The 54,358-nt window shown below is 65.1% G+C and carries 62 protein-coding genes (2 of these 62 cut by a window edge); 48 read left to right on the forward strand and 14 right to left on the reverse strand.

All coding sequences use genetic code 11. The features are described 5' to 3' along the window. The 3 genes in view from G7044_RS13345 to G7044_RS13355 are tightly spaced (each overlapping or abutting the next) and all read left to right on the forward strand, a layout consistent with a single transcriptional unit that may run on beyond the window. On the forward strand, nucleotides 1–156 hold the final stretch of the coding sequence (locus tag G7044_RS13345) for an ABC transporter permease (RefSeq protein ID WP_166329665.1). The gene continues 666 nt to the left of window position 1, outside the view; the window shows 156 of its 822 coding nt (coding positions 667–822); its start codon lies beyond the left edge, outside the window; its stop codon occupies nucleotides 154–156. Continuing rightward, entirely contained in the window at nucleotides 153–716 is a 564-nt protein-coding gene (locus G7044_RS13350) for a nitrous oxide reductase accessory protein NosL (protein WP_166329667.1), read from the forward strand. Before G7044_RS13345 ends, G7044_RS13350 begins: the two co-directional genes overlap by 4 nt. Further along, entirely contained in the window at nucleotides 713–1,630 is a 918-nt protein-coding gene (locus G7044_RS13355; RefSeq protein ID WP_166329669.1) for an FAD:protein FMN transferase, read from the forward strand. The genes G7044_RS13350 and G7044_RS13355 overlap by 4 nt, the downstream gene beginning before the upstream one ends. Here the strand turns inward: G7044_RS13355 and G7044_RS13360 are convergent. Beyond that, the gene (locus tag G7044_RS13360) at nucleotides 1,627–2,799 is read right to left on the reverse strand and encodes an MFS transporter (protein WP_166329671.1); all 1,173 of its coding nucleotides are present in this window, start codon (nucleotides 2,797–2,799) and stop codon (nucleotides 1,627–1,629) included. The genes G7044_RS13355 and G7044_RS13360 overlap by 4 nt on opposite strands. 33 nt (nucleotides 2,800–2,832) lie before the next feature. Continuing rightward, complete coding sequence (locus G7044_RS13365; RefSeq protein WP_166329673.1) at nucleotides 2,833–3,732, reverse strand: LysR family transcriptional regulator; 900 nt, start codon at nucleotides 3,730–3,732, stop codon at nucleotides 2,833–2,835. A gap of 100 nt (nucleotides 3,733–3,832) precedes the next feature. Here G7044_RS13365 and G7044_RS13370 point away from each other — a divergent pair, with 100 nt between their 5' ends. The 4 genes from G7044_RS13370 to topA all read left to right on the forward strand — a co-directional run bounded on the left by G7044_RS13370 (nucleotide 3,833) and on the right by topA (nucleotide 8,014). After that, nucleotides 3,833–4,255, forward strand: a complete 423-nt coding sequence (locus G7044_RS13370; RefSeq protein ID WP_166329675.1) for a DoxX family protein — start codon at nucleotides 3,833–3,835, stop codon at nucleotides 4,253–4,255. 36 nt (nucleotides 4,256–4,291) lie between these two features. Beyond that, nucleotides 4,292–4,735, forward strand: coding sequence for a VOC family protein (locus tag G7044_RS18025; protein ID WP_235931305.1), 444 nt, complete (start codon nucleotides 4,292–4,294; stop codon nucleotides 4,733–4,735). A 48-nt stretch (nucleotides 4,736–4,783) separates the two neighbouring features. Then, nucleotides 4,784–5,089 carry a VOC family protein gene (locus tag G7044_RS18030; protein ID WP_328803860.1) on the forward strand — a complete coding sequence of 102 codons (306 nt, stop codon included), beginning with the start codon at nucleotides 4,784–4,786 and terminating at the stop codon, nucleotides 5,087–5,089. 222 nt (nucleotides 5,090–5,311) lie between these two features. Then, nucleotides 5,312–8,014, forward strand: coding sequence for a type I DNA topoisomerase (gene topA, locus G7044_RS13380; RefSeq protein ID WP_166329677.1), 2,703 nt, complete (start codon nucleotides 5,312–5,314; stop codon nucleotides 8,012–8,014). Between the two features lie 34 nt (nucleotides 8,015–8,048). Here the strand turns inward: topA and G7044_RS13385 are convergent, their stop codons facing one another. Beyond that, the gene (locus G7044_RS13385; RefSeq protein ID WP_166329679.1) at nucleotides 8,049–8,621 is read right to left on the reverse strand and encodes a TetR/AcrR family transcriptional regulator; all 573 of its coding nucleotides are present in this window, start codon (nucleotides 8,619–8,621) and stop codon (nucleotides 8,049–8,051) included. A gap of 65 nt (nucleotides 8,622–8,686) precedes the next feature. On the opposite strand from G7044_RS13385, the gene G7044_RS13390 reads away from it, so the two are divergent. The 5 genes from G7044_RS13390 (at nucleotide 8,687) to G7044_RS13410 (ending at nucleotide 12,605) form a co-directional block, all read left to right on the forward strand. Further along, nucleotides 8,687–9,136, forward strand: coding sequence for a VOC family protein (locus G7044_RS13390; protein ID WP_166329681.1), 450 nt, complete (start codon nucleotides 8,687–8,689; stop codon nucleotides 9,134–9,136). Nucleotides 9,137–9,172: 36 nt separating this feature from the next. After that, complete coding sequence (gene xdhC, locus G7044_RS13395) at nucleotides 9,173–9,895, forward strand: xanthine dehydrogenase accessory protein XdhC (RefSeq protein WP_166329683.1); 723 nt, start codon at nucleotides 9,173–9,175, stop codon at nucleotides 9,893–9,895. Nucleotides 9,896–9,945: 50 nt separating this feature from the next. Further along, nucleotides 9,946–10,650, forward strand: a complete 705-nt coding sequence (locus G7044_RS13400) for a CoA transferase subunit A (RefSeq protein WP_166329685.1) — start codon at nucleotides 9,946–9,948, stop codon at nucleotides 10,648–10,650. 2 nt (nucleotides 10,651–10,652) lie between these two features. After that, nucleotides 10,653–11,279, forward strand: coding sequence for a 3-oxoacid CoA-transferase subunit B (locus G7044_RS13405; RefSeq protein ID WP_166329687.1), 627 nt, complete (start codon nucleotides 10,653–10,655; stop codon nucleotides 11,277–11,279). Nucleotides 11,280–11,456: 177 nt separating this feature from the next. After that, on the forward strand, nucleotides 11,457–12,605 hold the full coding sequence (locus G7044_RS13410) for an HPP family protein (protein WP_166329689.1): 1,149 nt from the start codon (nucleotides 11,457–11,459) through the stop codon (nucleotides 12,603–12,605). Here G7044_RS13410 and G7044_RS13415 read toward each other — a convergent pair. After that, entirely contained in the window at nucleotides 12,602–13,267 is a 666-nt protein-coding gene (locus G7044_RS13415; RefSeq protein ID WP_166329691.1) for a 5-formyltetrahydrofolate cyclo-ligase, read from the reverse strand. The two genes, G7044_RS13410 and G7044_RS13415, sit on opposite strands and share 4 nt — an antisense overlap. A gap of 77 nt (nucleotides 13,268–13,344) precedes the next feature. On the opposite strand from G7044_RS13415, the gene G7044_RS13420 reads away from it, so the two are divergent. Beyond that, nucleotides 13,345–13,599, forward strand: coding sequence for a DUF6522 family protein (locus G7044_RS13420; RefSeq protein ID WP_166329693.1), 255 nt, complete (start codon nucleotides 13,345–13,347; stop codon nucleotides 13,597–13,599). 65 nt (nucleotides 13,600–13,664) lie between these two features. Here the strand turns inward: G7044_RS13420 and G7044_RS13425 are convergent, their stop codons facing one another. Both G7044_RS13425 and G7044_RS13430 read right to left on the reverse strand, forming a co-directional pair. Further along, entirely contained in the window at nucleotides 13,665–14,264 is a 600-nt protein-coding gene (locus tag G7044_RS13425; RefSeq protein ID WP_166329695.1) for a superoxide dismutase, read from the reverse strand. 185 nt (nucleotides 14,265–14,449) lie between these two features. Beyond that, complete coding sequence (locus G7044_RS13430) at nucleotides 14,450–14,704, reverse strand: hypothetical protein (RefSeq protein WP_166329697.1); 255 nt, start codon at nucleotides 14,702–14,704, stop codon at nucleotides 14,450–14,452. Nucleotides 14,705–14,885: 181 nt separating this feature from the next. Between G7044_RS13430 and ccmI the strand changes: the two genes are divergently transcribed. After that, nucleotides 14,886–16,136 (forward strand): c-type cytochrome biogenesis protein CcmI, encoded by a 1,251-nt coding sequence (gene ccmI / locus G7044_RS13435; RefSeq protein ID WP_166329699.1) that lies wholly within the window; start codon nucleotides 14,886–14,888, stop codon nucleotides 16,134–16,136. Beyond that, entirely contained in the window at nucleotides 16,133–16,597 is a 465-nt protein-coding gene (ruvX, locus tag G7044_RS13440; protein WP_166329701.1) for a Holliday junction resolvase RuvX, read from the forward strand. The genes ccmI and ruvX overlap by 4 nt, the downstream gene beginning before the upstream one ends. Nucleotides 16,598–16,829: 232 nt before the next feature. Here the strand turns inward: ruvX and dprA are convergent, their stop codons facing one another. Next, on the reverse strand, nucleotides 16,830–18,065 hold the full coding sequence (gene dprA / locus G7044_RS13445) for a DNA-processing protein DprA (protein WP_166329703.1): 1,236 nt from the start codon (nucleotides 18,063–18,065) through the stop codon (nucleotides 16,830–16,832). Between the two features lie 26 nt (nucleotides 18,066–18,091). Continuing rightward, nucleotides 18,092–18,328, reverse strand: a complete 237-nt coding sequence (locus tag G7044_RS13450) for a hypothetical protein (protein WP_166329706.1) — start codon at nucleotides 18,326–18,328, stop codon at nucleotides 18,092–18,094. Between G7044_RS13450 and G7044_RS13455 the strand changes: the two genes are divergently transcribed. After that, nucleotides 18,323–18,934 (forward strand): methyltransferase domain-containing protein, encoded by a 612-nt coding sequence (locus G7044_RS13455; RefSeq protein ID WP_166329708.1) that lies wholly within the window; start codon nucleotides 18,323–18,325, stop codon nucleotides 18,932–18,934. The two genes, G7044_RS13450 and G7044_RS13455, sit on opposite strands and share 6 nt — an antisense overlap. 10 nt (nucleotides 18,935–18,944) lie before the next feature. Here G7044_RS13455 and tldD read toward each other — a convergent pair whose 3' ends face one another. Beyond that, nucleotides 18,945–20,366, reverse strand: a complete 1,422-nt coding sequence (gene tldD, locus G7044_RS13460; RefSeq protein WP_166329710.1) for a metalloprotease TldD — start codon at nucleotides 20,364–20,366, stop codon at nucleotides 18,945–18,947. Between the two features lie 189 nt (nucleotides 20,367–20,555). Between tldD and coxB the strand changes: the two genes are divergently transcribed. The 16 genes from coxB to G7044_RS13540 all read left to right on the forward strand — a co-directional run bounded on the left by coxB (nucleotide 20,556) and on the right by G7044_RS13540 (nucleotide 36,870). Continuing rightward, complete coding sequence (coxB, locus tag G7044_RS13465; protein WP_407947411.1) at nucleotides 20,556–21,434, forward strand: cytochrome c oxidase subunit II; 879 nt, start codon at nucleotides 20,556–20,558, stop codon at nucleotides 21,432–21,434. Between the two features lie 12 nt (nucleotides 21,435–21,446). After that, nucleotides 21,447–22,361 (forward strand): heme o synthase, encoded by a 915-nt coding sequence (gene cyoE / locus G7044_RS13470; RefSeq protein WP_166329712.1) that lies wholly within the window; start codon nucleotides 21,447–21,449, stop codon nucleotides 22,359–22,361. After that, nucleotides 22,358–22,633 (forward strand): hypothetical protein, encoded by a 276-nt coding sequence (locus G7044_RS13475; RefSeq protein ID WP_235931306.1) that lies wholly within the window; start codon nucleotides 22,358–22,360, stop codon nucleotides 22,631–22,633. The genes cyoE and G7044_RS13475 overlap by 4 nt, the downstream gene beginning before the upstream one ends. Next, nucleotides 22,630–23,226, forward strand: a complete 597-nt coding sequence (locus G7044_RS13480) for a cytochrome c oxidase assembly protein (protein ID WP_166329714.1) — start codon at nucleotides 22,630–22,632, stop codon at nucleotides 23,224–23,226. The genes G7044_RS13475 and G7044_RS13480 overlap by 4 nt, the downstream gene beginning before the upstream one ends. A 20-nt stretch (nucleotides 23,227–23,246) precedes the next feature. Continuing rightward, nucleotides 23,247–24,071: a cytochrome c oxidase subunit 3 gene (locus G7044_RS13485; RefSeq protein WP_166329716.1), complete on the forward strand. Its 825-nt coding sequence runs from the start codon at nucleotides 23,247–23,249 to the stop codon at nucleotides 24,069–24,071. Between the two features lie 184 nt (nucleotides 24,072–24,255). Next, the gene (locus G7044_RS13490; protein WP_166329718.1) at nucleotides 24,256–24,936 is read left to right on the forward strand and encodes an SURF1 family protein; all 681 of its coding nucleotides are present in this window, start codon (nucleotides 24,256–24,258) and stop codon (nucleotides 24,934–24,936) included. Nucleotides 24,937–24,945: 9 nt separating this feature from the next. After that, nucleotides 24,946–26,328 carry a threonine synthase gene (gene thrC, locus G7044_RS13495; RefSeq protein WP_166329720.1) on the forward strand — a complete coding sequence of 461 codons (1,383 nt, stop codon included), beginning with the start codon at nucleotides 24,946–24,948 and terminating at the stop codon, nucleotides 26,326–26,328. Continuing rightward, entirely contained in the window at nucleotides 26,325–27,587 is a 1,263-nt protein-coding gene (locus tag G7044_RS13500) for a M16 family metallopeptidase (RefSeq protein ID WP_407947409.1), read from the forward strand. Before thrC ends, G7044_RS13500 begins: the two co-directional genes overlap by 4 nt. Beyond that, nucleotides 27,587–28,171: a GNAT family N-acetyltransferase gene (locus G7044_RS13505; protein WP_166329898.1), complete on the forward strand. Its 585-nt coding sequence runs from the start codon at nucleotides 27,587–27,589 to the stop codon at nucleotides 28,169–28,171. Before G7044_RS13500 ends, G7044_RS13505 begins: the two co-directional genes overlap by 1 nt. Nucleotides 28,172–28,176: 5 nt before the next feature. After that, nucleotides 28,177–29,589, forward strand: coding sequence for an FAD-binding oxidoreductase (locus G7044_RS13510; protein WP_166329722.1), 1,413 nt, complete (start codon nucleotides 28,177–28,179; stop codon nucleotides 29,587–29,589). Between the two features lie 41 nt (nucleotides 29,590–29,630). Further along, nucleotides 29,631–30,572 carry an ABC transporter permease gene (locus G7044_RS13515; RefSeq protein ID WP_166329724.1) on the forward strand — a complete coding sequence of 314 codons (942 nt, stop codon included), beginning with the start codon at nucleotides 29,631–29,633 and terminating at the stop codon, nucleotides 30,570–30,572. Next, the gene (locus G7044_RS13520; protein WP_166329726.1) at nucleotides 30,569–31,384 is read left to right on the forward strand and encodes an ABC transporter permease; all 816 of its coding nucleotides are present in this window, start codon (nucleotides 30,569–30,571) and stop codon (nucleotides 31,382–31,384) included. The genes G7044_RS13515 and G7044_RS13520 overlap by 4 nt, the downstream gene beginning before the upstream one ends. Then, nucleotides 31,381–32,964, forward strand: a complete 1,584-nt coding sequence (locus G7044_RS13525; protein ID WP_166329728.1) for an ABC transporter ATP-binding protein — start codon at nucleotides 31,381–31,383, stop codon at nucleotides 32,962–32,964. Before G7044_RS13520 ends, G7044_RS13525 begins: the two co-directional genes overlap by 4 nt. Further along, nucleotides 32,961–34,403: an aldehyde dehydrogenase family protein gene (locus G7044_RS13530; RefSeq protein WP_166329730.1), complete on the forward strand. Its 1,443-nt coding sequence runs from the start codon at nucleotides 32,961–32,963 to the stop codon at nucleotides 34,401–34,403. Before G7044_RS13525 ends, G7044_RS13530 begins: the two co-directional genes overlap by 4 nt. 27 nt (nucleotides 34,404–34,430) lie before the next feature. Further along, nucleotides 34,431–35,294: an endonuclease/exonuclease/phosphatase family protein gene (locus G7044_RS13535; protein WP_166329732.1), complete on the forward strand. Its 864-nt coding sequence runs from the start codon at nucleotides 34,431–34,433 to the stop codon at nucleotides 35,292–35,294. 46 nt (nucleotides 35,295–35,340) lie between these two features. After that, nucleotides 35,341–36,870 carry an ATP-dependent DNA helicase gene (locus tag G7044_RS13540; RefSeq protein ID WP_166329734.1) on the forward strand — a complete coding sequence of 510 codons (1,530 nt, stop codon included), beginning with the start codon at nucleotides 35,341–35,343 and terminating at the stop codon, nucleotides 36,868–36,870. Between the two features lie 11 nt (nucleotides 36,871–36,881). On the opposite strand, the gene G7044_RS13545 is transcribed toward G7044_RS13540, so the two are convergent. The 3 genes from G7044_RS13545 to G7044_RS13555 are packed head-to-tail and all read right to left on the reverse strand — an operon-like array spanning nucleotide 36,882 to nucleotide 38,803. After that, nucleotides 36,882–37,370, reverse strand: coding sequence for a hypothetical protein (locus G7044_RS13545; protein ID WP_166329736.1), 489 nt, complete (start codon nucleotides 37,368–37,370; stop codon nucleotides 36,882–36,884). Nucleotides 37,371–37,407: 37 nt separating this feature from the next. After that, entirely contained in the window at nucleotides 37,408–38,208 is an 801-nt protein-coding gene (locus G7044_RS13550; protein WP_166329738.1) for an EcsC family protein, read from the reverse strand. Continuing rightward, nucleotides 38,201–38,803 carry a GNAT family N-acetyltransferase gene (locus tag G7044_RS13555; protein ID WP_166329740.1) on the reverse strand — a complete coding sequence of 201 codons (603 nt, stop codon included), beginning with the start codon at nucleotides 38,801–38,803 and terminating at the stop codon, nucleotides 38,201–38,203. Before G7044_RS13555 ends, G7044_RS13550 begins: the two co-directional genes overlap by 8 nt. 79 nt (nucleotides 38,804–38,882) lie before the next feature. Here G7044_RS13555 and G7044_RS13560 point away from each other — a divergent pair, with 79 nt between their 5' ends. The 3 genes from G7044_RS13560 to G7044_RS13570 are packed head-to-tail and all read left to right on the forward strand — an operon-like array spanning nucleotide 38,883 to nucleotide 40,910. Further along, the gene (locus G7044_RS13560; protein WP_166329742.1) at nucleotides 38,883–39,482 is read left to right on the forward strand and encodes a flavin reductase family protein; all 600 of its coding nucleotides are present in this window, start codon (nucleotides 38,883–38,885) and stop codon (nucleotides 39,480–39,482) included. Further along, entirely contained in the window at nucleotides 39,479–40,015 is a 537-nt protein-coding gene (locus G7044_RS13565; protein ID WP_166329744.1) for an adenine phosphoribosyltransferase, read from the forward strand. The genes G7044_RS13560 and G7044_RS13565 overlap by 4 nt, the downstream gene beginning before the upstream one ends. A 55-nt stretch (nucleotides 40,016–40,070) precedes the next feature. Further along, on the forward strand, nucleotides 40,071–40,910 hold the full coding sequence (locus G7044_RS13570) for a DMT family transporter (RefSeq protein ID WP_166329900.1): 840 nt from the start codon (nucleotides 40,071–40,073) through the stop codon (nucleotides 40,908–40,910). On the opposite strand, the gene G7044_RS13575 is transcribed toward G7044_RS13570, so the two are convergent. Continuing rightward, a complete protein-coding gene (locus G7044_RS13575) occupies nucleotides 40,905–42,533 on the reverse strand; it encodes an MFS transporter (RefSeq protein ID WP_166329746.1) in 1,629 nt (542 codons plus the stop codon). The two genes, G7044_RS13570 and G7044_RS13575, sit on opposite strands and share 6 nt — an antisense overlap. 108 nt (nucleotides 42,534–42,641) lie before the next feature. Further along, nucleotides 42,642–42,896, reverse strand: coding sequence for a GlsB/YeaQ/YmgE family stress response membrane protein (locus G7044_RS13580; RefSeq protein ID WP_166329748.1), 255 nt, complete (start codon nucleotides 42,894–42,896; stop codon nucleotides 42,642–42,644). 314 nt (nucleotides 42,897–43,210) lie between these two features. Between G7044_RS13580 and ndhC the strand changes: the two genes are divergently transcribed. The 13 genes from ndhC to nuoH form a co-directional block, all read left to right on the forward strand. Further along, nucleotides 43,211–43,576, forward strand: a complete 366-nt coding sequence (gene ndhC, locus G7044_RS13585; protein ID WP_166329750.1) for an NADH-quinone oxidoreductase subunit A — start codon at nucleotides 43,211–43,213, stop codon at nucleotides 43,574–43,576. An 86-nt stretch (nucleotides 43,577–43,662) separates the two neighbouring features. Next, nucleotides 43,663–44,181: a NuoB/complex I 20 kDa subunit family protein gene (locus G7044_RS13590; protein WP_166329902.1), complete on the forward strand. Its 519-nt coding sequence runs from the start codon at nucleotides 43,663–43,665 to the stop codon at nucleotides 44,179–44,181. 5 nt (nucleotides 44,182–44,186) lie between these two features. Continuing rightward, nucleotides 44,187–44,813 carry an NADH-quinone oxidoreductase subunit C gene (locus G7044_RS13595; protein ID WP_166329752.1) on the forward strand — a complete coding sequence of 209 codons (627 nt, stop codon included), beginning with the start codon at nucleotides 44,187–44,189 and terminating at the stop codon, nucleotides 44,811–44,813. Nucleotides 44,814–44,878: 65 nt separating this feature from the next. Continuing rightward, complete coding sequence (locus G7044_RS13600; RefSeq protein WP_166329754.1) at nucleotides 44,879–46,114, forward strand: NADH-quinone oxidoreductase subunit D; 1,236 nt, start codon at nucleotides 44,879–44,881, stop codon at nucleotides 46,112–46,114. Between the two features lie 145 nt (nucleotides 46,115–46,259). Next, nucleotides 46,260–47,309, forward strand: a complete 1,050-nt coding sequence (nuoE, locus tag G7044_RS13605) for an NADH-quinone oxidoreductase subunit NuoE (RefSeq protein ID WP_166329756.1) — start codon at nucleotides 46,260–46,262, stop codon at nucleotides 47,307–47,309. 30 nt (nucleotides 47,310–47,339) lie between these two features. Further along, nucleotides 47,340–48,251 carry a hypothetical protein gene (locus G7044_RS13610; protein ID WP_166329758.1) on the forward strand — a complete coding sequence of 304 codons (912 nt, stop codon included), beginning with the start codon at nucleotides 47,340–47,342 and terminating at the stop codon, nucleotides 48,249–48,251. After that, the gene (locus tag G7044_RS13615) at nucleotides 48,251–48,478 is read left to right on the forward strand and encodes a DUF5337 domain-containing protein (protein ID WP_166329760.1); all 228 of its coding nucleotides are present in this window, start codon (nucleotides 48,251–48,253) and stop codon (nucleotides 48,476–48,478) included. Before G7044_RS13610 ends, G7044_RS13615 begins: the two co-directional genes overlap by 1 nt. A gap of 10 nt (nucleotides 48,479–48,488) precedes the next feature. After that, on the forward strand, nucleotides 48,489–49,784 hold the full coding sequence (gene nuoF, locus G7044_RS13620) for an NADH-quinone oxidoreductase subunit NuoF (protein WP_166329904.1): 1,296 nt from the start codon (nucleotides 48,489–48,491) through the stop codon (nucleotides 49,782–49,784). Between the two features lie 9 nt (nucleotides 49,785–49,793). Then, on the forward strand, nucleotides 49,794–50,219 hold the full coding sequence (locus tag G7044_RS13625; protein ID WP_166329762.1) for a hypothetical protein: 426 nt from the start codon (nucleotides 49,794–49,796) through the stop codon (nucleotides 50,217–50,219). Between the two features lie 88 nt (nucleotides 50,220–50,307). Continuing rightward, nucleotides 50,308–50,709 (forward strand): DUF5333 domain-containing protein, encoded by a 402-nt coding sequence (locus tag G7044_RS13630; protein WP_166329764.1) that lies wholly within the window; start codon nucleotides 50,308–50,310, stop codon nucleotides 50,707–50,709. Between the two features lie 11 nt (nucleotides 50,710–50,720). Then, nucleotides 50,721–52,751: an NADH-quinone oxidoreductase subunit NuoG gene (gene nuoG / locus G7044_RS13635; RefSeq protein ID WP_166329766.1), complete on the forward strand. Its 2,031-nt coding sequence runs from the start codon at nucleotides 50,721–50,723 to the stop codon at nucleotides 52,749–52,751. Nucleotides 52,752–52,760: 9 nt separating this feature from the next. Then, nucleotides 52,761–53,552 carry a hypothetical protein gene (locus G7044_RS13640; protein WP_166329768.1) on the forward strand — a complete coding sequence of 264 codons (792 nt, stop codon included), beginning with the start codon at nucleotides 52,761–52,763 and terminating at the stop codon, nucleotides 53,550–53,552. Continuing rightward, a protein-coding gene (gene nuoH, locus G7044_RS13645) for an NADH-quinone oxidoreductase subunit NuoH (RefSeq protein WP_166329770.1) crosses the window boundary here: on the forward strand, nucleotides 53,545–54,358 show its 5' portion. It continues 248 nt past the right edge of the window; 814 of the gene's 1,062 nt are visible here — the first part of the coding sequence; its start codon is at nucleotides 53,545–53,547; its stop codon lies beyond the right edge, outside the window. The genes G7044_RS13640 and nuoH overlap by 8 nt, the downstream gene beginning before the upstream one ends.

Here is a 54,358-nt window from a genome sequence, read left to right on the forward strand (position 1 = left end):
TTCAACCTGTCGGCCAGTCAGGCGACGGCGGCGGCCTCGGGGTTGGGGGCGGCAGCCAAGACCGTTTCCGGCGTGGCGGCGCTCGGGTCGATCCTGATCTGGCCGGTGCTGGCCTTTGGCTTGGCGCTTGCGTCGTTTCGGAGGTTGCAGCCATGAAGCGCCTTCTTGTTGCTGCCCTGCTGCTGGCCGCCTGCCGGACCGAACCCGAGGCCCCGCCACCCATCGCCATGACGCCGGAATCAGTGGGCCATTACTGCCAGATGAACGTGCTGGAACATGCCGGCCCCAAGGCACAGGTGCATCTGAAGGATGTGCTCGATCCGCTGTTTTTCAGCCAGGTCCGCGACGCCATCGCCTATCAGCGCATGCCCGAACAGGCGGCCGAGATCGCCGCCATCTATGTCAGCGACATGGCGCATGCGCGCAGTTGGGAACAGCCCGGCGCGGAAAACTGGGTGGCGCTGGATCGGGCGGTTTTCGTCACCGGCTCGTCGCGGGCGGGCGGTATGGGGGCCACGGAAACGGTGCCGTTTTCCGACAGGGCTGCCGCGCAGGCCTTTGCCGCCGAATATGGCGGGCAGGTGGTGGATCTGGCCGATATTCCCGATTCCGACATTCTTCTGGCCACTGACAAGCCTGCGACCGTTCCCGCCGGCCCGGACGACTATACTGCCCGTTTGCGCGCCCTTTCCCAACCTGCGGAGCCTCAGCCATGAACCGCCGCCGCTTCCTGACAATCACCGCTGCCTCGACCCTTGCGCTGGCATCTCCCCTCGGCGCGCAGCCGCAGCGGCTGCGGCAATGGCATGGCGTGGCATTGGGTTCGGCAGCGACCATCGCGCTGGATCACCCGCAGGCCGACCGGCTGATCGGGCTGGCCCTGGCCGAGATCGACCGGCTGGAGGGCATCTTCAGCCTCTACCGGACCGACAGCGCCCTGGCGCGGTTGAACGTCGAGGGGATGCTGCATAATCCGCCCTTTGAATTGCTGGACTGTCTCAGCCTGTGTGGCCGGGTGCACGCGGCCAGCGATGGGCGGTTCGACCCGACTGTGCAGCCCCTGTGGCAGGCGCATGCCGAAAGCTGGTCGCGAGGTGCTGCGCCCGATCCTGTGCGGCTGGCGCAGGCCCGCGCGCTGACCGGCTGGGATGGGGTTTCGATCCAGCCTGATGCAATCCGGCTGACCCGACCGGGCATGGCGCTGACGCTGAACGGGGTCGCGCAAGGGGTGATCGCCGACCGCGTGGCCGATCTGCTGCGCGCCGAGGGGTTGGCCGATGTGCTGGTTGATACTGGCGAGATCGCCGCCCGTGGACACGCGCCCGAGGGGCGCGATTGGCCCGTGACGTTAAGCGGGGGGCAGCGGTTGACGCTGTCGGATAGGGCGCTGGCAAGTTCGTCACCGCGCGGCACGGTTTTTGACGCGGCGGGGATGCAGGGCCATATCCTCGACCCCGAAACGGGTCTGCCGGTGCGGGGCGCCTTCGGGGGCGTCAGCATAAGCGCAAGCAGCGCGGGGCTGGCTGACGCGTTGTCCACGGCGGCCTGCTTGGCCCGCGATGACGCGCAGGTGGCGGCGCTTGTGGCGCGCTTCCCCGGCGCGAAGATCGAGGCGCTGCTGCCGTCCTAGACCCCGGCCTCGCGCCGACCGGCCATCCAGACGTGGCACAGGATCCCCAGCAGATAACAGCCGGTAATCGCGGCGATCAGCCCGCCGATGCCGCTATGGTGCAGCAGCACCAGCAGCAGCGGCGTGCCCAGCAGGTTGCCCAGATTTCCCATCTGCGCCATCAGCCCGTTGGCCAAGGCGCGATCCTCGGCGCTGTGGTTCAGGACCGGAACGGCGGCATAGCTTGCGCCCTGAATGATCCCAAGCGCCGCGTAAAGGCCGATCGCCGGCAGGATCGGCCCCGCCAGCGCCATCAGCGCCGCGCTGATCGCGGCCATGCCGAACCCCAACTGGATCAGCCGCACAGGCGGCACGAAGCGCAGCAGCAGCGGCACGCCCGCCAGCCCAGAGGCGATGCTGATCAGGGGCAGGGTGGCGATCATCGCCTCGCGCCGTTCTGGCGGAATAAGCGCCGGCAGGATGGCCAGCAGCGACACGAAGGTGAGTGTATAGAACAGCCAGCCGAACCCCGGCGCGGCGATCCGGGCCGAGCCATAGGCGCGCGCCATCGTCGCGACGAATTGCCGTGGCGTCGGCAGGTGCAGCACTGCCTGCCGAGATGCGCGGGGCAGGATCACAACCAGTGCCGCCGCGCAGACCAGCATATAGATGCCGTGGGCACGAAACAGTCCCGCCAGCCCCGCGCGCGCCACCAGATCCATCCCCAGCCATGCCGTCAGCGCATAGGCCACGCCAAAGAAGGTCGCCCACAGCGTCATTGCGAAGCTGCGGAAACGGTCCGGAGCGAGCTGGGCGATCAATGTGGGCGCCGCGACGACGATCAGCAGATGTGACAGCCCCTCGAACCCGCGGCTTACCAGCAGCACGGGCAAGCTGTCCGTTTGCGCCTGCATCAGCGATACCAGCCCGCCGAAGATCAGCGCAAAGATCAGCGCCCGGCGCAGTCCGATCCCGGTGACCAGCACGCCGGCGACCATGCCGAAGGCCGCCCCGACCAGACTGACCAGCGACAAAAGCAGCCCGACCGAGGCCCCGGCCTGCGGAAACATCGCCTGAATCTCGGCAAAGGGTACGCCGATCTTGGCGAATTGCCCGGCCGCCCCAAGCCCGGCGAACCACAGGATCAGGATACAGACGAGGACGCGAGAGGGGGAGGGCTGTTCGCTCATGCCGCTACCCATAGCGCGGCATGTGCGGGCGCGCTAGGCCCGGCCGAGTTGGTCCAGATGGCGGCGCAGCACCGCACCGAAAGCGGCGATCTTGCGTTGCCGGAAGGCGGTGGGCTGGCTGAGGATATGGATGGGCAGCGCAGGCGTGGCAAAATCGTCCAGCACGCTGCGCAATGCGCCGCTGTCCAGATAGGGGGCCAGGAAGATGTCGGGCGCGCAGACCAGCCCGCCGCCTTTCAGGGCCTGACCGATGGTGATGGCGGCGCTGTTGACCGCGATCTGGCCCTGCATGGCGATGGTGATCCGCTGATCGGCATCGCGGAAGTTCCAGCGGCCCGGCAGCTGTCCGTTCAGGTCGATGATCGCGACATGATCGGCCAGATCGCGCGGATGGGCGGGCGTTCCATGCGCCGCCAGATAGTCGGGGCTGCCGGCGACGCGCAGGGTAGTCGCACCGATCCGCTGCATCAGCAGGCTGGAATCGCGCGGGATGCCGATGCGCACCGCCATGTCGAACCCGCCCGCCGCGAGGTCGGTCAGCTCGTCCGACAGATGCAGCTCGACCCGCATCCGGGGGTGTTCGGTGGCGAAGCTGCGGGCGGCTTCGGCGACGCAAAGCTCTCCCATCGTGGTGCCGCAGGTGATGCGCAGCCGCCCGCTGAGGCCGCCGGCAGGGTCCGCGAATACGTCTTCGGCGTCTTCCATCGCCGAAAGCACCTTGCGGGCATGGGGCAGCCAGGCCTCGCCCGCCTCGGTCAGCGACACGGCGCGGGTGGTGCGGTAAAGCAGGTTCTGGCCCAGCCGTGCCTCGAGCGCGGCTACCTGCTTGCCGGCTTGCTTGTTGGACACCCCCAACCGCTGCCCTGCGGCGGTGAAAGAGCCGGTCTCGACCACCGCCAGAAAGGCGCGGATGCCGTCGGCCAGGTCCATCATTCTCTCCAATCCGGGGATAGTTATTCCGCAATTGTACCCATTCTGGCGATGCCGGCAAAGCGCTAACTGTTGGTCAGGAAATTCGAACAGGAGAAACAGGATGACCAATGTTCTGAAAGGCTTCGGCTTTGGTGGCGACGATGCGGGCCAGACGGCCGCGCTGTTGCTGCGGGTGTCGCTGGGGGTGTTGTTCCTGGCCCATGCGGGCCTGAAGATCTTCGTCTTCACACCGGCAGGCGCTGCGGGCTATTTCGGCTCGCTCGGGCTGCCCGGTGGGCTGGCCTATCTGACCATCGCAGCCGAGGTGCTGGGCGGGATCGCGCTGATCGTCGGCTTCCAGACCAGTCTGGTGTCGCTGGCGCTGGTGCCGGTGCTGCTGGGCGCGGCGGTGCTGGCCCATGGGCCGAACGGGTTCTGGTTCAGCAATGAAGGCGGCGGCTGGGAATATCCGGCGTTCTGGGCGCTGGCATTGTTGGTGCAATCGCTTCTTGGCGGTGGCAAATTCGCCGTGACCAAAGACTGATCCACCGCCCCATCCGTTCTTGAAAAGGAGACTGCCATGGCCACCAGTGATGCCCCCGTTTCCGTCAGCCGCGTCGCCTTGACCGTGCGTGATCTGGACCGGGTGGGCGACTTCTATCAGCGGGTGATCGGGCTTGACCGGATCGCCGGCGATGCCGAAACCCTGCTGCTGGGGCAGGGCGATCTGCCTCTGGTCGAGCTGCGCCGCGACCCTGCCGCACGGTCCTATCCGACGGGCGCGGGGCTGTTCCACACCGCCTTTCTGCTGCCCGACCGTGCCGATCTTGGCCGCTGGCTGCGCCATGCGGCGGGGTTGGGGGTACGGCTTGACGGGGCCTCGGATCACGCGGTCAGCGAGGCGCTGTATCTGCGCGACCCCGAGGATAACGGGATCGAGATCTATGCCGACCGCCCACGCGATCAATGGCAGACCGACGGCACCCGCGTCCGCATGGTGACCGAAGCGCTGGATCTGGCCTAACTGGTCCGCGTTTCCGGCGAATGGCGCGGCGCGCCACAGGACAGCGTCATCGGCCATGTCCACCTGCAGGTCGGTGACGTTCCCAAGGCAGAGGCATTCTATGCCGGCACGCTGGGCTTTGATGTGACCACCACGATGCCCTCGGCAAGCTTTTATGCCACCGGCGGCTATCACCACCACCTGGCCACGAATATCTGGCATAGCCGTGGGGCAGGGCCTCGCGCGGCAGACAGCGCCGGCCTGACCGAGCTGGTGCTGTCCGCCGATCCCGACCGGGCGCAGGCGCTGGGGGCGTCGGGCTTTACCGATCCCTGGGGCAACCGCATCACCATTGCCCCGCGCGCCGCGACCTGAAAAGCCGCGACCTGAAATTGGCGAAAAGGCGGGTCAGAGGTCCCGCCTTTTCCCTTGGGCCGCGCGGGGATGACACCCGGAGTTTGCCCCCTCGGGCCGGCAAAAGACAGGCGCCTGCGCGGAAAATGCCGCGATCCGATGACGGCATGTTTTTCCAACGCCCGTTGACACGCCCCCTCTGCGCCCCCATGTTCCGGCCCCGAATCCGCCATGAGGTCCAACATGCCAGTCGTCGTTGTCGAATCGCCGGCCAAAGCCAAGACGATCAACAAATATCTGGGCGACGACTATACTGTTCTCGCGTCTTTCGGCCATGTTCGCGACCTGCCGCCCAAGGACGGATCGGTCGATCCCGAAGCCGATTTCGACATGAAATGGGAGGTCGCGTCGGATTCGAAAAAGCACCTCAAGGCGATCAGGGACGCGCTGGCAAGCGATGACGCGCTGATCCTCGCCACCGACCCCGATCGCGAGGGCGAGGCGATCAGCTGGCACCTGCTGGAGGCGCTGGCGCCGGCGCTGAAGAAGGGAAAGCCGGTCAGCCGGGTCACCTTCAACGCCATCACCAAGAACGCCGTGACCGAGGCCATGGCCAACCCGCGTGAAATCGACCGCGATCTGGTCGATGCCTATCTGGCGCGTCGGGCGCTGGATTATCTGGTCGGCTTCAATCTGTCGCCGGTCCTGTGGCGCAAGCTGCCGGGTGCGAAATCGGCCGGCCGGGTGCAATCGGTGACCCTGCGCCTGATCGTCGAACGCGAGATGGAGATCGAGGCTTTCAAGCCGCGCGAATACTGGTCCGTCCATGCGCGCCTAGCGACGCCTTCGGGCGAAGAATATGACGCCACGCTGGTCAGCCTTGCCGGTGACAAGCTGGACCGTTTCGACATCCCGACCGCCGAAAAGGCGCGTCTGGCGCTGTCGGCCATCGACGCGCGCGATCTGGTCGTCACCAGCGTCGCCTCGAAACCTGCCAGCCGGAACCCCTGGCCGCCTTTCATGACCTCGACCCTGCAACAGGAAGCCAGTCGCAAGCTGGGCATGGGCGCGCGCGCCTGCATGTCCACCGCGCAGCGCCTGTATGAGGCCGGGCTGATCACCTATATGCGGACCGACGGCATCGACATGGCGCCCGAGGCGGTGATGTCCGCCCGCGACGTCATCAAGTCGCGCTTCGGCGAGAATTACCTGCCGAAATCGCCGCGCATGTACAAGAACAAGGCCAAGAACGCGCAGGAAGCCCACGAATGTATCCGCCCGACGGATATGTCGCTGTCGCCTGACAAGCTGCGGACCTCGGAAAAGGATCAGCGCGCGCTGTATGATCTGATCTGGAAACGGACGCTGGCCAGCCAGATGGAAGCCGCGCGGATGGAACGCACCACGGTCGAGATCGGCAGTGCCGATGGCCAGGTCGGGCTGCGCGCCAATGGTCAGGTGATGCTGTTCGACGGCTTTCTGGCCGTCTACGATCAGGGCCGCGACGATGATGATGGTGAAGACAGCGCCCGCCTGCCGCTGATCCACCAAGGCGAGGCCGCGCGCAAGGTTGCCGCTTTCGCCGCCGAGGAAGGCGTGCTGGTCGATGACCGCAGCACCGCCGCCGCGCGCCAGCATTTCACCCAGCCTCCGCCCCGCTATACCGAGGCGACGCTCGTCAAGCGGATGGAAGAACTGGGCATTGGCCGGCCGTCCACCTATGCCAGCATCGTGACCACGATTCAGGATCGCGAATATGTCCGCAAGGACAAGAACCGGCTGATCCCCGAAGACAAGGGCCGGCTGGTCACGGCCTTTCTGGTCAAGTATTTCCCGCGCTACGTCTCTTATGATTTCACCGCCAACATGGAGACGGAGCTGGACGATATCAGCTCGGGCAACCGCGCTTACCGCGAGGTTCTGCGGCGTTTCTGGCGCGATTTTTCCGAAGCGCTTTCCGGCACCACCGATCTGCGCATCGGTGAGGTGCTGACCGCGATTGACGACGCGCTGGCACCGCACCTTTATCCGCCGCGCGCCGATGGCGGCGATCCGCGTGAATGCCCGCTGTGCCATCAGGGGCGGTTGCACCTGAAAACCGCGCGCTCGGGTGGGGCCTTCATCGGCTGCGCGCGCTATCCCGAATGCCGCTTTACCCGGCCGCTTTCCGCGCCCGGTGATGGCGAACCGACCGGTGACCGGGTGCTGGGCATTGACGCCGATGACGAGATCAGCGTGAAGAATGGCCGCTTCGGCCCCTATGTCCAACGCGGTGAAGCGACCGAGGAGGTGCCGAAACCGCCCCGCGCCAGCATCCCCAAGGGCTGGGACGTGGCAACGCTGGATCTGGATCGTGCGGTGGCGCTGCTGGCCTTGCCGCGTCCGATCGGGCCGCACCCGGAAGATGGCGAGTTGGTCGAGGCCGGAATCGGGCGTTATGGCCCTTACGTCAAGCATGGCAGCAAATACGCCAACCTGCCCGATGTCGAGGAGGTCTTCACCGTCGGCATGAACCGTGCGGTCGAGGTGCTGGCCTCGAAACCCACGCGGGGCCGTGGGGGGGCAACGGCGGCACCGTTGAAAGAGTTGGGCGACCACCCCGACGGCGGCAAGATCAGCGTGATGAACGGGCGCTATGGCCCCTATGTGAAGTGGGAAAAGATCAACGCGACCCTGCCGCGTGATGTCGAGCCCGCCGATTTGACGCTGGATCGTGCGCTGGAACTGATCGCCGCCAAGGCCGCGAAATCGCCGAAAAAGGCTGCGACGAAAAAGGCTGCGGCGAAAAAGCCCGCTGCGAAGAAGGCCACGGCCAAGGCGGGCGAGGCCAAGGCCGCCAAGAAGCCGGCTGCCAAGAAGACCGCTGCCAAGAAGCCGGCCGCCAAAGCGACGGCGAAGAAGACGGCGACGAAAAAGGCGGCTTCGGACACGAAGGCGGACGAATAAGGCCCGGTTCGGCGCGGATGATCTCTGCGCCGACCTATCCGGTGGCCGGGCGCAGCCCCTCGATCAAGCCCAGCAGGGCGGTGATATAGGGTTCTGCCGCCTGACCATCGGCGACGCGCAGGGCGGCGCGGTCGAAGCCGGCCGACAGGATTTCAGCCAGCACGGCAAGCTGCCCCGGATCCATGCCCGGCAGCGTCTCGGCCAGGCCCTGTCCCAGTTCCGCAGCACCGCTGGCCGCATCGATTCGCGCCATCTCGGCAACGCCCAGCACCGCTGGACCGTCGATCAGCAGGATCTGCGCCCGGCCCGGTGTTTCCATCACCGCGAACCAATGCCGCACGGCCCCTGCCATATCGCCTGCGGGCCAGTCCGCCAGCGCCGCGCCCACCGCCTCTGCCTCGGCGGTGACGACGGCTTGAAACAGCCCGGTCTTGTCCTTGAAATGATGGGTAATCGCGCCGCGCGTGACACCTGCCGCCTGCGCAATCTCGGGCGCGCCGACGCCGGCAAAGCCATGTCGGGCGAACAGCTCGCGCGCTGCCGAAACCAGCGATGACTGCGTCGCCTCGCGGCGCTCTGCCTGACTGCGGGTCGTTTTTTCTTGCATACATACACCGTGTATGTTTATGTTACATACACCAAGTATGTAACATTGCAGAACGGAGGCCAACCATGAAATGCACCCAAGTCTATCCCGTCCTGATGAGCAGCGACGTCCCTGCGACCGCCGCCTATTTCAAGCGTCACCTCGGGTTTGTCCCGATGTTCGAAACCGACTGGTACGTGCATCTGCAAATGCCCGAGGATCCCGGCGTGAACCTGGCGATTCTTGATGGGCAGCACTACACCATTCCCGCGCAGGGCCGTGGCCGCGCCGCCGGCCTGCTGCTGAACTTCGAGGTCGAGGATGTCGACGCCGTACACGCCCGCCTGCTGGCCGAGGGGCTGACCCCGATCCAGCCGCTTCGCAGCGAGGATTTCGGGCAGCGCCATTTCATCCTGCAAGGCCCCGAAGGGGTGCTGATCGACATCATCACGCCGATCCCGCCAAGCGCCGAATTTGCCGGTGACTTTCACCCCGATGCGATGCCGGTCCAGACCCCTTTTGCAGGCGCCGATTAAGGCGGTAACATCGTCCCAAGCCAGACAGGAGCCGCCATGATCCGCGTGCGCGTCACCGGAACCGAAGGATCGACACCGCGGGAAACCGGGGCCGAAATGCTGGTGACGCCGGATCAGATCACCGGCACCATCGGCGGCGGGCGGATGGAGTATGACGTGGTGGCGCAAGCGCGGGCCATGCTCGCCTCGGGAGAGGGGCGGGCGGTGATGACCATCGTGCTCGGCCCCGACACCGGCCAGTGCTGCGGCGGCCGTATGCAGGTGGTTCTGGAACGCGCCGCGCCGTCTGCCCCGGCCCCGCGCCCACAGGTTCTGATCTTCGGGGCCGGGCATGTGGGCCGCGCGCTGGCGCGGATCATGTCGAAACTGCCCTTCGAGGTGGCGCTGTATGACGACCGCAAGGCCGAACTGGCCAAGGCGCTGCAAACTCATGCCGTCCTGACCGCCTTGCCCGAGGCCGCGATCCGCGCCGCGCGTCCGGGCGCGGCCTTCGTCGTGCTGACCCACGATCACGCGCTGGATTTCATGCTGACCGCCGAGGCCCTGAAACGTGGCGATGCCGCCTATGTCGGCATGATCGGCAGCGCCACCAAGCGGGCGCGTTTCAACCGCGACGCGCGGGCGCAGGGTATCGACCCCGCCGGGCTGACCTGCCCGATCGGCGCGGGCTTTTCCGCCGACAAGCGGCCCGAGCTGATCGCCGTCTTCACCGCCGCAGAAATCGCCGCCCGGCTGACTGCTAACGCTACCGTCGATTGACACGGGGCCAGCCCGTTGCGACAAACTCGTCAACCAATTCGGAGGACGTGATGAAGAAAGTCTACCCCGACGCGGATGCCGCGCTGGAAGGTCTGCTGTTTGACGGCATGCATATCGCGGCTGGCGGTTTCGGTCTTTCCGGCATTCCCGAACTGCTGATCGACGCGCTGGTGCGCAGCGGCGTCAAGGATCTGACCATCGCCAGCAACAATTGCGGCGTCGACGGGTTCGGCCTTGGCAAGCTGCTGGACACCAAGCAGATCAAGAAAATGCAGTCCTCATATGTCGGCGAAAACGCCGAGTTCATGCGCCAGTATCTCAGCGGCGAACTGGAACTGGAATTCAACCCGCAGGGCACGCTGGCCGAACGCATGCGCGCCGGCGGCGCGGGCATCCCCGGTTTCTACACCAAGACCGGCGTCGGGACCGTGATCGCCGAGGGCAAGGAAGTGAAGCAGTTTGGCGGCGAGGATTATATCCTTGAAGAGGGCATCTTCGCCGACCTCTCCATCGTCAAGGCCTGGAAGGCCGACGACACCGGCAACCTGATCTTCCGCAAGACCGCCCGCAACTTCAACCCGCCCGCCGCCATGTGCGGCAAGGTCTGCGTGGCCGAGGTCGAGGAAATCGTGCCGCGCGGCAGCATCGACCCCGACCATATCCACCTGCCGGGCATCTATGTCCACCGGATCATCCAGGGACCGCACGAAAAGCGCATCGAACAGCGCACCACCCGCAAGCGTGAGGAGGCCTGAGCATGGCTGGCTGGGACCGCAACCAAATGGCCGCCCGCGCGGCCGAGGAACTGGAAGACGGCATGTATGTGAACCTCGGTATCGGGATCCCGACGCTGGTCGCGAACTATGTCGGCGACAAGGATATCACGCTGCAATCGGAAAACGGCATGCTCGGCATGGGGCCTTTCCCCTATGAAGGCGAGGAAGACCCCGATCTGATCAATGCCGGCAAGCAGACGATCACCGAATTGTCGCGCACCTCTTATTTCGACAGCGCCACCAGCTTCGGCATGATCCGCGGCGGCAAGATCGCCGCCGCGATCCTGGGCGCGATGGAGGTTGCCGAAAACGGCGATCTGGCGAACTGGATGATTCCCGGCAAGCTGATCAAGGGCATGGGCGGCGCCATGGATCTGGTCGCGGGCGTCGGCCGCGTCGTCGTGGTGATGGATCACACCAACAAGCACGGCGAATCGAAGGTGCTGAAAGAATGCACCCTGCCGCTGACTGGCCGGGGCGTCGTGGACCGCATCATCACCAATCTGGGCGTGCTGGACGTGGTGCCGGGCGGGCTGAAGATCGTGGAACTGGCCGATGGCGTGACCGAGGAAGAGTTCCGCGCCGCGACCGAGGCCACGCTGGTCTGACCCCTCGACATGGGATTACCGTAAAAAGGGGGCCAATCGGCCCCCTTTTCTGCTGAAAAATAGCATTATTTCCTGAAGGTTGTGCAGATCGCGCAGGACTGTTTCGACTTGCGCGCGCCCCCATTGCCCTTGCGCGCAGGCGGACATAGTCAGACCCGCCCGCCGCCGGAGGTATTCATGCGCGCCATCGCTCATTTGCTGGGATTACTGCACATCCGGTCGCTGGGGCCGGTGGCCTCGGTTCCCGCGGCCGAGGCGCTGCGGGCGGGCTTTGGCGCGTTTCTGGGCCTTTTGATCACCGCAGGCGTGGCCTTCGCATTGTCGCCGGACCGCTGGCTGGCGCTGTATCTGATTGCGCCGTTCGGGGCGACGGCGGTGCTGGTCTTTGCCGCGCCGAACAGCCCGCTGGCGCAGCCCTGGCCGGCCATCGTGGGGAATACCGTTTCGGCGCTGGTGGCGATCACGCTGTGCCGGCTGGTGCCGCAGCCACTGCTGGCGGTGCCGCTTGCCGTCGGGCTGGCGATTTTGGCCATGGCAGCGCTGCGCGCGACCCATCCGCCGGGCGGGGCGGTGGCGATGACTGTTGCGCTGGGTGCCGAACGCATCCTGCCCCATGGCATGGGCTTCGCGCTGATGCCGGTGGCGGTGGGGACGCTGACACTTGTGATCGCGGCGGCGATCTATGCCAGTTTGACCGGCCGGCGCTATCCCTTCCGCCAGTTTGGCGAGCTGAACCCGCAAGGCACCCATGACCCCGCACCGGTCGAGCGGCTGGGCCTGACCGAGGCCGAGCTGACCGATATCCTGTCACGCTATCGCCAATCGCTGAACCTTGGCGTTGAGGATCTGGCCCGGCTGATCGGCGCGGCAGAGATGCAGGCTGCCAGCCATATGACCGGCCCCCAGACCGCCAGTGCGATCATGTCGCGCGACCTGGTCACCGTGGCCCCCGACACCCCCATGTCCGAGATTGCGGCCCTGTTCCTGCGCCACGGCTTTACCTCGCTGCCGGTGGTCGGCCCCGAGGATTGCTTTATGGGCGTGATCTTTCAGTTGCAGATCATCGCCGCCGCTTGTCCCGACCACGAGCTGACCGCAGGCCATCCGCCGCCGCTGGCAGTCTCGGGCGCCGCTGTCGCCACCGAGATCATGGATCCCAACCCCGGCAGCGCCGGCCCGGACACGCCCATCGCTGCGCTGTTGCCGCAATTGGCGGGGGGGATGGATGCGGTACCGATACTGGACGGGGGCCGTATCGTCGGCGTGGTCACCCAGACCGACCTGATCGCGGCGCTGGCGCGCCAAAGCCTGCGTGCGGACGACTAGGGCCTGAAGCCGGCCTCGGTCACGATCAGGTCGAGTGCTGCGTCATGGGGCTGGGGATAGATGGTCGGCAGCCGCCCCGATTCCAGCCCGATGCCGACGGCATAAGGGCGCGGGCGCAGCGCCGCCAGCGTGCGGTCGTAAAACCCGCCGCCATAGCCCAGCCGGAAACGCCCGGCGTCCCAGCCCACCGTCGGCGCCAGCACGATCTGCGGCAGAACCTGCGCCGTGGTCGCGGGTTCGGGGATATTCCAGCGGCCGGGGCGCATCTGGGCGTCGGGGGACCATGGCCGGAACACCAGCGGCTGATCGGGGGCCGTGACCACGGGCAGGGCGATCCGCAAGCCCGCCGCCGACTGTCGCGCCATCCAGGGCCGCAGGTCGGGCTCGCCCCTGATCGGCCAATATGCGGCGAGGATCAGCCCCGGGCCGCCGCCAAACTGCTGTGCCAGCAGCCGGTCCAGTTGATCCGCGATGGCCGCGTCTGTTGCTTGCACATCGCGCGCGCCGCGCGCCGCCAGAAGCTGCGCCCGCGCGGCCTTACGCCAGCGCGCCGCATCCGCCGCCGCCACCGGATCGGTGGCCAGCGGGTCGAAGTAATCCGGCGCCACCTCGGCGGCCAGACAGGCGGGCGAGGCGTAGTCCTTGGGGTTTTCGTCGCTCATGTCTCGTGCGGGTTGAGAAGTTGGATCACGCCTGCGATGCTGCGCCCCGAAGTGGCGGCTTGGCAAGGGGGCGCGGAATGTCCGGCATTATCCGCAATGGCGAGGACTTCACCGTCGATGCCAAGATCATCGCCGAAGGGCTGGGCCTGCCCGAACACGCCATCGCCCGCGCCATGTCCACCGGTGCCATCACCACGCGGTTCGAGCGCGGCGAGGGCGAGGATGCCGGCCGCTATCGGCTGTCCTTTTTCCATCGCGGCCACACCCTGCGCCTGACGGTGGACGAGGCGGGCAATATCCTCAGCCGGGCGCGATTTGATCGACAGTCCTAGGCGGGCGGCATGAAAACGGCCCGCCGGATCTCTCCGACGGGCCGCATCTGCACAAATCGCCGCGATTACATGCGCGAGGCGACATTGTCCCAGTTGACCAGCTTGTCGAGGAAGTTCGACAGATAGCCGGGGCGCTTGTTGCGGAAGTCGATGTAATAGGAATGTTCCCACACGTCGCAGCCCAGCAGCGCCTTTTGGCCGAAGCACAGCGGGTTGACGCCGTTTTCGGTCTTGGTGATCGCCAGCGAACCGTCGGGGTTCTGAACCAGCCACACCCAGCCAGAACCGAACTGGCCCGCACCTGCGGCGGCGAATTCTTCCTTGAACTTCTCGACCGAGCCGAAATTGTCGACGATGGCCTTTTTCAGCGCTTCGGGCATCTCGCCGGAATTGGGCGACATCATTTCCCAGAACTGGCTGTGGTTCCAGTGCTGGCTGGCATTGTTGAAAATGCCGTTCTGCGCCACGGCGCCCTTCTGGAAGGTGCCGGTGACGATGTCTTCAAGCGATTTGTCGGCCCATTCGGTGCCCTCGATCAGCTTGTTCAAGTTGTCGACATAGGCCTTGTGGTGAATGTCGTGGTGATATTCCAGCGTTTCCTTGGACATACCGGCCGGCGCAAGCGCGTCATGGGCATAAGGAAGATCGGGAAGCGAAAAGGCCATGGTCTCATCCTCTTTTCTGGGCGGGCGGTTGCCCGCACGGGTGCGGTCACCCACGCAACGCGACCTTGTCGACGCGGGTTCCGGGCGCAGGCTTAACATATGCTGCTGACTGGGAAAAAGCCCGGAAACGAAAAAGAAAAGCCCCGGGCGATGCCCGGGGCTGTCCTGCGATCCTGCAAATGGGATCAGTTGGCGGCCGGCGCCGGAGCTTCAGCAGCCGGGGCATCAGCGGCTGGCGCGGTTTCGGCGGCCGGAGCTTCAACCGCAGGGGCATCAGCGGGGGCTTCGGTGGTTTCTTCGACCGTCACGACGGCGTCGCCGCCGGCATCGGCCGCGGTGTCATCGCCGCCGCTCATCAGCCAGAAAATCACCAGGACGGCGACAACCAGCGCGCCGACGATGAAATAGAGGTTGTTGTTGCTCCGGGGTTCGATAGCCATGAAGTGTCAACTCCGAGTTGGGTTTCATATCGGGGTAACAATGCGCAACTGCGCATTTGGATCCATATGATGCATCAATCTGACGCAGGATTTTGCCGGAAAGTCATGCCATGTCCGTGCTCGGCGGGGTTTTGCCGGGCGTCGGAAACGCCTATCTAGGGCGCAGCCGAAAGGAGCCCACATGTTCTGGCTGTTCGCCGCCGCACTGACACTGATCGCCGCCCTTGCCATCCTGTGGCCCTTCTGGCGCGCCCGCTCGGGGCCGGTTGAACCCGCGGCCGCCTATGACCTGCGGGTCTATCAGGACCAGTTGGCGGAAATCGACCGCGATCTGGCGCGCGGTATCATCGACCCGGCCGATGCCGAGCGCCTGCGCACCGAAATCGGGCGCAAGGTTCTGGGGGCGGATAAGGCGCTGGCGCGCGATGCCGCAGCCGGTCCCGTCACCGCCCGTCACAGGGTGATCGCCACGGCAGTTCTGGTGGCGCTGATCGCTGCGGGTGGGGCGCTTTATCTGCGTATCGGCACGCCGGGGCAGCCTGACATGGCGCTGACGACCCGGATCGCCTCGGCCGAGGCACGCTATGCCTCGCGTCCCAGCCAGGCCGAGGCCGAGGCGGCGATGGCAGCGCTTCCCGCCCCGGCGCTGCCTGCACCCGATGCCGATTTCATGCAGCTGATGGACCAGTTGCGCGCCGCAGTTCAGCAGCGGCCCGATGACGTCAAGGGCCTGACGCTGCTGGCCCGGAACGAAGCAAGGCTGGGCAATGCGCTTGCCGCCAAGACCGCGCAGGCCCATCTGGTCGAGGTCCGTGGCGCGGACGCCACGGCCGAAGATCACGCCTTTCTGGCCGGCCTGATGACCGAGGCCGCCGGCGGCGTCATCACCCCCGAAGCCGAACGGGAAATCGCAGTTGCGCTGCAGCTTGACCCGCGCAATGCGCAGGCCCGTTACATGACCGGCCTGCTGCAGGCGCAGAACGGCCGCCCGGATCGCGCCTTCCCGGTCTGGGTCGCCCTGCTGGAAGAAACACCCGCCGAATCGCCCTGGAACATCGCCATCCGGCAGGTCATCGGCGATATCGCCTGGCTGGCGGGGCGCCCCGAATACATCCCCCCGCAGCCCACCGATACCAACGCCGCGCCGACCATGCCCGGCCCCGATGCGGACCAGATGGCGGCGGCCGGCGACATGACCCCCGAAGAGCGGCAAGAATTCGTCCGCAGCATGGTGGACCGGCTGGAATCGCGTCTCGCGACCGAGGGCGGCACCGCTGCGGAATGGGGTCGGCTGATCTCGTCGCTGACCGTGGTGGGCGAACATGATCGCGCCCGCGAGATCGCGGCCGAGGCGCGGACACGCTTTGCCGACGACCCTGCCTCGCTGGCCGAGTTCAACGAGGCGGCCGAAGCGGTGGGGATCGGCCCGTGATCCAGGAAGATATCGCCGATTTCGCTGCCCTGCTGCCGCGCGCTGGTGCCATTGCCGGGCTGGACTTGGGGACCAAGACCATCGGCGTGGCGGTCAGCGACGGGCTGCGCCAGGTCGCATCTCCGATCACCGTGATCCGGCGCGAGAAGTTCACAACCGATGCGCAGGCGCTGCTGAAGATCGTGGCCGAGCGCGGGCTGGTCGGGCTGGTGCTGGGGCTGCCGCGCAACATGGACGGCAGCGAAGGCCCGCGCGCCCAGTCGACCCGCGCCTTTGCGCGCAACCTCTCGCGCCTGACCGAGATCCCGATCACGTTCTGGGACGAGCGCCTGTCCACTGTCGCCGCCGAACGCGCGCTGCTGGAGGCCGACACATCGCGCAAGCGCCGCGCCGAGGTCATCGACCAGGTCGCGGCGGGCTATATCCTGCAAGGCGCGCTGGATCGGTTGCGGTTTTTGTGACTTCGCAAGGGCCCGAGCGGCCCCTCGTGTGTGCTGTCGAAGGACCGACCATCGCCAGACAGACGGGCTGGTTAGCCGAAACGCCGCGCGCCCGTTACATCGGGCGGCGCGGTGGGCGTGCGTCCGTTTCGGCTTTTCTCTACTGCCGTCGCTTGGCGCTGGTGCGCGACTGATGCCGGGTGGACGCCGCAAGACCGACGCCGCAATGTGGGGCTCTGCTCCGTCCGGCAGCCTAGGAAAGCGCCAGCCTGCCACCCGCCAGTCGCGTCAGTTGGCCCGACAGTTCCAGCCGCAGAATAACCGGCGTCAGGACCGCTGCGGGCAGGCCGATGTCACGGATCAGGACGTTTTCCTCTGTCGGGCTGGGTGAAAGCTGCGACAGCACGCGGGATTCGATTTGGGCCATGGTTTCGCCGCGATGGGGCAGGGGCAGGCGCGGCTGCGAGGCGGTCGGGCGATTCGCAGGGGCGGCGTTTCCGGCGCGGGTGGTGTTTTTCGGCGACGCCTTGGTCGGGGTGCCGCGCGGGGCCGTGCCGGGCGGGACACCGCTGCCGGGGTCGCCGGCGGCAAGGGCATCACGCAAGATCGGCAGCGCTTCGATCACGTCTTCGGCGCTGCGCACCAGCACGGCGCCATCGCGGATCAACTGATTGCAGCCCCCGGCGCGCCCGTCGACCGGATGCCCCGGCACGGCCATGACCTCTCGCCCCTGATCGAGCGAGTCGCGCGCGGTGATGAGGCTGCCGGATTTCACCGCCGCCTCGACCACGACGACGCCGTGGCTGAGCCCCGCGATGATGCGGTTGCGCAGCGGGAAATGCCGGGCGATGGGTTCGGTGCCCGGCGGCTGTTCGGTGATCAGGCAGCCCTGATCGCAGATTGCCGCGGCCAGCACCTTGTTTTCCGCCGGATAGATGCTGTCGATGCCGCCCGCCATGACAGCGATGGTGCCGCTTTTCAGGCTGGCTTCGTGGACAGCGCTGTCGATCCCGCGCGCCAGCCCGGCCACCGTCACCACGCCCGCTTTCGCCAGTCCCGCCGTCATTCCGCGCGCCATGCGCAGCCCCAGTGACGAGGCGTTGCGCGCCCCGATCACCGCGATCGTGGGCCGGGACAACGCGGCCATATTGCCCTTGATCCAGATCACCGGCGGCGCGTCAGAGATTTCGCGCAGCAAGGCGGGATAGTCGGGCGCATCGCAGCGGATCAGCCGGGCGCCTGTCTTCATGCCTGCCTTCAGCTCGGCTGCGGCCACGCCTTCGGGGCAGGGCTGGTAGTCGTCAATTCCCGATTGCCGGGCGATGTCGGGCAAAGCGTCCAGTGCAGCCGCGGCGCTGCCATGTTCCGAGATCAGCCGGTGAAACGTCGCAGGCCCCACCCGGCGCGATCGAATGAGGCGGAGGAAAGTCAGATCGTCTTCCTTCGCGGTGAGTGGGGTGTGGGGGGTGTTGAACGAAAACAACCTCATCGACCTCTCCGCCTCATTCGAGGGTGTTATGGCAGGCCATTGGTTAAGAAAGGGTTAGCGCCTATGCAGAATTTTTCGAAACCTGCGCCCGTCACCGGGAAGCAGGGGGTTGTTTTCACCGGGATTTCGGTCGCAACTGGCAAAAAATCAATGAGGGCGACCGGATGGGCATCAGCATCAACATTGCAATGCATATGGCCCGCATCGCGCCGCTGCTGGCAGGATGCTGCAATGGCATCATGCTTGGTCGGCAGAAGATGCATTTTCGGCGCCCACGATGGACCCCTCGGCTGATAAAGGCATTGGCGCGGCAGGGTGTCATCGTCACTGCCGAGGATCTGTTCCAAGAGGACGGATTTTGCGAGCGCTACCTATCCGCGATCGGCTGGCCGCCGCTGCAAAGTCTGGATTTTTCGGACATCGAGGGGGCAGAGTTCATTCATGACCTGTCAGAGCCGGTTGGCGATGACCTGAAGGGGCGGTTCGATCTGATCTACGACGGCGGCACCACCGAACACGTCTTCGATATCGCCCAGAGCTTTCGCAACGTCGACGCCATGCTGGCCGAGGGCGGCATCTTCGTGTCCAATGTCGGCACCGACGGCTGGTTCGGGCATGGCTTCTATCAGGTCGGCCCGGATATTCCCTGGCGTTACTGGGGGGCCAGTCTCGGCTATGAGGTGCTGGGGGTCTGGACCTTCTCGCGCGCGGGCTGGGACGAACCGCGGGTCATTACCGACCCCACCGGCATGCCGCGCGGGGCCGAGCATCGCTATGACGTGCCGCAGTTCATCAATTATGTCGTGCGCAAGATGCCGCGCAGCGGCCCGCCGAACCCGGTGATCCAGAGCCATTACGTCAATTACTGAGGAAGGCGGCTTAGGCCGCGGATCCCCCAACCGTCAGCCCGCCGATCAGAAGCGAGGGCAGGCCCACCCCGACCGGGACCCATTGGCCCTGCTTGCCGCAGGTCCCCATGCCGGGATCCAGCGCCATGTCATTGCCGATGGCGCGGATCTGCTGCAGCGCGGTCGCGCCGTCGCCGATCAGCGTGGCGCCGCGGATCGGATCACCAACCACACCGTTCTTCACCCGGTAGGCCTCGGTGCAGGAAAACACGAACTTGCCATTGGTGATGTCAACCTGTCCGCCGCCGAAGCCGACCGCATAGATCCCGTCCTTCAGTTCGGACAGGATCGCGTCGGGCGTGGCATCGCCGCCCAGCATGAAGGTGTTCGTCATGCGTGGCATCGGCGCATGGGCATAGCTTTCGCGCCGGCCATTGCCGGTTGGCTCCACCCCCATCAGCCGGGCATTCTGGCGGTCCTGAAGGTAGCCGACAAGGATACCGTCCTCGATCAGCACATTGCGGGCGGGGGCGGTGCCCTCGTCATCGACACTGATCGAGCCGCGCCGATCGGGGATTGTGCCGTCGTCGATCACCGTGACGCCGGGCGCGGCCACGCGCTGCCCCATCAGCCCGGCAAAGGCGGAATGGCCCTTGCGGTTGAAATCGCCTTCAAGCCCGTGGCCCACGGCCTCGTGCAGCAGGATGCCCGGCCAGCCGGGGCCCAGCACCACATCCATGACACCGGCAGGGGCGGGCTGGGCGCGCAGGTTCACCAGCGCGATGCGCAGGGATTCGTCGACCAACGGCTTCCAATGTGCGGGGTCCATCAGCCCGGCCAGCGGAATACGGCCGCCGCCGCCGGTGCCGCCGGTCTCGCGCCGGGCATTATCCTCGACGATGACTGCGACATTAAGCCGCGCCATCGGCCTGACATCGGTCACGAGCCCGCCTTCGGGGCGCAGAATCGCCACCTGTTGCAGGCTGGTCGACAGCGACACGCTGGCTTGCACCACGCGCGGATCGAGACCGCGCGCATAGGCGTCGATTTCGCGCAAAAGCTCGATCCGGGTGGCGATGTCGATGCCCTCTGCCGGGTCCTCGGACATGTACAAGGGCGTGATCGCGCCTTCGGGCGGCAGCGCCAGCGTGCGCCCGCCATTGCCGACGGCGAGGCGCACGGTTTCGGCGGCGCGGCGCAGGGTGGGCAGGGTCAGCTCGGTCGAATGGGCATAGCCCGTGACCTCGCCCGCGACCGCACGCAGCCCGAAGCCCTGGCTGGCGGTATAGCTGGAGCCCCGCAGCCGGCGGTCGTCATAGACCAGCGATTCCGCATGGGCGCGTTCGATGAACAGCTCGCCGTCATCGGCGCCGGCCGTCGCGTCGCGCAGGATGGCGAGCGCTGCGTCCTGGTCGAAATCGGTGTCAAAAGGCTTGAATTCGGTGCTGCTCATGGGTGATCCGCTCATCTCTCAGTCAGAGGACTTCGCCCGCGCGCCGGCATGTGCCGACTTGTCGCAGGCGGGGTTTTGTGGTTGTAAACGGAAAACGTTTGACTCGGAAGGGTGGCGGTCCGTCTCGCATGGATGTGTGGCGTGCTGTCTGAAATGGCAAGGGATACTCGGATGGTGGCTCCAGCAATGATGCGGCACGTAGCAGCGGCGGGAATGGGTGCGGCGGTTTTGCTGTCGTCGGGCATGGCATGGGCACAGGATCGCGCGCAGGATGTGCTGGGCGATCTGCCGGTGATCGGCGCCCCCCACGCGAAAGGCATCGCCTTCCAGCCGGCATCCAGCCCGGAAGCCGTGGACCAGCAATGGCTGGACCATTACGTGCTGGTCATCATCACCGTGGTCACCGTATTCGTCTGCGGTCTGCTGCTGTGGTGCATCGTCCGCTATAACCGCCGCGCGAACCCGACCCCGGCGCGTTTCAGCCATAACACGCCCATCGAGATCACCTGGACGCTGGTGCCGATCCTGATCCTGATTTCCATCGGCGTCTTCTCGCTTCCGATCCTGTTCCGGCAGCTGGCCATTCCGGAAAACCCCGCCGTGGTCATCAAGGCCATCGGGCACCAGTGGTACTGGTCTTATGAATACCCGAACGAAGGTCTGGCCTTCGATTCGCTGATGCTGGCCAAGGAAGATCTGGCGGCCAATGGCTATGCCGAGGACGAATACCTGCTGGCTGCCGACAATCCGGTCGTGGTTCCGGTTGGTCAGGAAGTGCTGATGCAGTTCACCGCCACCGACGTGATCCATTCCTGGACCATCCCTGCCTTTGCCGTGAAACAGGACGCCGTGCCGGGTCGGATCGCCCAGCTGGCCTTCACCGCCACGCAGGAAGGCGTCTATTTCGGCCAGTGCTCGGAACTGTGCGGGATCAACCACGCCTATATGCCCATCGTGGTGAAGGCGGTTCAGCCGGACGTCTATGCCGCATGGCTGGAAGGTGCTAAGGTTGAATTCGCCGCGGCCGAGCTGCTGAACGCGCAGCCCATCCAGTTGGCCGCGAAGTAAGCGTAAGCAACCGTGACCGATGCAACCACATATCAGGCGCCGAACGAGGCCGAATTCAGCGATTATGTCGCGCTGCTGAAGCCGCGCGTCATGTCGCTGGTGGTGTTCACCGCCTTGGTCGGCCTGATCGTGGCGCCAGTGCATGTACATCCGCTGGTCGCCTTCTGTTCGGTCCTGTTCATCGCCATTGGCGGCGGGGCCTCGGGCGCGCTGAACATGTGGTATGACGCCGATATCGACGCGGTGATGAACCGCACGAAATCGCGCCCGATCCCCTCGGGCAAGGTCTCGGGGAACGAGGCGCTTGCCGTGGGGCTGGCCCTGTCTGGTATCGCGGTGATGATGCTGGGCCTGTCGGCGAACTGGTTCGCGGCCGGGTTCCTGGCCTTCACGATCTTCTTCTATGCCGTCGTCTACACGATGTGGCTGAAACGCTCGACCCCGCAGAATATCGTGATCGGGGGCGCCGCCGGTGCCTTCCCGCCGATGATCGGCTGGGCCTGCATCACGGGCGGGGTCAGCATCGAATCGCTGCTGATGTTCGCGCTGATCTTCTTCTGGACGCCCCCCCATTTCTGGGCACTGGCACTGTTCATGAAGGAAGACTACCACAAGGCCGGGGTGCCGATGCTGACCGTGACCCATGGCCGCCCGACGACCCGGCGCCATATCTTCGCCTATACGTTGGTTCTGGCACCCTTCGCGATCTGGCTCGGGCTGACCTCGATTGGCGGGCCGATCTATCTGGCGGTGGCGGCGGTGCTGAACGCGCTGTTCATCTGGCGTGGCTGGCAGGTGATGCGGCGCACGGATGAACAATCCTATGCCGATGGCCACAAGGCCGAAAAAAGCTTCTTCAAGCTGTCTTTGATCTACCTGTTCGCCCATTTCGCGGCGCTGCTGGTCCAACATTGGGTGGGCGTATGATGGCCTTGCGGATCGAACACGAACTGCACACGCGCCGCAAATCGCGCAATATCGGCCTTCTGGTCGTGCTTCTGGCCTTTGTCGCGCTGATCTTTGGGCTCTCCATCGTCAAGGTAAAGACTGGCAGCAGCGCGGCCCTTGAAGGCTTTGACCATCAGGTCCGCCCGGCGCTGCTGCCGCGCGAATCCGGGGTTGAGATCCAGCCCAGCGAAAACCCGGTCGCCGCCCCCGGCACACCGGGTGCCGAGCAGGGCGCGAGGACTGCGCCATGAGCCTGCTTCCCAAAGACAAGAACCAGCGCGTGCTGGTCCAACTGGTCGGCGTGGTGCTGGTGATGGGTGCGCTCGCATGGGCGGCCGTGCCGTTTTACAACTGGTTCTGCCGGGTCACGGGCTATGCCGGGACCACGCAGGTCGCCGAAAACCTCGATCCCGGCGCCGAGATCCTGGACGAGGAAATCACCATCCGCTTCGACGGCAATACCGACCCGAAGCTGCCCTGGGGCTTCCGGCCCATGCAGACCGAAATGACCCTGAAGATCGGGCAGGACGGGCTGGCCTTTTACGAGGCGGTGAACAATTCCGACAAGCCGATCACCGGGCGCGCGTCCTATAACGTCGCGCCGGACATCGCCGGGTCCTTCTTCGTCAAGATCGAATGCTTCTGCTTTACCGAACAGACGCTTCAGCCGGGCCAGCGGGTCGAGATGCCGGTGACCTTCTATGTCGAACCTGACATCGTGACCGACCGCGACGCCTATAAGGTCCGCGACATCACGCTGAGCTATACTTTCCACCAATACGACACGTCCGAGACCGCCGCCGTTGATGTGGCACCGGTCAGTGCCGAATCCAGAATGAACTGACGCAATAGCGGGGACAGCCAATGGCGCATGCTAAGAACCACGACTACCACATTCTGCCGCCCTCGCTCTGGCCGTTCCTGAGCGCGCTTTTCGCCTTTGTGATGCTGACCGGTGGGGTCGCATGGATGAAGGGCATCTCGGCCTTCGGCGTCGCAATCACCGGCCCGTGGATGTTCCTGATCGGGTTCGTCGGCGTGCTTTACACCATGTTCGGCTGGTGGGCCGATGTCGTCAACGAAGGCGAGACCGGCGACCACACCCCGGTGGTACGGATTGGCCTGCAATATGGCTTCATCCTGTTCATCATCTCGGAAGTGATGTTCTTCGTGGCCTGGTTCTGGGCCTTCTTCAAGAACGCGCTGTACCCGATGGGGCCGGAAAGCCCGATCAAGGACGGCGTCTGGCCGCCCGAAGGCATCACCACCTTCGATCCCTGGCACCTGCCGCTGATCAACACCCTGATCCTGCTGCTGTCGGGCGTTGCCGTGACCTGGGCGCACCACGCGCTGGTGCATGAAAACGATCGCAAAACGACCATCAACGGGCTGGCCATTGCCGTCGTGCTGGGCCTGTTCTTCACCGTGCTGCAAGCCTATGAATACAGCCACGCCGCCTTTGGCCTGTCGGATACGGTTTACGGTGGCGTCTTCTACATGGCGACCGGCTTCCATGGCCTCCATGTCATCATCGGCACCATCTTCCTGTTCGTCTGCCTGGTGCGCCTGATGCGGGGCCAGATGACCCAGCAGCAGCATATCGGCTTCGAAGCTGCAGCCTGGTACTGGCACTTCGTCGACGTGGTCTGGCTGTTCCTGTTCTTTGCCATCTACGTCTGGGGTCGCTGACCCTCTGGCACTGACTGAAATTTCGAACGGCGCGAGGGACCCCTCGCGCCGTTTCTGCTTTCGGGCAACCGGTAAGGACCAGATTGCTGACGCCGCGCCGGCACGGTTCCGCGCGGTCGTCGCGGTGCCCCCTTGGTCCCGACGCCGTGGCGGGGTATCGCAGGGCAAATTGAACGGATAGCCCATGCCCACCCAACGCTCGATCCTGCCGCCGCTGATCTTTGGCATCGTGACCACCGCGATCCTGCTGAGCCTCGGCTTCTGGCAATTGCGCCGGCTGGAATGGAAAAGCACCATGCTGACCGAGATCCAGGCCGGGATCGACGCCCCGCCGCAGCCGATTCCGGCCGAGGTTGATCCGTCGATGAAATACATGCCCGTCGCCGTCACCGGCCGCACAACGGGCGAGGAGATCCTGGTGCTGTCCGGGACCAAGGAACTGGGCGGCGGCTATAACATCATCTCGGGGTTTGAAACCGATGACGGGCGGCGCATCCTGCTGGATCGCGGCTTTGTCACGCAGGATTACCGCCGCACCCCGCGCCCCCCGGCTGCGCTGCGGGTGGTGGGTAACCTGCACTGGCCGCAGGACAAAAGCAGCTCGACCCCAGCACCAGACCTGGAGGCGGGGATCTGGTTCGCCCGCGACGTGCCCGCGATGGCCGAGATGCTGAAGACCGAGCCGGTTCTGGTGGTCGCGGCAGAGGTCGGCGGCGACACGCAGGGCGTCATGCCCATTCCGGTCAGCATCGAAGGGGTGCCAAACAGCCACCTTTCCTACGCGGTGCAGTGGTTTCTGTTCGCGGCGACTTGCGCAGGGATGACAGCATGGCTCATCTGGCGTATCAGGCGGCGGACTTATTAGGGGCAGGCAATGCGCTATATCTCGACGCGGGGGGAAGCCCCGGTTCTGAACTTCGAACAGGCCATGCTGACCGGGCTGGCCCGCGACGGCGGGCTGTACCTGCCAGAGACGATTCCGCAGCTGGACGATATCGCAGCACTTGAAGGCCTGCCTTATGAGGAGGTCGCCGCCCGCGTCATCAAGCCGTTTCTGGGCGAGAGCTTTTCGGATGCCGAACTGAACAGCGCCATTCAAGCCGCCTACGCGAATTTCGGCCATATCGCCCGCGCGCCTTTGCGCCAGCTGGCCCCCGGCCATCACCTGCTGGAACTGTTCCACGGACCGACGCTGGCCTTCAAGGATTTCGCTATGCAGCTGATCGGTCAGCTGTTCCAGATTGCGCTGAAACGCTCGGGCCAGCGGATCACCATTGTCGGCGCGACCTCGGGCGATACCGGAAGCGCCGCGATCGAGGCGTTCCGGGGCTTGGATAATGTCGATGTCTTCATTCTGTTCCCACATGGCCGCGTGTCCGAGGTGCAGCGCCGCCAGATGACCACGCCGGAGGATGCCAATGTCCACGCGCTGGCAATTGACGGGCATTTCGACGATGCGCAGGCGCGGCTGAAGGATCTGTTCAACGACCACGCTTTCCGCGATCAGGTCGGGCTGGCCGGGGTGAACAGCATCAACTGGGCGCGGGTGCTTGCGCAGGTCGTTTATTACTTCACCGCCGCCGTCAGCCTTGGCGCGCCGGGGCGGGTGGTCGACTTTACCGTACCGACCGGCAATTTCGGCGACATTCTGGCGGGCCTTGTGGCCAAGCGCATGGGCCTGCCCATCGGCAGGCTGGTCATTGCCACGAACCAGAACGACATTCTGCACCGTGCGCTGACGACCGGCGAATACCGGGTGGGGCAGGTCGAGCCTTCGATCTCGCCGTCGATGGACATTCAGGTGTCGTCGAACTTTGAACGCGCGCTATTCTGGGCCTATGGCAGCGATCCGTCCGCGATCCGCCAGATCATGGACGAATTGAAGGCAGGCGGCTTTACCATCAGCCAGGGCGCGCTGCAGGCCCTGCAGGAAGATTTCATCAGTGGCCGCGTGTCCGAGGATGAGACGCTGGAAACCATCCAGACCATCCGCGCCGAAACGGGTGAGATCCTGTGCCCCCACAGCGCCGTCGGCGTCCACGTGGCCCGCGATCACCTGCGCGCGGGTGTGCCGATGGTGACGCTGGCCACTGCCCATCCGGCGAAATTCCCCGATGCGGTGGAAAAGGCCGTTGGCATCCGCCCCGAATTGCCGCCTCATATGGCGGGGCTGTTTGATCTGCCCGAGCGCGTGACGCGGGTTGAAAACGACGTTGAGGCGCTTAAGTCCCTCATCCTTGAACGGAGGACCGCTTGAGCGAGACCAACATCACCACCCTGCCGAACGGGCTGCGCATCGTGACGCGCCTGATGCCGGGGCTGCATTCCGCGACCATCGGCGTCTGGGTCAATGCCGGTGGCCGGGATGAACGTGCCGAACAGAACGGCATCGCGCATTTTCTGGAACATATGGCCTTCAAGGGCACCGCGCGCCGCAACGCCCTGCAGATCGCCGAGGCGATCGAGGATGTGGGCGGCTATATCAACGCCTATACCTCGCGCGATACCACCGCCTATTACGCCCGCGTGCTGGAAGCTGACACCGCGCTGGGGCTGGATGTGATTTCCGACATCGTGCTGAATCCGGCCTTCGATCAGCGCGAAATCGAGGTCGAGCGCGGCGTGATCCTGCAGGAAATCGGGCAGTCGCTGGACACGCCCGACGACATCATTTTCGACTGGCTGCAAGAGGTCGCCTATCCTGACCAGGCGATGGGTCGCACCATTCTTGGCCCGGCCGAGCGGGTCTCGCATTTCGGCCGCACCGATCTGTCGGGCTTTGTCGCCGAACATTACGGCGCGGGCCAGATGATCCTTGCCGCCGCAGGGGCAGTGGATCACGACGCCATCGTCCGCCAGGCCGAACAGATTTTCGGCCATATGCCCGCCACCACCCGCCGCGTGCGGGACGGGGCGCGCTGGCATGGCGCGGAAACCCGGCGGTTGAAGGATCTGGAGCAAGCCCATTTCACGCTGGCCTTCGAAGGTCCGGGTTATCTGGCGCCGGATTATCACGCGGCGCAGATCTGGACGACGGCGATGGGCGGCGGCATGTCCTCGCGCCTGTTCCAGAAGATCCGCGAGGAGCGGGGCTTGTGCTATACCATCTTCGCGCAGTCGGGTTTTCACGACGACACCGGCATGATGACCGTCTATGCCGGCACCGCCGCCGAGGATATCGAGGAATTGGCGAATCTGACCGTGGACGAATTGAAGCGGTCGGTCGAGACGTTGTCTGATGCGGAAATCGCGCGGGCCAAGGCGCAGCTGAAGGCAGGGACGCTGATGGGGCTGGAAAGCAGTTCCGGCCAGACCGAACGGATCGCGCGGTCGCTGGCGATCTGGGGCCGGGTGCCGGAACCTGCTGAAACGGCTGCGCGTCTGGATGCGGTCACGCGCGACGATCTGCGCAATTACGCCGCCAGCCTGATTGCGCGTCGTCCGGCCATGGCGCTGTATGGCCCGGTTGAGCGCGCACCCTCTCTGGAAACCCTGATCGACCGGCTCGCCGCATGATGTTCGGGCGGCGTCGTCCGATCCGGCTGGAAACCGAACGGATGGCGCTGCGCCTGCCGCAGCATTCCGATTTCAATGCCTGGACGAGCTTGCGTCAGGAAAGCCGTGAATTTCTGGTGCCGTGGGAACCGACCTGGGCGGCAGACCACCTGTCGCGCAAGGCCTTTACCAATCGCGTCTACTGGGCGCAGCGTGCGAGCCGCGCGGGAACGGCCATTCCGTTCTTCCTGGAACGCAACGTCGATGGCGCGCTGCTGGGCGCGATCACCATCGACAATATCCGCCGTGGTCCGGCGCAGATGGCGACGATCGGTTACTGGATCGGCGCCCCCCATGCCCGTCAGGGCTATATGGCCGAGGCGATCGGTGCCGTCACCCGCCACGCCTTCACGACCATGGACCTGTCCCGGATCGAGGCCGCCTGCCTGCCCGACAACGCGGCATCGCGTGCGGCACTGGAACGTTCGGGCTTCAAATATGAAGGCGTCGCGCAAAGCTATCTGCAGATCAACGGGCGGTGGCGTACGCATGTTCTCTATGCCAATTTGCGCAACGACAGACGCGGCAGGACAGAGGCGGGATAGCAGCGATGACCGATGGCAAAGGCTTGAACCCGGCAGGCCCGGAACTGGCGGCGATGCTGCCGCAAGGCGTCCTGCGCGAGGTCGAGCCCCGCCACCTGGAAGAGCCGCGCGGCCGTTATCACGGCCAGGCGGGGCTGCTTGCCGCCCCCCGCAACGTCGAAGAAGTCGCCGCCGTGGTCCGCGCCTGTGCAGAGGCCCGCGTGGGCATCGTGCCGCTTGGGGGCGGGACCGGGCTGGTGGCCGGGCAGGTCATGCCTGACGGGCCTGCGCCCCTGCTTTTGTCGCTGGAACGCATGACCGCCATCCGCGACATTCATGCCGACGAAAACGTCATGCTGGCCGAGGCCGGCGCGACCCTGCAAGCCGCCCGTGACGCCGCCCAGGGCGCAGGGCGGCTGTTTCCGCTGTCGCTCGCCTCGCAGGGGACGGCGACGATTGGCGGGGTCATGTCGACGAATGCGGGTGGCGTGAACGCGCTGCGTTACGGCACCGCCCGCGCCCTGTGCCTGGGGATCGAGGCGGTGATGCCCGATGGCCGCATTCTGCATGACCTGAAGCGGCTGCGGAAGGATAACACCGGCTATGACCTGCGCGACCTGCTGATCGGTGCCGAGGGCACGCTGGGGATCATCACCGCCGCCAGCCTGCGGCTGGTTCAGCCGCCTGCCGGTATTGGCGTGGCGCTGATGGTGGTGCCTGATCCGGGTGCCGCGCTGCGCCTGCTGGCACAGGCGCAGGCGCGTTTCGGCGAATGCGTGACGGCATTCGAACTGATTTCGGGGCAGGGGCCGCGTTTTCTGGCCGAGACCTACCCCGAATTGCGCCAACCTTTCGAGACCCCTCCTGACTGGATGGTGCTGATCGAGCTGGGCCTGCCGGACGGTCTCGATCCCGACACCGCGCTTGAAACCCTGTTCGGTGACGGGCTGGAGGCGGGGCTGGTCATGGACGGGCTGATCGCCCAATCCGGCCAGCAGGCGGCCGATTTCTGGCGCCTGCGCGAGGAAATCCCCGAGGGCAACCGCCGCATCGGCGCGATCTCCAGCCACGACATCTCTCTGCCGCTGTCCGAGGTGCCGCGCTTCATAACCGATGCCGGCGCGATGCTGGCGGCGATGGGCGATATGCGGATCAACTGCTTTGGCCATCTGGGCGACGGTAATCTGCATTACAACGTCTTCCCGGCGCAGGGCCGCGACCGCGCCGAATATGACGAGCTGCGCGGGTCCGTGCAGGAAGCCGTGCATCAGATGGTGGTGGAACGCGGCGGCTCCTTCTCGGCCGAACATGGGGTCGGGCGGCTGAAGGTCCGTGATCTGGAACGCTGGGGTGATCCGGTGCGGCTGGCGGCGATGCGGGGGATCAAGGCGGCGCTTGATCCGCTGGGGATCATGAACCCCGGCGCGGTGCTTGCGTGAGGGGGCTTGCCCGCCCGCGGGCTCGGCCCTAGCCTTCGGTCATGCTGCGCTATTTAACCCGCCGGATGCTTTCGCTTGCGCTTGGCCTGCTGGTCGCGTCGGTGGTGATTTTCCTGCTGGTGGAAATGGTTCCGGGCGACCCCGCCACCTTCATGCTGGGTACCGGCGCCCAGCCCGACACGCTGGCGGCGCTGCGCGCGCAGCTGGGATTGGATCAGCCCCTGCCGCTGCGATATGCCAATTGGCTGGGCGCGGTCCTGACCGGCGATCTGGGGCATAGCTTTACCTATAAAACGCCGGTGGCGGGGATGATCTGGGACCGGATGCAGGTGTCGATGCCGCTGGCGCTGATGGCGCTGGCACTGGCTGTGATGATCGCCTTTCCGGTCGGGCTTTACGCGGCGTCCCGGCGCGGTCAGCCGCAGGATACGGCTGTGATGGGGCTGACGCAGGTGGGCATCGCCTTGCCGAATTTCTGGTTCGCGATGCTGCTGGTGCTGCTGTTCGCGGTGCGGCTGCGCTGGCTGCCTGCGGGCGGCTTTCCCGGTTGGGATTACCCCGTCGCCGCCCTTCGCGCGCTGCTGCTGCCGGCGATTGCGCTGGCGCTGCCCCAGGCGGCGATTCTGGCGCGCGTGCTGCGGTCCTCGCTGATCGAGACGATGGACCAAGACTATATCCGCACCGCGCGCGCCAAGGGCCTGACGCGCGGCCAGACGCTGCGCCGCCATGCCCTGCGCAATGCGCTGATCCCGGTGCTGACCATTCTGGGGATGCAGTTTTCCTTTTTGATGGCAGGCGCAATCATCATTGAAAACGTCTTTTACCTGCCCGGCCTTGGGCGGCTGATCTTTCAGGCCATCACCCAACGAGACCTGATCGTGGTGCAGTCCGCCGTGCTGGTGCTGGTCGCCGCCGTTATCGCCGTCACCTTCCTTGTCGATCTGGCCTATGCTGCCGTCGATCCAAGGTTGCGTCGCAGATGAGATGGACCCTTATTATCGGTGCCGCTCTGGCGGGTCTGGCGGTGCTGGCGGCGGCAGTGTCTTTCGTGTGGACGCCTTACGACATCACCCAGATGGCGGTGGCCAACAAGTTGCAGCCGCCATCCGCCGCACATTGGCTGGGGACGGACCATTTCGGGCGCGACATCCTGTCCATGGTGATGCTGGGGGCGCGCACCTCGATCGCCGTCGCGCTGGTGGCGGTGGGGATCGGCATCGCCCTTGGCGTTCCTTTGGGGCTGATCGCCGCCGCCAATAAGGGCGGCTGGCTGGACGAGGTCATCATGCGCGGCAATGACCTGATCTTCGCCTTCCCCTCGCTGGTCATCGCCATCCTCATTACCGCCGCCTTCGGGCCAAGCGCCATCAACGCGATCATCGCCATCGGCATCTTCAACATCCCCGTCTTCGCACGGGTGACGCGGGCCGGTGCGCTGCCCGTCTGGACGCTGGACTATATCCGCGCCGCGCAGGTTGCGGGCAAGGGCCGCAGCCGCATCAGCGTGGAACACGTGCTGCCCAATATCCTGAACCTGCTGATCGTGCAGGGCACCATCCAGTTCAGCCTTGGGATATTGGCCGAGGCCGGCCTGTCCTATGTCGGCCTTGGCGCGCAGCCGCCGACGCCCAGCTGGGGCCGTATGCTGGCCGAGGCGCAGACCTTCGTGACCCTCGCCCCCCATGTCGCCATCATCCCGGGCCTTTGCATCGTGGCGACGGTTCTGGGCCTGAACCTGTTGGGTGACGGGTTACGGGACGCGCTTGATCCCAGGTTGAAGGTGATGCGCGCATGATCGAAACCCGCGACCTGTCCGTCACGATCCACGGCCATACGGTGCTGCGCGATGTGGATCTGAAGCTGGCGCCCGGCAAGATCACCGGGCTGGTGGGCGAATCCGGCTCTGGCAAGTCGATGACGGCGCTGGCGATCATGGGGCTGCTGCCGCGCGGATCGAAGACGGGCGGGCAGGTGCTGCTGGATGGGCAGAACCTGCTGGATCTGCCGGAACGGCAGATGTGCAGAATCAGGGGCAGCCGCATCGGGATGATCTTTCAGGAACCGATGACCGCCCTGAACCCCCTGATGAATATCGGGGATCAGGTGGCCGAGGTGCTGCGTATCCACCAGAACATGCCGCGCGAACAGGCGCTGCTGCGCGCCCGCGACCGGCTGGACCGCGTGGGCCTGCGCGCACCGCGCTTTCCGCTGACCCTGTACCCGCACGAGCTTTCCGGCGGTCAACGCCAACGCGTGGCCATCGCATTGGCGATTGCCGAGGCCCCGGATCTGCTGATCGCCGACGAACCCACAACCGCGCTGGATGTGACGACACAGGCGCAGATCCTAGACCTGCTGCGCGATCTGGTGGCAAGCGAGGGCATGTCGCTGCTGCTGATTACCCATGATCTGGCCGTGGTGGCGGGCATTGCCGACCACGTCGCGGTGATGAAGGCGGGCGAGATCGTCGAGGAAGGCGAGACCGAGGCGCTGTTCCGCGGCCAGACCCACCCCTATACGCGCGACCTGTTCGCCGCCTCGCGCCATGTTCCGGCGCGGGTGGCGGCGGCGCCTGACGACACGCCGATCCTGTCGGTCAGGAACGCCGTGCGCGAATATCTTCTGCCGCGCCTGTCCGCCTTCGCGCCCCATCCGGTGCTGCGCGCCGTCGATGGCGTCAGCTTCGACATTCAGGACGGTGAATCGGTCGGTTTGGTCGGCGAATCCGGCAGCGGAAAATCGACGCTGATCCGCGCTGTGCTGGGCCTCGATCCGCTCAGCGAGGGCGAGATCAGGCTGGACGGCACCAGCGTCGCGGCGGGCCTCTCGATGCCGCCCGCGCTGCGCGCCAAGATGCAGGCGGTGTTTCAGGACCCCTTCGGCAGCTTCGATCCGCGTTGGCGCGTTGACCGGCTGGTGTCGGAACCGTTTCATCTGACCGGTCGCCCCGATGACTGGCGGGACCGCGTGGCGCAGGCGCTAAGCGATGTGGGGATCGAGCCGTCCATGTCGCGCCGCTATATCCACGAGTTTTCTGGCGGTCAGCGCCAGCGCCTTGCCATCGCCCGCGCGCTGATCATCCGCCCGCGTCTGATCGTCCTGGACGAGGCCGTCAGCGCCCTTGACGTCCGCGTCCGTGCGCAAGTGCTGGACCTGCTGGCCGATCTGCGCCGCAGCCACAACATCGCCTATCTGTTCATCAGCCACGACCTTGGCGTCGTGCGCGGCGTCACCGACCGCGTGCTGGTGATGGAGGCAGGCAAGATCGTCGAACAGGGCGCGACCGCGCAGGTGATGGACGCCCCCGCCCACCCGACGACGCAAAGGCTGATGCAGGCCATGCCCGAAATCCCCCAGGAATGGAGCGCCGCATGACGAAACCATGGTTTGATCCGTCAGAAATCCTGATTGGCGGGCAATGGCGCCGCGCCGGGGCCACGCTACCGGTCGAAGATCCCTCGACCGGTCAGAGCTTCGCCGAAATCGGGCGCGGCACTGCCGCCGATATTGATGAGGCCGTGGCGGCAGCCGAGGCCGCGCGTAACAGCGAATGGGGCCGGCTGACCGCGACCGAACGCGGACGTATCCTGACCCGGATCGGTCAGGCCGTTCTGGACCGTACCGAGGAGTTGGCGCAACTCGAATCCCGCGATGTCGGCAAGCCGCTGAAACAGGCCCGTGCCGATGCGCTGGCGCTGGCGCGTTACATGGAGTTTTACGGCGGTGCTGCCGACAAGATCATGGGCGAAACGATTCCCTATCTGGACGGCTATACCGTCTGGACCCTGCGCGAACCTCATGGCGTGACCGGCCATATCGTGCCGTGGAATTATCCCATGCAGATCATCGGGCGGTCCGTCGGGGCGGCGCTGGCAATGGGCAACGCGGCGGTGTTGAAACCGGCCGAGGAAGCCAGCCTGACCGCGCTCGCCTTCGCCCGGATCGCGATGGATGCAGGGCTGCCGCCCGGCGCGTTGAACGTGGTGACGGGCTTGGGCGAAGAAGCGGGCGCGGCGCTGTCGTCCCATCCGGGCGTGCATCATGTCAGCTTCACCGGCTCGGTCGGGGTTGGGACGCTGATTCAGCAGGCCGCGGCGCGGAACGCGGTGCCGGTCACGCTGGAACTTGGCGGCAAGTCGCCGCAACTGGTGTTCGCGGATGCCGATCTGGACCGAGCGCTGCCGTTTCTGGTCAACGCGGGCGTGCAGAATGCCGGGCAGACCTGCTCGGCCGCGTCGCGGATACTCGTCGAACGGTCGCGCCATGATGAGGTTGTGGCGCGCATGGCCGAGGCTTACCGTGCCCTGCGCGTCGGCCCCGCGCTGGATGATCTGGAGGTCGGGCCGCTGATCTCGGCCCGGCAGAAGCAGATTGTCGAGGGCTATCTTGCGCAGGCGGGCGACCTGGACGTCGCCGCCCGCGCGCAGATCCAGTCCGACGCACCCGCAGGCGGCCATTACGTCGCCCCGCATCTGCTGGCCGGCGTAGGCAGCAATCACCGCCTCGCGCAGGAGGAGATCTTCGGTCCCGTTCAGGTGGTGATCCCCTTCGATGACGAGGATCACGCCATCGCCATCGCCAACGGCACCGAATACGGGCTGGTCGCCGCCGCCTGGACGCAGGACGGCCCGCGCGGGTTGCGCATGTCGCGCAAGCTGCGGGCAGGGCAGGTGTTCCTGAACAACTACGGTGCGGGCGGCGGGGTCGAGCTGCCTTTCGGTGGCACAGGCAAATCCGGCCATGGCCGCGAAAAGGGTTTCGAGGCGCTTTACGGCTTCTCCACGCTCAAAACCGTGGCCGCCTGGCACGGCTAGGGCTGTCTCTGTTCATGTAGGTTAAAGATGCGTCTGTTTTTTCAGCTTCTTGCGGTTCTCACGCTGATCCCGCTGGCGGCCAGCTATGCCGGGCGGTTTCACCCGCTTGGCGATTCGCTGGCGGTGTTTCGTCCGGCCATGGCGCTGGCGATGCTGGTGCTGGCCTTCGCCTTTCGTCGCTGGTGGCGCTTGGGGGTGCTGGCACTGGGACTGGCGGCGATTGGCCCGATCCTGTGGATGATGCGGCCCGGTCTCTCGGTCGATCCGGCCATCACCGTTTACCAGAAAAACCTGCTGTTCAACCGAGGCGAAGCGACGGCGCTGATCGAAGATTTTCGCGCCTCGGGCGCAGAAGTGATCCTGCTGCAGGAACTGAGCGAGCGAAATCTGCCGATTGCCGAGGCGATGCGGGACAGCCACCGCTATCAGATCCTGTGCCCCGCCCATAGCGTCGGGCGGGTGGCGATCCTGTCGGTCTATCCTTTGTCGGATGAATATTGCGCCGAAAATGCCGGCTTCACCTCGGCCCGCGTCCAGCATCCGGCGGGCGCGTTCACCGCCGTCGCGCTGCATCTGCACTGGCCCTATCCCTTCGGTCAGGAAGCGCAGGTGAACCGGGCGATGGCTGATCTGGCCGGCATGGCCCGCCCGATGATTCTTGGCGGTGATTTCAACATGGTGCCCTGGGCCGGTGCGCCGGGCCGCATCGCGCGGGCGACGGATACGCGGATCGCCGGGCCGATCCGTCCGACGCTGTTCGTGAAGGCCTATCCCCTGCCGATCGACCATGTGCTGGTCCCGGCTGGCACGGACGCGGTTCTGGAACGCCGCCCGCGTCTTGGATCGGACCATTACGGCGTGCTGGCGCGGATCGGTTCCCTTGATCGCTAGGCCAACGCGCCTTTCCTTCCTGCCCGCCCCGCGCTAGGCACAGCGCATGAGTTTGCCCGCCCTTTCCCCCGATCAGGCCGAAGCCTGGGACAGCCTGTCCGAGGTGCTGGCCGCTGCCGGCATCGACTTGACGGCCGAGGAAATCATGCCGCCCCAGCCCGGCAAGGCGCGGGTCATGGCGGTGATCGGCAAGGCGGGGTCCGGCAAGACCATGATCCTCGCCGCCCTGACCAAGGCCCTGCGCGAGGCGGGCGTCGACATCATCAGCGGCGATTACGAGGGCAAGAAGCGTAAGGAACGCCGCACCGTCGCGGTGCTGGCGCCGACCAACAAGGCGGCCTTCGTGCTGCGGATGAGGGGCGTGCCGGCGACGACGATCCACCGCATCCTCTACACGCCGGTTTACGATCCCGAATATGAAAGGATCGCCGATTGGCTGACCGGCAGCGGTGACCGGCCCGTGATCGAGGGGCTGAGCGATGCGGCCCTCGACCGCGCGAAGCTGTTCTATGACCTCCATGCCTCGATCCCCGGCGCGCTGGCGGCGGCGGGCTTGCGCGGGTCAGACTTCATCAACGGCTGGAAACGGCGCGAGGATGGGCTGGATATCGGGCTGATCGACGAATCCTCGATGCTGGACGAACGCCAGTTCGACGACCTGCGCGAGATCTTTCCGGTGCTCATCCTGTTTGGCGATCCGGCCCAGCTGGCCCCGGTCGGCCAATCGGGCGAGATGGTCTTTGACAAGCTGGCCGCGCCGCAGCGGCTGATGTTAAGCCGCATCCACCGGCAGGCAGGCGACAGCCCGATCCTGGATCTGGCCCATGCGCTGGCGGATGACAGTCTTGATTTCAACGGGTTCGAGCGGATGGTTCGCGATGCCGCCGCCCGCGACGACCGGGTGATCTGGGCCGAACGCGTCGAAAGCGACCTGATGTCGCGCTCGCCCGTGCTGGTCTGGCGCAACGCCACAAGGATCCGCCTGATCACCGCCTTTCGTGCCGCTTACGGCGCGCCGGGCGATCAGCTTCTGCCGGGCGAGCCGCTGATCTGCGACGGGCTGGAACTGCCCCTGAAGCACCGCAACAAACGCATTGATCTGGAGGCGCGGGGCCTGATCAAGGGCGCGCAGGTCATCTATCTCGGCCCCGGCAAGAAGCCCGGCTTTTCGCGGCTGCATGTCATTGGGGCCGAGGATCCGCGCCTGTCGGCAGCCAGCATCGTGAAGATTGAAACCCCGGACGAGGAAGAACCCTTCATCCCCTTCGCCGCCCGCATGGGCGCAAGCTTCCTGCATGGTGCTGCGGTGACGATCCACAAGGCGCAGGGGTCGCAATGGCCCGATGTGCAGGTCTTCGGACCCGACATTTCAGCGGCCGCGTGGTCGGGGCGCAACGAGGCTGGGATCCCGCTGTGGAAACGCCTGACCTATGTCGCCATCACCCGCGCGCAGGAACGCCTGCACTGGGTGACGCGGGCGCGGCTGGCGCGCCCGTCGGGGCCGCTGGGGATCGAGGATCTGACCGTCCCGGCCTCGCCACTGGAATTGCAGCTGGCCGAAACAGGGGAGAGCTGAGGGTTCGGGCGCTATGTCGCGGCAGTCGCGGCCAGCTTGGCACGACGCTTCCGGTGAGCGGCGTCGGCGCTCCCCCTGAAGACGACTGTTGTGAAGAGCATGCAGACCTCGCCAGTGACCAGCAGCGTCGACAGCGCCCGAGCCATCATCGACGAGTTGATGCCAACGGGGCCGATCTCAGGCAGGTAGGGAACCTGCCCGCCCAAAAGCCAGACTGCCAGCATTCCGGTAACGATCAGTATCGCGGAAATCAGTCCGAAGACCAGCGAATAACCCCAGGTGGCCGTGCAGCCGGCCTGCCTGGCAAAGCTTGTCCCAGCCGCATGCCCAGCGATTGCCAGCACGATGATCGGCGCGAATGGCAACAGGATATCCTCGCCCAGAAAATTCAGGCTGGCGAGCCTCAGCCCATATGCGATGAGCGCCAGCGGAACAAACGCCCCGGCATAGATGATCAGCGGCCTCCCCATACTCGTCGGGCGGATATCATTGTCGGGCAAGAGGCGCTCCTGTGGGGAAAGGTCGGGGAGAAGGCGGTCAGGCGCTGCGCTTGCCGGCCAGTTTCTTGCCTTCCAGTGTCTCGATTCGCAGGATCAGGCGTTCGGCAAGTGCCTCGCGCGGGATGCCGGTTTCCCTGGCAAGCCGCAGCAGGCCGAACTGGACGCGGGCAAGTTCCTGATAATAGCGCGCGAAGATATAGTTGATCGATGCGCCCGCCGCAGCACCCAGCACCGGCACCACTTGCGCACCGGCCTTGGCCAGCACGCGGCTGGCGATCTGTGGGGCGAATTTGGTGATCAGCCCCTGCAAGGTGCCGCCGCTGATCGCCACGCGCGTGGCCAGAAGCGCGGTATCGGTGCTGTCATCTTCTTCCAACGGACCGCCGGTGGCGAAGATGCGCAAAGCCTCGGCGCGGATTTCGTCGCTGTCGACATCCAACCCGTGTTCGTCGGCGATTTCCAGGATAGCGCGTTGAAGGATAGTCACGGTCACGGGCAGCTCGATAATGGTGCCGGCGATCCCGGCCGCGCCTCCGACGGCACCGGCGGCGGTGGTGCCCAGCCGGTTGAACCAGTCGCCGCGGTTTCCGACCACCCTGCGCGAGGCTGAAGCCGCGTTGAAGCTGCGCTTCAGCGCTGCCGCAACCGCCTTGTCCAGCCGGTTGCGCATGAAGCCGGGAACTATCTTCATCAGCGCCTCGCCGCCGTCGCCGACGCGGTCGAGGATGTCCATCCCCAGCCCGCGCGCGGCGATATAGCGATGCGCCAGCCGGTCGATCTCGGCCAGCACGCTGGGGTCGGTGATGGGGGGCAGGACATATTGCTGGCGTTCAGCCATGCGGCGTTTCCTTTGCCGGATCGGCCGGCTGGCAGTCGGGCCTGCCGGACAAATCCTCATGCGCGAGGGCTGTGTCAGGGTCGGTCTCGCGCGCGACCTGACCCTGTATATCAACCCATGCGCCGGGCTGAAGTTCCAGCCCCAGCACCCGATCGGGGTTGGTGGGGGGCGGCATTTCGACGTGATCCAGTTTCTGGAAGCCAAACCGGGAATAATAGGGCGCGTCGCCCACCAGCATGACCCGCGCCCAGCCCATTTCCGCCGCTCGATGCAGGCTTTCGCGCATCAGCCACGCGCCCAGACCCTCGCCCTGTGCGGTGGGGTGGACGGCAATGGGGCCAAGCAGCAACACTTCTTGCCCAGCGACGCGTACTGGCCAGTAACGGATGGCGGCGCGTATGGTGCCGTCCTGGCGCAGCAGCAGGCACAGGTCGCGCACCGGATCCACCCTGTCGCGCAGGCGATAGGATGACAGCGCCGTGCGTCCCGGTGCAAAGCAAAGGTCCATCAGGGCCTCGACCTCGTGCCAGTCCTCGGGCTGTTCTTCGCAGATATCCACCGCATTCCCCTGTTCGCGCTGCTGGATGCGTAACATGAACGCCGGCAGTTGCAAGAATGGGGTGGACCCGGCGACAGGGCGGGGGCAGGATGCGCCCGCGCGCGAAGGAGATCTCATGTTCTATCGACCCGAAAATGGCCATGGCCTGCCCCACAACCCCTTCAACGCGATCATCGCGCCCCGGCCGATCGGCTGGATCTCGACCCGTGGGGGCGATGGCGACAATTTGGCGCCCTACAGCTTTTTCAACGCGGTCGCCTATACGCCGCCGCAGGTTATGTTCGCTTCGACCACGGCGAAGGACGACCGTCCGAACATGAAGGACGCGCTTGCCCATATCGTTGAGTCGGGCGTGTTCTGCGTCAACATCGCCTCGGCCGTGCTGATCGACCAGATGAACGCCTCCAGCGCCACGCTGCCCGCCGGCACCAGCGAGTTCGAGGCCTGCGGGATCGAGGCCGCCGAATGCAGCACCATCGACTGCCCGCGCGTGGCGGCAGCGCCCGCCGCGCTGGAATGCCGGATGACGCAGGTGCAGCGGCTGGCGGGGCCGGCGAACTGGCTGGTGCTGGGCGTCGTCACCGGCGTGCACCTGCGCGACGACTGCATCCGCGACGGGCGGTTCGATCTGTCCCGCGACGGCTGGCTGGCACGCATGGGCTATCGCGACTATGTGGCGGTCCACGAAACGTTCGAGCTGGAGCGCCCGGAATGACGCAGAAGACCGTCAAGGATTACATCCGCAGCATATATGACTTCCCGCATGAAGGGATCATCTTCCGCGATGTGACCACGCTGTTTGCCGATGCGCGCGGGTTTCGGATGGCGGTGGATCAGTTGCTGCACGCCTATGCCGGGAAAAAGATCGACAAGGTTGTCGGGCTGGAAGCACGGGGCTTCATCCTTGGCGGGGCGGTGGCGCATCAGCTTTCCGTGGGCTTCGTGCCGATCCGCAAGAAGGGCAAGCTGCCCGGCACGGTGATTTCCGAAGCATATGAGCTGGAATATGGCGAGGCGGTGATGGAAATCCACGACGACGCCCTGAAACCGGGTGAACGCGTGCTGATTGTCGACGACCTGCTGGCCACCGGCGGCACGGCCGAGGCCGGGATCACGCTGTGCCGCCGTCTGGAGGCCGAGGTGATCGGCTGCGCCTTCGTCATCGACCTGCCAGAACTGGGCGGGCGCAAACGGCTGGAAGCGATGGGTATGCCTGTCCACGCGCTGACCGAATTTGAAGGTGCGTAAGACGCAGCCGACGGTCGCGACTGACGACAGGGCGAACCTGGTTGGCAGTCTGTGGATGGTCGCGGCCATGGCGGCTTTCGCGGTCGAGGATGTGTTCATCAAGGCCGCCGCGCGAACGCTGCCCACGGCTGAGATTCTGATCCTGTTCGGTCTTGGCGGCGCGGTGCTGTTCGCAGTGATTGCGGCGTTAACTGGCCAGCGGCTTTTTTTGCGCGATGTTCTGTCGCCCGTCATGCGCATCCGGATGCTGTTCGAGATCGTTGGCCGTCTGTTCTATGCACTGGCGATCACGCTGACGCCGCTATCGGCGGCGACGGTCATCCTGCAGGCGACGCCGCTGGTCGTGGTCGCTGGGGCGGCTCTGGTCTTTGGCGAAAGGGTGGGGCCGCGGCGTTGGTTGGCGATCCTGATCGGGCTGGTGGGCGTCGTCATCATAATCGGGCCGGGAACGGACAGCTTTTCTGTGCTGTCGATCCTTGCTGTTATCGGGATGTTGGGCTTCGCCGGGCGCGATCTGGCCAGCCGGGTCGCGCCGCGCGGGCTGGGCACGGCGATTTTGGGCTTTTACGGTTTCCTGGCCATTGTCATCGCCGGGGCGATCTATGTCCCCTGGGGCGGGGGCGCCTTCGTGGTGCCGGGACTGACTGCGTCGCTCTGGCTGGCGGGCGCGGTACTGGCGGGGATCGCCGCCTATGTTTGCCTGATGAAGGCGATGCGCACGGGCGAGGTGTCGGCGGTGACGCCCTTCCGCTATACCCGCCTGCTGTTCGGTATTGCCTTTGGGGTGTTGCTGTTTGGCGAGGCGCTGACGCCGGCCATGCTGACGGGATCGGCGTTGATCGTCTGTTCGGGTCTGTTCATCGTCTGGCGCGGGAAGGCGCGGCAGGTGTCATAGCACGTCGATCTTGCCCCGCAGCGGCACATCGGCATGGGACGAGACATCATGCCGTTCAATCAGGCGATGGACTGGCGGGTCGCCCTCGTCGCGGTGCAGGCGATGAAGTGCTTGGGTGACCTCGCTATCGGTCACGGTGCGGCGGGTGTTGTGGCGGATGTAATCGTCCCAGGTGGCGATATGATAGCTTTCCGACCAGTGGTCGGGCTTTTCCAGATCGCGCAGCAGCACCCATGACCGCGCGCCATCGCGGCGGCGGATGTCGCGGCGCTGGATCATCAGGCGCAGGAATTCCTCGGTATCTTCGGGGGCGATGTGATAATCGACCATCACCATGATCGGTCCGGAACGCCCCCGCAGATCCAGACCCAGCACCGGCTCGCGGAAGCGGTTGGCGGGGGACAGGTCGGACTGGCTGAATTCCGGCATCGGCAGCGCCAGCCCGATCAGCGCCGCAAGAATCAGCCCCAGCGAGGCCCCCAGCAGCGCGGCTTCAAAACCGTAGGCCTGCGCGACCGCGCCCCACAGCCATGCGCCGGCCGCCATGCCGCCGAAGGTCACGGTCTGATACATCGCCAACGCCCGGGCCACGACCCAGCGGGGGGTGGACAGCTGCACGGTCACGTTGAACAGCGACAGCACGATCACCCAGGCCATCCCGGCCGGAAAGATCGCCAGCGCCTGCAGCCAGACATTGTCGGTCAGCGCGACCACGGCCGTTGCGGCGGCAAACAGGACCATGCCCACACGCACGATCCATTCGTTGTTCAGCCGGGCGCGGATGCGGGTATTGGTCAGCGCCCCGATGATTGCGCCCGCGCCAAAGCAGCCCAGCAGGATGCCGAACAGAAGCGATCCTCCCTCTGGGTGGGATTTCGCGACCAGCGGCAGCAGCGCCATCAGCGCCGCCGCCGACAGACCGAATGCGGCCGAGCGCGTCAGCACCCGCACCAGATTGGGCGACAGCGCGACATAGCGCAGCCCAGCCCCCACTGCGGACACGAAGGGCTCTCGCGCGATGGTGCGGGGCGGATAATCCGGCTTCCAGCGCAGCATCGCGACCAGCAGCGGGATATAGCTGAAGGCATTGACGATGAAGCCCATTGCCGCGCCCCAGGCGGCGACGATCAGGCCGCCCGCCGCCGGACCGACCGAGCGCATGAGGTTGAACCCCACCGAGTTCAGCGTCACCGCCTGCGGCAGGTCCTCGCGCGGGACCAGATCGCCCATGCTTGCCTGCCAGGGCGGGTTATACAGCGCCTGTCCCAGCCCGATCAGGAAGGTGAAGGCCAGCAGGCTCCACGGGGTGATCGCGCCGGACCACGCGACAAAGGCCAGCAGCGTCGACATCAGTGCCATGAAGCCGATTGCCGCCATCATGATCTGGCGGCGGTCGAAAATATCGGCAAGCGCGCCCGATACCAGCGCGAACAACATGATCGGCAAGGTGTTCGATGCCTGCACCAGCGCGATCAGCGTGGCGTTGCTGGTCAGTTGCGTCATCAGCCATGCCGCACTGACCGCTTGCACGAGGCCGCCGAAATTCGACACCAGCGTCGCCGTCCACAACGTGCGGAAGGCGGAGTGCCGAAAAGGGGCGAAGGTCGAACCGGAGGCTGGCATTGCGTCAACTTGTAGGTAAAAACGAGCCCCCGCAAGGTGCTTGCGGGGGCTTCAGATAGATTCATCGGATGTGGGCTTTGTCGCCGGCCAACCGGATCGCGGCGACGATCAGGTGGCGCGGTTAACCAGCCGCAACAGCACCAGCAGGATGACCGCACCGATGGTGGCGTAAAGGATCGACCCGATGATGTTGGTGCCTTCGCCGGCGCCCATGCCCAAGGCCGGGAACAGGAACGAGGCGATCAGTGCGCCGACGATGCCGACGACGATATTGACCAGCAGGCCCTGGCCGTGGCCCTTGACGATCTGGCCGGCCAGCCAACCGGCAATGGCGCCAACGATAATTGCTATGATAAGACCCATGCGCTTCCTCATAAGGGTTGGCCACCGTCTTCGGGCAGGGGCGTCCTGACCGGTGCGAAGGTGGCGATGACTGTCCTGCAACGCCAGTTTACCACCTAATGTTCCGTGAATAAACGGTTTCTCATTTGTTAACCGGCTTAGAAATGCCAGTTTGCCGTGCTATTTTAGGGTTTGAGCGAGGGTCGGGCTGCGCCAATTCGCAGCGGCTGAATCGTGCGCCGCTCAGTTGACCCTCTGATGCGCCGGGGATAAACGGGCATTAGCCCAACCCAAACGCAGCCGGGCCCGGTTGCGGCATAAGGGAGCCTAATCTCGTGGACTATCTGCTGTCCGAATATCTGCCGATCCTGGTGTTTATTGCCATGGCTTCGGCCCTCGCACTTATCCTGATGGCCGCTGCGGCCGTTCTTGCGGTGCGCAACCCCGATCCTGAAAAGGTATCGGCCTATGAATGCGGCTTTGCGCCTTTCGATGATGCGCGCGCCAAGTTCGACGTGCGATTCTATCTGGTCTCGATCCTGTTCATCATCTTCGACCTTGAAGTCGCCTTTCTGTTTCCTTGGGCGGTCGGCTTCCAGGGCCTGTCTGACATCGCGTTCTGGGGAATGATGCTGTTCCTGGGCGTGCTGACGGTCGGCTTTGCCTATGAATGGAAGAAGGGGGCGCTGGAATGGGCGTGACGAGCGATCAGAAAACCGGGCTGATTCAGCCCCAGTCGACGCTGCTCGGGCCGAATGTCTCGGGCCCCGGCGCGCTCGTGCCGGCCATGGCCAACAGCGCCGCCCCCGATCGCGACGTGCAGGTGCGCGAGCTGTCGGACGCGCTTCAGGACAAGGGGTTCCTGCTGACAACGACCGAAGACATCATCAACTGGGCGCGCAATGGTTCGCTGCACTGGATGACTTTCGGTCTGGCCTGCTGCGCGATCGAGATGATGCAGGTCTCGATGCCGCGCTATGACCTCGAACGTTTTGGGACCGCGCCGCGCGCATCCCCGCGCCAGTCGGACCTGATGATCGTCGCGGGCACGCTGACCAACAAGATGGCCCCGGCGCTGCGCAAGGTCTATGACCAGATGCCCGAGCCGCGCTATGTCATCAGCATGGGCAGCTGCGCCAATGGCGGCGGCTATTACCATTATTCCTATGCAGTCGTGCGGGGCTGTGACCGGATCGTGCCGGTCGACATCTACGTCCCCGGCTGCCCGCCCACGGCAGAGGCGCTGTTGTACGGCATCCTGCAATTGCAGCGCCGCATCCGCCGCACCGGCACGCTGACGAGGTAGACGACATGGCCATCTATCCCGATCTCGACACCCTGGCCGACCTGGCCGAGTTGATTCAGACCCGCTTTGCGGACGACGTGCAGGCGGCCGAGGTCGCTTTTGACGAACTGAACATCACGGTCGGCCTGTCGGGGCTGGTTCGGCTGATCGAGTTCCTGCAATCGGACACGAATTGCCGCTTCTCGACGCTGACGGACATCACGGCGGTCGACCATCCCGAACGCCCTGCGCGCTTTGACGTGGTCTATCAACTGCTGTCGATGTATCGCAATCAGCGCATCCGCGTGAAAACCGCCGCGCGCGAGGACGAGCTGGTGCCGACGATCACCGGACTGTATCCGGGCGCGAACTGGTACGAACGCGAAGTCTTCGACATGTTCGGGATCATGTTCTCGGGTCACCCGGACCTTCGCCGGATCCTGACCGATTACGGTTTCCGCGGCTTCCCGCTGCGCAAGGATTTCCCGACCACCGGCTATGTCGAGGTCCGCTATGACGAGGCGCTGAAGCGTGTCGTTTACGAACCCGTCCGGCTGACGCAGGAATACCGGCAGTTCGACTTCCTGTCGCCCTGGGAAGGGGCGAAATACGTGCTGCCCGGCGACGAGAAGGCGAAGGAGGCGGGCAAGTGACCCCTTTCTGCCACCGTGCCATTCAGGGCTGCGCGCGCCCGCGCGCCGCAGCAAAGGAGTAAGCCATGGACGGCGATATTCGCGTCAACAGCTATGATGACGGATCCGTGGACGCCCATACCGGCGAACAGGATATCCGCAACTTCAACATCAACTTCGGCCCCCAGCACCCGGCGGCGCACGGCGTGCTGCGTCTGGTTCTGGAACTGGACGGCGAGGTGGTCGAGCGCGCCGATCCGCATATCGGCCTGCTGCATCGCGGCACCGAGAAGCTGATGGAAAGCCGGACTTTCCTTCAGAACCTGCCCTATTTCGACCGGCTGGACTATTCCTCGCCGCAGAATCAGGAACATGCGTGGTGTCTGGCGATCGAGAAGCTGGCCGGGATCGAGCCGCCGCCGCGCGCCAAGATCATCCGGGTGCTGTTCGACGAAATCGGCCGGATCCTGAACCACCTGCTGGGCGTGACGACGGGCATGCTGGACATCGGCGCGCTGACGCCGCCGGTCTGGGGCTTCACCGCCCGCGAAGAACTGATGGTCTTCTGCGAACGCGCCTCGGGTGCGCGGCTGCACATGGCCTATTACCGTCCCGGCGGTGTGCACGAGGACCTGCCTGCGGGCCTTGTCGATGATATCGAGGCCTGGTGTGACGGCTTCCCGAAGCTGCTGGACGATCTGGAAACGCTGCTGACCGAAAACCGCATTGTGAAACAGCGGCTGGTCGATATCGGCATCGTCCACGAACAGGATGCGCTGGATTGGGGTTACACGGGCGTCATGGTGCGCGGCTCTGGCCTGGCATGGGACTTGCGCAAGTCGCAGCCCTATGACGGATATGAGGAGTATGATTTCCAGATCCCGGTCGGCAAGAATGGCGACTGCTATGACCGCTATCTGGTCCGCATGGCCGAGATGCGCGAGTCGGTGAAGATCATGCGTCAGGCCTGCGCCAAGCTGCGGGTGACCCCCGGCGACGTGCTGGCGCGCGGCAAGCTGGCCCCGCCCAAGCGGACGGCCATGAAGACCGACATGGAAAGCCTGATTCACCACTTCAAGCTGTATACCGAAGGCTTCAAGCTGCCCGCGGGCGAGGTTTATGCCGCGGTCGAAGCTCCGAAGGGCGAATTCGGCGTCTATCTGGTCAGCGACGGCACCAACAAGCCATACCGCGCCAAGCTGCGCGCGCCGGGTTTTGCGCATTTGCAGTCCATGGACTGGATGGCCAAGGGTCACATGCTGTCCGATATTCCGGCCTTCATCGCGACGCTTGACATCGTGTTCGGCGAGGTCGACCGGTGATGGCCCCCCGCCCTCCGGCAGATGCGTCGGTTGCGCGGAATTTTATCAGGGGGGGCGCCAATGGCGTCGCCTCCGCACGGATTAACGAGGAGCGGTTCGCACTGGAACGCGGGCCGCTGACCCTCAAGACGGAGACCTGCCGCTGATGCTGCGCCGCCTTTCCCCCATCCAGCCGGACTCGTTCGAGTTCACGCCAGCGAACCTTGATTGGGCGCGGGCGCAGATGACCAAATACCCCGAAGGCCGCCAGCAGTCGGCGGTCATCCCGATCCTGTGGCGCGCGCAGGAACAGGAAGGCTGGCTGACCCGCCCGGCGATGGAATATGTCGCCGACCTGCTGGGCATGGCCTATATGCGGGTGCTTGAAGTCGCGACTTTCTATTTCATGTTCCAGCTGTATCCGGTTGGTTCGGTTGCCAATATCCAGATCTGCGGCACCACGACCTGCATGATCTGCGGGGCCGAGGATCTGGTCCGCGTCTGCCGTGAAAAGATCGCGCCCAGCCCGCATACCCTGTCGGCGAATGGCAAGTTTTCCTGGGAAGAGGTCGAATGCCTTGGCGCCTGCGCCAATGCGCCCATGGCCCAGATCGGCAAGGATTTATACGAAGATCTGACCGCTGAAAAGCTGGCAGAGCTGATCGACGCGATGGAGGCCGGCGGCGTGCCGCGCCCCGGTCCGCAGGACGGACGCTTCTCGTCCGAGGCGAAAGAGGGCCAGAACGCGCTGACCAACCTGCTGCCGCCGGCCGAGGCGGCCAATGCCTCGGTCGCGCTGGCGCTGGAAATCGGCGACACGCTGAAACGCATTGACGGCACCGAGGTGCCGATCCTGACGCCGTGGCTGGGCAAGACCGCCAGCGCCGAGGTGGCAACCGAAGAAAAGATCATCGTTGCCGATACAGCCGCCGCCGCGGCCGAAGCGCAGGCCGAAGGGCGCAAGCCCGAAGGTCTGGCCGCGCCGCGCGACGGGCAGGCGGATGACCTCAAGGAAATCAACGGCGTCGGGCCGAAGCTGGAACAGCTTCTGCACCAGCTGGGCGTCTATCATTTCGACCAGATTGCTGGCTGGAGCTCGGACGAAATCGCCTGGGTCGACGCCAATCTTGAAGGTTTCCATGGCCGCGTGACGCGGGACGAATGGGTCCAGCAGGCCCAGAGATTTGTCAAGGAACGCAAGGGGACGGCCGACTAGAGTTAACCAGACGCCACACGGGGGTGAGAGATGCTGAAGAATGAATGCACGCGGAATTGCTGGCTGGCTGCGGCCGTGGCCGGCCTTCTGGTGTGGTTGTTCAACCTCTTTGCTGGCGGCTTCATCGCCGGGCTGCTGCTTGGGCTGATTGCCTTCTTCCTGATGGGCAATCTGCTGATCTGGCTCGTCTGCAACGGCGGCGGCGGCGTCACCGAAAGCGCCGAGGTTCTGGGCGAGCGCGCGACAGCCCATGACATCGGCGATGGCGGTGTGCTGGACCGGGCTGAGGACGCGATCGTCAATGCCGGAAATGCCTTTGCTGCCGGCACCGTCTCGGCCGTGGAAAAGGGCCGCGGCGCCCTGCACGACATGCGCAACGAGGCCCGCGAGGACCGCGAAAAGATGCGGAACGAGCGTTACGACGACAGTGACCGTGGCGAAGATGGCGACGATCTGGGTGATCGCATCCAGGAACGTCAGGAAACTGCCGACGCGCCGGTGAAAGAGGCGATGGGGGCGCTGGCTGCACGTGGCAAGACCGCGCCGGATGCGCCGAATGAGGAAGACACGCAGGTCAGTGACGACGCGGTTGAGATCGCGCAAGCCTCCTCGACCCCCGAGGTGACGCCTTTGCCAGCACCAGAGGAGGTTGCACCTGCTAAGGTGAAAGCGAAGGTTGCGAAGCCTGCATCAGGCGCTGACAACCTCAAGGAAATCAAGGGCATTGGCCCGCAACTGGAAAAGCTGCTGCATGACAACGACGTCACCAGCTTTGCCCAGATCGCAGCTTGGGACGATGCCGCGGTCGACCATTTCGCCGAGGTGATCGGCCGCATGGGCGGGCGCATCCGTTCGGATGATTGGGTCGGACAGGCGAAACTGCTGGCTGCGGGCCAAGAGACCGAGTTTTCGCGCCGCGTCGACAAGGGCGAGGTGTATTGATGGCCGATCAGGCCCGGCAAGATGCGGCGCAGATGCGTCTCGCGGCGATCGTGATGGCGGCGACTGGCATCCTGTGGCTGATCGCCAACTGGGCCGGGCAGCGTTATGGCTGGCCCGCGAAATATGCGTTCCTCGCGGATTTGGCCGCGATGGGTGGGTTTGTCTGGTCGCTGCTGGTGACCTGGCGTATCTGGCGGCGCAAGGCGCGGCCGGGCAAGGAAGGATGACAACTAAATGTTGCTGAAGGATCAGGACCGCATTTTCCAGAACCTTTACGGGATGGGCGACCGTTCCCTGAAGGGCGCGATGTCGCGCGGCTGCTGGGACAATACGGCAGAGCTCATCTCGCGCGGTCGCGACAAGATCATCGACGAGATGAAGGCTTCGGGTCTGCGCGGTCGAGGCGGGGCGGGCTTTCCGACCGGTCTGAAATGGTCCTTCATGCCGAAGGAATCGGATGGCCGCCCGGCCTATCTGGTCATCAATGGCGACGAATCCGAACCCGCGACCTGCAAGGACCGCGAGATCATGCGCCACGACCCGCATACCCTGATCGAGGGCGCGCTGGTGGCCAGCTTCGCCATGGGTGCGCATGCGGCTTATATCTATATCCGGGGCGAGTTCATTCGCGAACGCGAGGCGCTGCAACACGCCATCAACGAATGCTATGACGCGGGTCTGCTGGGGCCGAATGCGGCGAAAACGGGCTGGGATTTCGACGTCTACGTGAACCACGGCGCCGGGGCCTATATCTGCGGCGAAGAAACCGCGCTGCTGGAAAGCCTTGAAGGCAAGAAGGGCATGCCGCGTATGAAGCCGCCTTTCCCGGCGGGGGCGGGCCTTTACGGCTGCCCGACCACGGTGAACAACGTCGAATCCATCGCCGTCGTGCCGACCATCCTGCGGCGCGGCCCGGAATGGTTCGCAAGCTTCGGCCGCCCGAACAACGCCGGAACCAAGCTGTTCGGCCTGACCGGCCATGTGAACACGCCCTGCGTGGTCGAGGAAGCCATGTCGATCCCCATGCGGGAACTGATCGACAAGCATGGCGGCGGCATTCGCGGCGGCTGGAAGAACCTCAAGGCAGTGATTCCGGGCGGCGCGTCCTGCCCGATCCTGACCGCCGAACAGTGCGAAAACGCCATCATGGACTATGACGGCATGAAGGAATTGCGCTCCAGCTTTGGCACCGGCTGCCTGATCGTGATGGATCAGGACACCGACGTCATCAAGGCGATCTGGCGGCTGTCCAAGTTCTTCAAGCATGAAAGCTGCGGCCAGTGCACGCCCTGCCGCGAAGGCACCGGCTGGATGATGCGCATCATGGAACGTCTGGTCAAAGGCGATGCCGAGCCGGAAGAGATCGACATGCTGCTGGACGTGACCAAGCAGGTCGAAGGTCACACGATCTGCGCCCTTGGCGATGCGGCGGCATGGCCCATTCAGGGCCTGATCCGCAACTTCCGAGGCGAGATCGAGGACCGTCTGAAGGCGAAGAAGACAGGGCGCATGGGCGCTCTGGCGGCGGAGTAAGGGGCTAAGATGCATCGTCGCAAGCCATCCAACTTCACAGGAAAACGCGCGGTTTTGGCCAGCGCGTCTTTTGGGGTTACGATGCTGGGCGGCTGCGCGGTCGACTCTGGCACGTCGTTTGACCCCGTCTTTTTGACTGCGAACGACCTCGATCTGAAGATCTATTTCGAGCCCGAGCTGATGTATGCGCCGGTAGCCGCAATGGAAAATGACGACGGCACCGTCACCATAGTTGAACCCATCTACGTTCCGGGAGGCTTGGCCGTCGCGCGCCGGGACGGGCTTTCTTTGCAGGCTGAGGACGAGGCCGATGCGCGTGAAGCGGCAGCATATTATTGCGCAGAGCAGGGTGAACGCCCCATCACCGGTGGGATCGTAGAAATATCGGCCGAGATGCCGGTCCGTGTCTGGCAATTCCAGCATTGCTCGCCATGACCTTCACATCAAACTCACCCCACCGTGTCGGGCCGCTGGCAATCTGCTATGGTAAGGCATTCTCCATAAACAAATGGAGGCACGAGCCATGAAGAAACTGATCACACTCGCCCTGACCGCCGCGACACTGGCCCAGCCTGCGCTGGCGCTGGAGCCGCTGGCGCAGGAAAAATACGTGAACGACCGGCTGATCGCCGCGCGGGTTGCTGACCGCGTGCGCCGTGAATGCCCGTCCATCGACGCGCGCATCGTTTACGCCTGGAGCCAGGCGCGCGCGCTGAAACGCTATGCGCAGAATCAGGGCTATTCCTCGGCCCAGATCGACGCATTTCTGGACAGCAAGCAGGACAAGGCCCGGATCTATGCCGCGGCCGAAGACTATCTGACTCGAAACGGTGCGCGTAAGGGGGATGCCGAATCCTTCTGCCGTATCGGTAGGGCCGAAATCGCAAGCAAGTCGGTTGCCGGATCGCTTCTGGTGGCCAAGTAAGGACTGACGACATGGCAGATCTGCGCACAATCAAGATCGACGGCAAGGCAATCGACGTCGACCCCAACCTGACCCTTATTCAGGCCTGCGAACAGGCAGGGATCGAGATTCCGCGCTTCTGCTATCACGAGCGTCTGTCCATCGCCGGCAACTGCCGCATGTGCCTGGTCGAGGTGGTGGGCGGCCCGCCCAAGCCCGCCGCTTCGTGTGCGATGCAGGTCAAGGACCTGCGGCCGGGGCCGGAAGGCGCGCCGTCGGAAATCCTGACCAACTCGCCCATGGTGCGCAAGGCGCGGGAAGGGGTGATGGAGTTTCTGCTGATCAACCACCCGCTGGATTGCCCGATCTGCGATCAGGGCGGCGAATGCGACCTGCAGGATCAGGCGATGGCTTACGGCATCGACTTCAGCCGTTACCGCGAACCCAAGCGCGCGTCCGAGGATCTGAACCTCGGCCCGCTGGTCGAAACCCACATGACACGCTGCATCAGCTGCACCCGCTGCGTCCGCTTTACCACAGAAGTCGCGGGCATCAGCCAGATGGGCCAGACCGGCCGCGGTGAAGACAGCGAGATCACCAGCTATCTGAACGAGACGCTGAATTCGAACATGCAGGGCAATATCATCGATCTCTGCCCGGTCGGCGCGCTGGTGTCGAAGCCCTATTCCTTCACTGCCCGTCCGTGGGAACTGACCAAGACCGAAACCATCGACGTGATGGACGCGCTTGGCAGCAATATCCGCGTCGATACCAAGGGCCGCGAAGTCATGCGCATCCTTCCGCGCAACAATGACGGCGTGAACGAGGAATGGATCAACGACAAGACCCGTTTCGTCTGGGACGGTCTGCGTCGTCAGCGGCTGGACAAGCCCTATATCCGTGAAAATGGCAAGCTGCGCCCCGCCACCTGGGGCGAGGCGCTGAATGCCGCCGCTGCCGCCATGAAGGGCGCGAAGAAAGTCGCCGGTCTGGTCGGCGATCTGGCCCCGGTTGAGGCTGCCTTCAGCCTGAAACAACTGGTCGAGGGTCTGGGCGGCAATGTCGAATGCCGCACCGATGGCGCGAAGCTGCCGGTCGGCAACCGCTCTGGCTATGTCGGCACGGCCAGCATCGCGGATATTGACGGCGCGAAGATGATCCAGCTGATCGGCACCGACCCGCGCAGCGAAGCGCCGGTGCTGAACGCCCGCATCCGCACCGCCTGGACCAAGGGTGCCAAGATCGGGCTGATCGGTGCGCCGGTCGATCTGACCTATGACTATGCCCATGTCGGCGACGACCGGGCGGCGCTGGAAGGCCTGTCCTCGGCCGAAATCACCGAGGAAACCCGCAACAAGCCGACCCTCGTGATCGTCGGGCAGGGCGCCATCCGCGAGGCCGATGGCGAGGCCGTTCTGGCCCATGCGATGAAGCTGGCGGAAAACAGCAACTCGAAACTGCTGGTACTGCATACGGCGGCCTCGCGCGTAGGTGCGATGGATGTGGGCGCGGTGACCGAAGGCGGGCTGACCGCTGCGGTCGACGGTGCGGATGTGGTCTTCAATCTTGGCGCGGACGAGGTCGACATCGCACCGGGGGCCTTCGTGATCTATCAGGGCAGCCACGGGGATCGCGGCGCGCACCGGGCCGACATCATCCTGCCGGCCGCCTGCTATACCGAAGAAAACGGCTTGTTCGTGAACACCGAAGGCCGCCCGCAGCTGGCCATGCGCGCGAATTTCGCGCCGGGCGTGGCCAAGGAAAACTGGGCGATCCTGCGGGCGCTGTCGGCGGAATGTGGCAAGACCCAACCCTGGGACAGCCTTGCCGGTCTGCGCCGCGAGATGGTCAAGGCCGCCCCCGTGCTGGTGCAGGTCGATCAGGTGCCGGTCAATGAATGGCAGCCGCTGCCCGTCCGCGACATGGGCAAGGCCGATTTCCAATATGCGATCAAGGACTTCTATCTGACCAACGCGATTGCCCGCGCATCCAGCCTGATGGGCGAGCTGTCGGCCATGGCTGCGGCACGTGCCCAGTTGGGCGGCGCGCTGGCTGCGGAGTAAGGGGACAGGATGCGGCAACAGGCGCGGCATATGGGCATCGGGGCAGCGGCGGCCATGGCCATGCTGTCCGGCTGCACGCCGTCTGACGGCGGGCTGGCACAGCCTCCGCGCGCCAAGCCCGCGACGCTGCCGGTCCAGTTGGAAGGCCCGACCGAGGACACGTCGATTCTTGCCGGGCTCTCGACCAAAAGCGGCGAGCTGATGATCCTGGAAAATGACGGCTCGGTCACGACGACCAAGCTGGATTCGCCGCGTGGCCGTCAGACGCTGGGGCAGGGCGGGGATGAGGCCTATAGTCTGGCCAGCATTCTGGTCGCCGACGATTCGATGCCGCTAGAGGCATTGCCCAGGCCCCCGACTGCGCAGGATATCGCGCTGGAAGAATTTGCCGCCCGTCGTGGTTCGGCGCTGCCGGCGCGGATTACGCCGACGGCGAGCGAGGCATTTCTGGGCGGCACCGTCACCCCGGTCGCGGCGGGCAAGAACGCCGCCTCGGATCTGGTGATGGTGCAGGTACGGTTGCGGCAGGGGGTGGACGACAGCGCCGCCTTTGCCTATGCCACCTGCACGCTGGCCGCCTGGTCGAAGACCACGAAAACGCCGTTCGCACGCCATGTTCGTACCGTAAAGGGTGAAGACAAGGGCGCGCAGGTGGTGGAATCGGTCTTCACCATGTCGAAGACCATGCCGCTTGGCTTGCAGGTCATGGAACGAGAACAGACCCTGCGCGATTGCAGGGCACACGGAATTCCCGCCCGTTTGACGGCCGGGCCTGTGGAAGGGACGAAAAAGAATGGCTGAGTTCTGGGCATCCGGTTTGGGTAGCGCCATCATCCTGCTGGCGCAGGGGCTGGCGGTGATTGCCTTCGTGATGGTCTCGCTGATCTTCATGGTTTACGGCGACCGCAAGATCTGGGCGGCGGTGCAAATGCGGCGCGGTCCGAACGTGGTTGGCCCCTGGGGCCTGCTGCAGACCTTTGCCGACGCGCTGAAATACGTTTTCAAGGAGATCGTCGTCCCCGCCGGGTCCGACAAGTTCGTCTTCTTCCTTGCGCCCTTCCTGGCCATGTCGCTGGCGCTGATCGCCTTTGTCGCCGTGCCCTTCTCGGAAGGTTGGGTGATGGCTAATATCAACGTGGGCATCCTGTTCATCTTCGCCATGTCGAGCCTTGAAGTTTACGGTACGATCATGGGTGGCTGGGCCTCGAACTCGAAATATCCGTTCCTGGCCTCGCTGCGGTCTGCCTCGCAGATGATCTCGTATGAGGTCAGCATGGGGCTGATCATCATCGGCATCATCATCTCATCAGGGTCGATGAACCTGACCGCCATCGTCAACGCGCAAAGCGGGGCCGGGCTGCTAAGCTGGTACTGGCTGCCGCACCTGCCGATGCTGGCGCTGTTCTTCATCAGTGCGCTTGCCGAAACCAACCGCCCACCCTTCGATCTTGCGGAAGCGGAATCGGAACTGGTTGCGGGCCACATGGTCGAATACGGATCGACCCCGTATCTGCTGTTCATGGCCGGTGAATATATCGCCATGTACCTGATGTGCGCGCTGATCTCGCTGCTGTTCTTCGGCGGTTGGCTGTCGCCGATCCCCGGCC

It is taken from the genome of Paracoccus xiamenensis, from assembly GCF_011308835.1.
Lineage (GTDB): Bacteria > Pseudomonadota > Alphaproteobacteria > Rhodobacterales > Rhodobacteraceae > Paracoccus > Paracoccus xiamenensis.

Bases quoted from the DNA above. Each gene is read 5' to 3' on its own strand.
- G7044_RS13525 (WP_166329728.1), top strand. From the start codon at position 31,381: ATGATCGAAACCCGCGACCTGTCCGTCACGATCCACGGCCATACGGTG.
- G7044_RS13355 (WP_166329669.1), top strand. From the start codon at position 713: ATGAACCGCCGCCGCTTCCTGACAATCACCGCTGCCTCGACCCTTGCG.
- G7044_RS13475 (WP_235931306.1), top strand. From the start codon at position 22,358: ATGATGGCCTTGCGGATCGAACACGAACTGCACACGCGCCGCAAATCG.
- G7044_RS13515 (WP_166329724.1), top strand. From the start codon at position 29,631: ATGCTGCGCTATTTAACCCGCCGGATGCTTTCGCTTGCGCTTGGCCTG.
- xdhC (WP_166329683.1), top strand. From the start codon at position 9,173: ATGATCCGCGTGCGCGTCACCGGAACCGAAGGATCGACACCGCGGGAA.
- G7044_RS13535 (WP_166329732.1), top strand. From the start codon at position 34,431: ATGCGTCTGTTTTTTCAGCTTCTTGCGGTTCTCACGCTGATCCCGCTG.
- coxB (WP_407947411.1), top strand. From the start codon at position 20,556: ATGCGGCACGTAGCAGCGGCGGGAATGGGTGCGGCGGTTTTGCTGTCG.
- G7044_RS13580 (WP_166329748.1), bottom strand. From the start codon at position 42,896: ATGGGTCTTATCATAGCAATTATCGTTGGCGCCATTGCCGGTTGGCTG.
- G7044_RS13530 (WP_166329730.1), top strand. From the start codon at position 32,961: ATGACGAAACCATGGTTTGATCCGTCAGAAATCCTGATTGGCGGGCAA.
- G7044_RS13490 (WP_166329718.1), top strand. From the start codon at position 24,256: ATGCCCACCCAACGCTCGATCCTGCCGCCGCTGATCTTTGGCATCGTG.
- G7044_RS13400 (WP_166329685.1), top strand. From the start codon at position 9,946: ATGAAGAAAGTCTACCCCGACGCGGATGCCGCGCTGGAAGGTCTGCTG.
- G7044_RS13510 (WP_166329722.1), top strand. From the start codon at position 28,177: ATGACCGATGGCAAAGGCTTGAACCCGGCAGGCCCGGAACTGGCGGCG.
- G7044_RS13555 (WP_166329740.1), bottom strand. From the start codon at position 38,803: ATGTTACGCATCCAGCAGCGCGAACAGGGGAATGCGGTGGATATCTGC.
- G7044_RS13600 (WP_166329754.1), top strand. From the start codon at position 44,879: ATGGACGGCGATATTCGCGTCAACAGCTATGATGACGGATCCGTGGAC.
- tldD (WP_166329710.1), bottom strand. From the start codon at position 20,366: ATGAGCAGCACCGAATTCAAGCCTTTTGACACCGATTTCGACCAGGAC.
- G7044_RS18025 (WP_235931305.1), top strand. From the start codon at position 4,292: ATGGCCACCAGTGATGCCCCCGTTTCCGTCAGCCGCGTCGCCTTGACC.
- G7044_RS13575 (WP_166329746.1), bottom strand. From the start codon at position 42,533: ATGCCAGCCTCCGGTTCGACCTTCGCCCCTTTTCGGCACTCCGCCTTC.
- G7044_RS13425 (WP_166329695.1), bottom strand. From the start codon at position 14,264: ATGGCCTTTTCGCTTCCCGATCTTCCTTATGCCCATGACGCGCTTGCG.
- G7044_RS13540 (WP_166329734.1), top strand. From the start codon at position 35,341: ATGAGTTTGCCCGCCCTTTCCCCCGATCAGGCCGAAGCCTGGGACAGC.
- G7044_RS13570 (WP_166329900.1), top strand. From the start codon at position 40,071: ATGGTCGCGGCCATGGCGGCTTTCGCGGTCGAGGATGTGTTCATCAAG.
- G7044_RS13370 (WP_166329675.1), top strand. From the start codon at position 3,833: ATGACCAATGTTCTGAAAGGCTTCGGCTTTGGTGGCGACGATGCGGGC.
- G7044_RS13615 (WP_166329760.1), top strand. From the start codon at position 48,251: ATGGCCGATCAGGCCCGGCAAGATGCGGCGCAGATGCGTCTCGCGGCG.
- G7044_RS13350 (WP_166329667.1), top strand. From the start codon at position 153: ATGAAGCGCCTTCTTGTTGCTGCCCTGCTGCTGGCCGCCTGCCGGACC.
- G7044_RS13385 (WP_166329679.1), bottom strand. From the start codon at position 8,621: ATGCAAGAAAAAACGACCCGCAGTCAGGCAGAGCGCCGCGAGGCGACG.
- G7044_RS13360 (WP_166329671.1), bottom strand. From the start codon at position 2,799: ATGAGCGAACAGCCCTCCCCCTCTCGCGTCCTCGTCTGTATCCTGATC.
- G7044_RS13625 (WP_166329762.1), top strand. From the start codon at position 49,794: ATGCATCGTCGCAAGCCATCCAACTTCACAGGAAAACGCGCGGTTTTG.
- G7044_RS13390 (WP_166329681.1), top strand. From the start codon at position 8,687: ATGAAATGCACCCAAGTCTATCCCGTCCTGATGAGCAGCGACGTCCCT.
- G7044_RS13505 (WP_166329898.1), top strand. From the start codon at position 27,587: ATGTTCGGGCGGCGTCGTCCGATCCGGCTGGAAACCGAACGGATGGCG.
- G7044_RS13520 (WP_166329726.1), top strand. From the start codon at position 30,569: ATGAGATGGACCCTTATTATCGGTGCCGCTCTGGCGGGTCTGGCGGTG.
- G7044_RS13590 (WP_166329902.1), top strand. From the start codon at position 43,663: ATGGCCAACAGCGCCGCCCCCGATCGCGACGTGCAGGTGCGCGAGCTG.
- G7044_RS13595 (WP_166329752.1), top strand. From the start codon at position 44,187: ATGGCCATCTATCCCGATCTCGACACCCTGGCCGACCTGGCCGAGTTG.
- nuoG (WP_166329766.1), top strand. From the start codon at position 50,721: ATGGCAGATCTGCGCACAATCAAGATCGACGGCAAGGCAATCGACGTC.
- G7044_RS13610 (WP_166329758.1), top strand. From the start codon at position 47,340: ATGCTGAAGAATGAATGCACGCGGAATTGCTGGCTGGCTGCGGCCGTG.
- G7044_RS13565 (WP_166329744.1), top strand. From the start codon at position 39,479: ATGACGCAGAAGACCGTCAAGGATTACATCCGCAGCATATATGACTTC.
- G7044_RS13485 (WP_166329716.1), top strand. From the start codon at position 23,247: ATGGCGCATGCTAAGAACCACGACTACCACATTCTGCCGCCCTCGCTC.
- G7044_RS13430 (WP_166329697.1), bottom strand. From the start codon at position 14,704: ATGGCTATCGAACCCCGGAGCAACAACAACCTCTATTTCATCGTCGGC.
- G7044_RS13455 (WP_166329708.1), top strand. From the start codon at position 18,323: ATGCATTTTCGGCGCCCACGATGGACCCCTCGGCTGATAAAGGCATTG.
- G7044_RS13410 (WP_166329689.1), top strand. From the start codon at position 11,457: ATGCGCGCCATCGCTCATTTGCTGGGATTACTGCACATCCGGTCGCTG.
- topA (WP_166329677.1), top strand. From the start codon at position 5,312: ATGCCAGTCGTCGTTGTCGAATCGCCGGCCAAAGCCAAGACGATCAAC.
- G7044_RS13640 (WP_166329768.1), top strand. From the start codon at position 52,761: ATGCGGCAACAGGCGCGGCATATGGGCATCGGGGCAGCGGCGGCCATG.
- ccmI (WP_166329699.1), top strand. From the start codon at position 14,886: ATGTTCTGGCTGTTCGCCGCCGCACTGACACTGATCGCCGCCCTTGCC.
- G7044_RS13630 (WP_166329764.1), top strand. From the start codon at position 50,308: ATGAAGAAACTGATCACACTCGCCCTGACCGCCGCGACACTGGCCCAG.
- nuoE (WP_166329756.1), top strand. From the start codon at position 46,260: ATGCTGCGCCGCCTTTCCCCCATCCAGCCGGACTCGTTCGAGTTCACG.
- G7044_RS13560 (WP_166329742.1), top strand. From the start codon at position 38,883: ATGTTCTATCGACCCGAAAATGGCCATGGCCTGCCCCACAACCCCTTC.
- G7044_RS13420 (WP_166329693.1), top strand. From the start codon at position 13,345: ATGTCCGGCATTATCCGCAATGGCGAGGACTTCACCGTCGATGCCAAG.
- G7044_RS13405 (WP_166329687.1), top strand. From the start codon at position 10,653: ATGGCTGGCTGGGACCGCAACCAAATGGCCGCCCGCGCGGCCGAGGAA.
- G7044_RS13365 (WP_166329673.1), bottom strand. From the start codon at position 3,732: ATGATGGACCTGGCCGACGGCATCCGCGCCTTTCTGGCGGTGGTCGAG.
- dprA (WP_166329703.1), bottom strand. From the start codon at position 18,065: ATGAGGTTGTTTTCGTTCAACACCCCCCACACCCCACTCACCGCGAAG.
- G7044_RS13480 (WP_166329714.1), top strand. From the start codon at position 22,630: ATGAGCCTGCTTCCCAAAGACAAGAACCAGCGCGTGCTGGTCCAACTG.
- thrC (WP_166329720.1), top strand. From the start codon at position 24,946: ATGCGCTATATCTCGACGCGGGGGGAAGCCCCGGTTCTGAACTTCGAA.
- G7044_RS13450 (WP_166329706.1), bottom strand. From the start codon at position 18,328: ATGCATCTTCTGCCGACCAAGCATGATGCCATTGCAGCATCCTGCCAG.
- G7044_RS13415 (WP_166329691.1), bottom strand. From the start codon at position 13,267: ATGAGCGACGAAAACCCCAAGGACTACGCCTCGCCCGCCTGTCTGGCC.
- G7044_RS13550 (WP_166329738.1), bottom strand. From the start codon at position 38,208: ATGGCTGAACGCCAGCAATATGTCCTGCCCCCCATCACCGACCCCAGC.